This window comes from Mucilaginibacter antarcticus (genome assembly GCF_042686155.1).
Taxonomy (GTDB): domain Bacteria; phylum Bacteroidota; class Bacteroidia; order Sphingobacteriales; family Sphingobacteriaceae; genus Mucilaginibacter; species Mucilaginibacter antarcticus.
Window position 1 is genome coordinate 1 of record NZ_JBHUON010000024.1, and the last position, 57671, is coordinate 57671.

The 57671-nt window shown below is 42.4% G+C and carries 59 protein-coding genes and 1 tRNA gene (1 of these 60 running past the window's edge); 21 read left to right on the forward strand and 39 right to left on the reverse strand.

Annotation, left to right across the window (positions count from 1 at the left end; translation table 11 throughout):
* From ACFSYC_RS16410 to ACFSYC_RS16425, 4 genes are all read left to right on the forward strand, one after another.
* A partial coding sequence (locus tag ACFSYC_RS16410) for a hypothetical protein (RefSeq protein ID WP_377129778.1) occupies positions 1-447 on the forward strand: 447 nt, incomplete at its 5' end.
* Between the two features lie 114 nt (positions 448-561).
* Positions 562-1209 (forward strand): hypothetical protein, encoded by a 648-nt coding sequence (locus tag ACFSYC_RS16415; RefSeq protein WP_377129780.1) that lies wholly within the window; start codon positions 562-564, stop codon positions 1207-1209.
* Positions 1210-1526: 317 nt separating this feature from the next.
* Positions 1527-1602: transfer RNA gene (locus ACFSYC_RS16420), tRNA-Gly, on the forward strand.
* Between the two features lie 135 nt (positions 1603-1737).
* Positions 1738-2118, forward strand: coding sequence for a hypothetical protein (locus ACFSYC_RS16425; RefSeq protein ID WP_377129782.1), 381 nt, complete (start codon positions 1738-1740; stop codon positions 2116-2118).
* Between the two features lie 66 nt (positions 2119-2184).
* Here ACFSYC_RS16425 and ACFSYC_RS16430 read toward each other — a convergent pair whose 3' ends face one another.
* From ACFSYC_RS16430 to ACFSYC_RS16475, 10 genes are all read right to left on the reverse strand, one after another.
* On the reverse strand, positions 2185-3720 hold the full coding sequence (locus ACFSYC_RS16430) for a family 43 glycosylhydrolase (RefSeq protein WP_377129784.1): 1536 nt from the start codon (positions 3718-3720) through the stop codon (positions 2185-2187).
* Positions 3721-3790: 70 nt separating this feature from the next.
* Positions 3791-4501, reverse strand: a complete 711-nt coding sequence (locus ACFSYC_RS16435; protein ID WP_377129785.1) for a hypothetical protein — start codon at positions 4499-4501, stop codon at positions 3791-3793.
* Between the two features lie 71 nt (positions 4502-4572).
* Positions 4573-4896 (reverse strand): hypothetical protein, encoded by a 324-nt coding sequence (locus tag ACFSYC_RS16440; protein WP_377129787.1) that lies wholly within the window; start codon positions 4894-4896, stop codon positions 4573-4575.
* Between the two features lie 98 nt (positions 4897-4994).
* The gene (locus ACFSYC_RS16445; protein ID WP_377129789.1) at positions 4995-5972 is read right to left on the reverse strand and encodes a glycoside hydrolase family 26 protein; all 978 of its coding nucleotides are present in this window, start codon (positions 5970-5972) and stop codon (positions 4995-4997) included.
* Positions 5973-6062: 90 nt separating this feature from the next.
* On the reverse strand, positions 6063-6839 hold the full coding sequence (locus ACFSYC_RS16450) for an MBL fold metallo-hydrolase (protein ID WP_377129790.1): 777 nt from the start codon (positions 6837-6839) through the stop codon (positions 6063-6065).
* A 286-nt stretch (positions 6840-7125) separates the two neighbouring features.
* Entirely contained in the window at positions 7126-7884 is a 759-nt protein-coding gene (locus ACFSYC_RS16455; protein WP_377129792.1) for an MBL fold metallo-hydrolase, read from the reverse strand.
* Positions 7885-7977: 93 nt separating this feature from the next.
* Positions 7978-9981, reverse strand: coding sequence for a hypothetical protein (locus ACFSYC_RS16460; protein WP_377129794.1), 2004 nt, complete (start codon positions 9979-9981; stop codon positions 7978-7980).
* 15 nt (positions 9982-9996) lie between these two features.
* Positions 9997-12216, reverse strand: coding sequence for a GH92 family glycosyl hydrolase (locus ACFSYC_RS16465; protein WP_377129796.1), 2220 nt, complete (start codon positions 12214-12216; stop codon positions 9997-9999).
* A 149-nt stretch (positions 12217-12365) separates the two neighbouring features.
* On the reverse strand, positions 12366-13235 hold the full coding sequence (locus tag ACFSYC_RS16470) for an inositol oxygenase family protein (RefSeq protein WP_377129798.1): 870 nt from the start codon (positions 13233-13235) through the stop codon (positions 12366-12368).
* A 19-nt stretch (positions 13236-13254) separates the two neighbouring features.
* Positions 13255-14880 carry a sodium/sugar symporter gene (locus ACFSYC_RS16475; RefSeq protein ID WP_377129800.1) on the reverse strand — a complete coding sequence of 542 codons (1626 nt, stop codon included), beginning with the start codon at positions 14878-14880 and terminating at the stop codon, positions 13255-13257.
* 135 nt (positions 14881-15015) lie between these two features.
* On the opposite strand from ACFSYC_RS16475, the gene ACFSYC_RS16480 reads away from it, so the two are divergent.
* The gene (locus ACFSYC_RS16480) at positions 15016-15693 is read left to right on the forward strand and encodes a metallophosphoesterase (RefSeq protein ID WP_377129802.1); all 678 of its coding nucleotides are present in this window, start codon (positions 15016-15018) and stop codon (positions 15691-15693) included.
* 28 nt (positions 15694-15721) lie between these two features.
* A complete protein-coding gene (locus tag ACFSYC_RS16485; RefSeq protein WP_377129804.1) occupies positions 15722-15982 on the forward strand; it encodes a hypothetical protein in 261 nt (86 codons plus the stop codon).
* Between the two features lie 11 nt (positions 15983-15993).
* Here ACFSYC_RS16485 and ACFSYC_RS16490 read toward each other — a convergent pair whose 3' ends face one another.
* The 3 genes from ACFSYC_RS16490 to ald form a co-directional block, all read right to left on the reverse strand.
* Positions 15994-16197, reverse strand: a complete 204-nt coding sequence (locus ACFSYC_RS16490) for a hypothetical protein (protein WP_377129806.1) — start codon at positions 16195-16197, stop codon at positions 15994-15996.
* A gap of 216 nt (positions 16198-16413) precedes the next feature.
* Positions 16414-17004 (reverse strand): 2OG-Fe(II) oxygenase, encoded by a 591-nt coding sequence (locus ACFSYC_RS16495; RefSeq protein ID WP_377129808.1) that lies wholly within the window; start codon positions 17002-17004, stop codon positions 16414-16416.
* 133 nt (positions 17005-17137) lie between these two features.
* Positions 17138-18280, reverse strand: a complete 1143-nt coding sequence (gene ald, locus ACFSYC_RS16500; RefSeq protein WP_377129810.1) for an alanine dehydrogenase — start codon at positions 18278-18280, stop codon at positions 17138-17140.
* A gap of 558 nt (positions 18281-18838) precedes the next feature.
* Between ald and ACFSYC_RS16505 the strand changes: the two genes are divergently transcribed.
* The gene (locus tag ACFSYC_RS16505) at positions 18839-19222 is read left to right on the forward strand and encodes a hypothetical protein (RefSeq protein ID WP_377129812.1); all 384 of its coding nucleotides are present in this window, start codon (positions 18839-18841) and stop codon (positions 19220-19222) included.
* A gap of 44 nt (positions 19223-19266) precedes the next feature.
* Here the strand turns inward: ACFSYC_RS16505 and ACFSYC_RS16510 are convergent, their stop codons facing one another.
* The 6 genes from ACFSYC_RS16510 to ACFSYC_RS16535 form a co-directional block, all read right to left on the reverse strand.
* Positions 19267-20181 carry a hypothetical protein gene (locus ACFSYC_RS16510; protein ID WP_377129814.1) on the reverse strand — a complete coding sequence of 305 codons (915 nt, stop codon included), beginning with the start codon at positions 20179-20181 and terminating at the stop codon, positions 19267-19269.
* 24 nt (positions 20182-20205) lie between these two features.
* Positions 20206-20838, reverse strand: a complete 633-nt coding sequence (locus tag ACFSYC_RS16515; protein WP_377129816.1) for a 4'-phosphopantetheinyl transferase family protein — start codon at positions 20836-20838, stop codon at positions 20206-20208.
* Entirely contained in the window at positions 20835-21092 is a 258-nt protein-coding gene (locus tag ACFSYC_RS16520; protein ID WP_377129818.1) for an acyl carrier protein, read from the reverse strand. The genes ACFSYC_RS16515 and ACFSYC_RS16520 overlap by 4 nt, the downstream gene beginning before the upstream one ends.
* Positions 21092-22366, reverse strand: coding sequence for a beta-ketoacyl-[acyl-carrier-protein] synthase family protein (locus tag ACFSYC_RS16525; protein ID WP_377129820.1), 1275 nt, complete (start codon positions 22364-22366; stop codon positions 21092-21094). Before ACFSYC_RS16525 ends, ACFSYC_RS16520 begins: the two co-directional genes overlap by 1 nt.
* 11 nt (positions 22367-22377) lie before the next feature.
* Complete coding sequence (locus ACFSYC_RS16530; RefSeq protein ID WP_377129822.1) at positions 22378-22833, reverse strand: 3-hydroxyacyl-ACP dehydratase FabZ family protein; 456 nt, start codon at positions 22831-22833, stop codon at positions 22378-22380.
* Positions 22834-22951: 118 nt separating this feature from the next.
* Positions 22952-23752: an SDR family oxidoreductase gene (locus ACFSYC_RS16535; RefSeq protein ID WP_377129823.1), complete on the reverse strand. Its 801-nt coding sequence runs from the start codon at positions 23750-23752 to the stop codon at positions 22952-22954.
* 130 nt (positions 23753-23882) lie between these two features.
* On the opposite strand from ACFSYC_RS16535, the gene ACFSYC_RS16540 reads away from it, so the two are divergent.
* From ACFSYC_RS16540 to ACFSYC_RS16585, 10 genes are all read left to right on the forward strand, one after another.
* A complete protein-coding gene (locus ACFSYC_RS16540) occupies positions 23883-24374 on the forward strand; it encodes a hypothetical protein (RefSeq protein WP_377129825.1) in 492 nt (163 codons plus the stop codon).
* Positions 24375-24378: 4 nt separating this feature from the next.
* Positions 24379-25278, forward strand: coding sequence for a hypothetical protein (locus ACFSYC_RS16545; RefSeq protein WP_377129827.1), 900 nt, complete (start codon positions 24379-24381; stop codon positions 25276-25278).
* A gap of 9 nt (positions 25279-25287) precedes the next feature.
* Complete coding sequence (locus tag ACFSYC_RS16550; RefSeq protein ID WP_377129829.1) at positions 25288-26427, forward strand: beta-ketoacyl-ACP synthase III; 1140 nt, start codon at positions 25288-25290, stop codon at positions 26425-26427.
* Between the two features lie 105 nt (positions 26428-26532).
* A complete protein-coding gene (locus tag ACFSYC_RS16555) occupies positions 26533-26946 on the forward strand; it encodes a hypothetical protein (RefSeq protein WP_377129831.1) in 414 nt (137 codons plus the stop codon).
* Positions 26930-27943, forward strand: coding sequence for a BtrH N-terminal domain-containing protein (locus tag ACFSYC_RS16560; protein WP_377129833.1), 1014 nt, complete (start codon positions 26930-26932; stop codon positions 27941-27943). The genes ACFSYC_RS16555 and ACFSYC_RS16560 overlap by 17 nt, the downstream gene beginning before the upstream one ends.
* The gene (locus tag ACFSYC_RS16565) at positions 27937-28686 is read left to right on the forward strand and encodes an ABC transporter ATP-binding protein (protein WP_377129835.1); all 750 of its coding nucleotides are present in this window, start codon (positions 27937-27939) and stop codon (positions 28684-28686) included. The genes ACFSYC_RS16560 and ACFSYC_RS16565 overlap by 7 nt, the downstream gene beginning before the upstream one ends.
* Positions 28686-29975, forward strand: coding sequence for an ABC transporter permease (locus ACFSYC_RS16570; protein ID WP_377129837.1), 1290 nt, complete (start codon positions 28686-28688; stop codon positions 29973-29975). Before ACFSYC_RS16565 ends, ACFSYC_RS16570 begins: the two co-directional genes overlap by 1 nt.
* 7 nt (positions 29976-29982) lie before the next feature.
* Positions 29983-30246, forward strand: a complete 264-nt coding sequence (locus ACFSYC_RS16575; protein ID WP_377129839.1) for a phosphopantetheine-binding protein — start codon at positions 29983-29985, stop codon at positions 30244-30246.
* A gap of 257 nt (positions 30247-30503) precedes the next feature.
* Positions 30504-33305 (forward strand): RecQ family ATP-dependent DNA helicase, encoded by a 2802-nt coding sequence (locus ACFSYC_RS16580; RefSeq protein ID WP_377129841.1) that lies wholly within the window; start codon positions 30504-30506, stop codon positions 33303-33305.
* Positions 33306-33323: 18 nt separating this feature from the next.
* Positions 33324-35306 carry a UvrD-helicase domain-containing protein gene (locus tag ACFSYC_RS16585; protein WP_377129843.1) on the forward strand — a complete coding sequence of 661 codons (1983 nt, stop codon included), beginning with the start codon at positions 33324-33326 and terminating at the stop codon, positions 35304-35306.
* Positions 35307-35344: 38 nt separating this feature from the next.
* Here the strand turns inward: ACFSYC_RS16585 and ACFSYC_RS16590 are convergent, their stop codons facing one another.
* Both ACFSYC_RS16590 and ACFSYC_RS16595 read right to left on the reverse strand, forming a co-directional pair.
* Entirely contained in the window at positions 35345-36451 is a 1107-nt protein-coding gene (locus ACFSYC_RS16590; RefSeq protein WP_377129845.1) for an acyltransferase family protein, read from the reverse strand.
* 50 nt (positions 36452-36501) lie between these two features.
* Positions 36502-38151, reverse strand: a complete 1650-nt coding sequence (locus ACFSYC_RS16595; RefSeq protein WP_377129847.1) for a DUF4980 domain-containing protein — start codon at positions 38149-38151, stop codon at positions 36502-36504.
* 253 nt (positions 38152-38404) lie between these two features.
* Between ACFSYC_RS16595 and ACFSYC_RS16600 the strand changes: the two genes are divergently transcribed.
* Complete coding sequence (locus ACFSYC_RS16600) at positions 38405-39559, forward strand: PepSY-associated TM helix domain-containing protein (protein WP_377129849.1); 1155 nt, start codon at positions 38405-38407, stop codon at positions 39557-39559.
* A gap of 183 nt (positions 39560-39742) precedes the next feature.
* Here ACFSYC_RS16600 and ACFSYC_RS16605 read toward each other — a convergent pair whose 3' ends face one another.
* The 11 genes from ACFSYC_RS16605 to ACFSYC_RS16655 all read right to left on the reverse strand — a co-directional run bounded on the left by ACFSYC_RS16605 (position 39743) and on the right by ACFSYC_RS16655 (position 50144).
* On the reverse strand, positions 39743-40510 hold the full coding sequence (locus ACFSYC_RS16605) for a phosphodiester glycosidase family protein (protein ID WP_377129851.1): 768 nt from the start codon (positions 40508-40510) through the stop codon (positions 39743-39745).
* Positions 40511-40609: 99 nt separating this feature from the next.
* On the reverse strand, positions 40610-40975 hold the full coding sequence (locus ACFSYC_RS16610) for a hypothetical protein (protein ID WP_377129853.1): 366 nt from the start codon (positions 40973-40975) through the stop codon (positions 40610-40612).
* Positions 40976-40980: 5 nt separating this feature from the next.
* Entirely contained in the window at positions 40981-42045 is a 1065-nt protein-coding gene (locus tag ACFSYC_RS16615) for a beta-ketoacyl synthase chain length factor (RefSeq protein ID WP_377129855.1), read from the reverse strand.
* Between the two features lie 2 nt (positions 42046-42047).
* Positions 42048-43247, reverse strand: coding sequence for a beta-ketoacyl-[acyl-carrier-protein] synthase family protein (locus ACFSYC_RS16620; RefSeq protein ID WP_377129857.1), 1200 nt, complete (start codon positions 43245-43247; stop codon positions 42048-42050).
* The gene (locus ACFSYC_RS16625) at positions 43248-43721 is read right to left on the reverse strand and encodes a hypothetical protein (protein WP_377129859.1); all 474 of its coding nucleotides are present in this window, start codon (positions 43719-43721) and stop codon (positions 43248-43250) included.
* 315 nt (positions 43722-44036) lie between these two features.
* The gene (locus ACFSYC_RS16630; RefSeq protein WP_377129861.1) at positions 44037-45164 is read right to left on the reverse strand and encodes a beta-ketoacyl-[acyl-carrier-protein] synthase family protein; all 1128 of its coding nucleotides are present in this window, start codon (positions 45162-45164) and stop codon (positions 44037-44039) included.
* Complete coding sequence (locus ACFSYC_RS16635) at positions 45164-45580, reverse strand: 3-hydroxyacyl-ACP dehydratase (RefSeq protein WP_377129863.1); 417 nt, start codon at positions 45578-45580, stop codon at positions 45164-45166. The genes ACFSYC_RS16630 and ACFSYC_RS16635 overlap by 1 nt, the downstream gene beginning before the upstream one ends.
* Positions 45577-46305: a 3-oxoacyl-ACP reductase FabG gene (fabG, locus tag ACFSYC_RS16640; protein WP_377129865.1), complete on the reverse strand. Its 729-nt coding sequence runs from the start codon at positions 46303-46305 to the stop codon at positions 45577-45579. The genes ACFSYC_RS16635 and fabG overlap by 4 nt, the downstream gene beginning before the upstream one ends.
* A gap of 3 nt (positions 46306-46308) precedes the next feature.
* On the reverse strand, positions 46309-47850 hold the full coding sequence (locus ACFSYC_RS16645) for an HAL/PAL/TAL family ammonia-lyase (RefSeq protein WP_377129866.1): 1542 nt from the start codon (positions 47848-47850) through the stop codon (positions 46309-46311).
* A gap of 113 nt (positions 47851-47963) precedes the next feature.
* Positions 47964-49250 carry a phenylacetate--CoA ligase family protein gene (locus tag ACFSYC_RS16650; RefSeq protein WP_377129868.1) on the reverse strand — a complete coding sequence of 429 codons (1287 nt, stop codon included), beginning with the start codon at positions 49248-49250 and terminating at the stop codon, positions 47964-47966.
* 30 nt (positions 49251-49280) lie between these two features.
* Complete coding sequence (locus ACFSYC_RS16655) at positions 49281-50144, reverse strand: alpha/beta hydrolase family esterase (protein ID WP_377129870.1); 864 nt, start codon at positions 50142-50144, stop codon at positions 49281-49283.
* Positions 50145-50294: 150 nt separating this feature from the next.
* Between ACFSYC_RS16655 and ACFSYC_RS16660 the strand changes: the two genes are divergently transcribed.
* Positions 50295-50549, forward strand: coding sequence for a hypothetical protein (locus ACFSYC_RS16660; protein WP_377129872.1), 255 nt, complete (start codon positions 50295-50297; stop codon positions 50547-50549).
* A 75-nt stretch (positions 50550-50624) separates the two neighbouring features.
* On the opposite strand, the gene ACFSYC_RS16665 is transcribed toward ACFSYC_RS16660, so the two are convergent.
* On the reverse strand, positions 50625-51269 hold the full coding sequence (locus ACFSYC_RS16665; protein ID WP_377129873.1) for a redoxin domain-containing protein: 645 nt from the start codon (positions 51267-51269) through the stop codon (positions 50625-50627).
* 456 nt (positions 51270-51725) lie between these two features.
* Between ACFSYC_RS16665 and ACFSYC_RS16670 the strand changes: the two genes are divergently transcribed.
* Positions 51726-51968 (forward strand): MoaD/ThiS family protein, encoded by a 243-nt coding sequence (locus ACFSYC_RS16670; RefSeq protein WP_377129875.1) that lies wholly within the window; start codon positions 51726-51728, stop codon positions 51966-51968.
* A gap of 5 nt (positions 51969-51973) precedes the next feature.
* Positions 51974-52393: a molybdenum cofactor biosynthesis protein MoaE gene (locus ACFSYC_RS16675; protein ID WP_377129877.1), complete on the forward strand. Its 420-nt coding sequence runs from the start codon at positions 51974-51976 to the stop codon at positions 52391-52393.
* A gap of 43 nt (positions 52394-52436) precedes the next feature.
* On the opposite strand, the gene moeB is transcribed toward ACFSYC_RS16675, so the two are convergent.
* The 6 genes from moeB to ACFSYC_RS16705 form a co-directional block, all read right to left on the reverse strand.
* Positions 52437-53498, reverse strand: coding sequence for a molybdopterin-synthase adenylyltransferase MoeB (moeB, locus tag ACFSYC_RS16680; protein WP_377129879.1), 1062 nt, complete (start codon positions 53496-53498; stop codon positions 52437-52439).
* Positions 53499-53502: 4 nt separating this feature from the next.
* Complete coding sequence (locus ACFSYC_RS16685; protein WP_377129881.1) at positions 53503-54666, reverse strand: NTP transferase domain-containing protein; 1164 nt, start codon at positions 54664-54666, stop codon at positions 53503-53505.
* A complete protein-coding gene (gene moaC / locus ACFSYC_RS16690; protein WP_377129883.1) occupies positions 54647-55123 on the reverse strand; it encodes a cyclic pyranopterin monophosphate synthase MoaC in 477 nt (158 codons plus the stop codon). Before moaC ends, ACFSYC_RS16685 begins: the two co-directional genes overlap by 20 nt.
* On the reverse strand, positions 55123-56328 hold the full coding sequence (locus ACFSYC_RS16695) for a molybdopterin molybdotransferase MoeA (protein ID WP_377129885.1): 1206 nt from the start codon (positions 56326-56328) through the stop codon (positions 55123-55125). Before ACFSYC_RS16695 ends, moaC begins: the two co-directional genes overlap by 1 nt.
* Before the next feature lie 53 nt (positions 56329-56381).
* Positions 56382-57371, reverse strand: a complete 990-nt coding sequence (gene moaA / locus ACFSYC_RS16700; protein WP_377129887.1) for a GTP 3',8-cyclase MoaA — start codon at positions 57369-57371, stop codon at positions 56382-56384.
* A 68-nt stretch (positions 57372-57439) separates the two neighbouring features.
* Positions 57440-57671 carry the final stretch of an aldose epimerase family protein gene (locus tag ACFSYC_RS16705; protein WP_377129889.1) on the reverse strand. Its footprint extends 836 nt past the window's final position, so only the last 232 of its 1068 coding nucleotides appear in the window; the start codon falls outside the window, past its right edge; the stop codon is at positions 57440-57442.

Consider the following 57671-nt stretch of genomic DNA (forward strand, 5'->3'; position numbering starts at 1 on the left):
CTGGTCAGTTTGCCCCGGAATGGGGTGGTCAATTTGACGCGGAATCACTGGTCACATTCCGCCGGAATTGGGTGGTCAATATCAGCGGTATATCCACCTAAAGCCGAAGTGGGATACGGCTCACGTAAATATCAATACCCTTTATTAATCAATAGTTATAATGCCGGCGATAGCCACAAATATCTTGAACTTCAGCTGGCAGACGTATTTGCATCTGCCTTGAATCACATTTTTATCAATTGGCATAATGATGTGAGTGATACTTTTTCGGAGGAAATAGAAAAGACGAAACTTTACGAGTTGGCAGCACAAAAGCACATGTGGCCATCGAAAGCGGTAACACCCGAAGAACTGCATATGACAGATTATTCGGGTAATAATGCGTTGAACTTTATTGCAGAACAAAGATTGAAAAACCCAATGCCGTTTAACAAGGATGGATACTAACCTGATCAACATTTATAATAATTAAATGTGAAGTTCTCGGCTACAGACAAATCAAAACCGCACAGCTTATCTCTCTATGTGACGTAAAACACTTGTAAAATAATTTGACTTCTAATGACAGAAAAAGAAAAAGCTATAGCCGATATATATATTGCTGCGAGGAATAGCTATCCCGAAAACTTGTTATATGTTATGCCAGTTGAATTGAGTAAGAAGCTGAAGTCCTTCATGCTTATCAGGGAAGATTTAACATTTATTTTAGACATCACTGAACAGCTAATATCTTTAAAAGAATCAGCTGATTCTAATACCACAACAGAACTCGCACTTTGGCAATCAATTTTAATTACTTATGGAAAGTGCTTCACAGAAAATAAAGCAGGATTTTCAAAACTTGAGAAATCCCAACTTGAACAGCATGATATGAAGTATCAATTATTACATGAATATTTAATGGAATTACGACACTCGTATATTGCGCATCGTGATGATACGGTACATGAGCAAGCTATGGTTTTCATCAAGGTATCCAAAACTGGGTATATGTTGGATGGAGATACGGAAGATATAATTATAGCAAGGAAATTAGCAAGTCCAAGAGTGAGTGATCTTAAGTCACTTATAGAGTTACTAAACTTATTAATAACAGAGGCGACAATCAAAATCCAGAAAAACGGAGATAAGGCTCATAATGCATTCTTAAAAAAGTACACCCCCGAACAAGCAAAGAGTCTTTTGGTCAATAATATGAAGTTTGAGTAGTCTTGATATTAATTTGCGATCCACTAAGGTTATAAAACGAACTTGATTTACGAATCACAAAGCAGCGCATCAATGATGGTGCTTTGTATTTCCTTTAATATTAAAGGCTAAAATACTGTATGGCCTGTCCCTAACAGCCCGAATACCAGTTTAAAAACGATGTGATAAAAATCTTTTCACCCTGTCTATCAGTGGTTTTTTAATATCACATTGATTAATAGTTGCAAATCGCTTGTGAAATGTTCCGAAATTCGTACTTTTGGGAGTACAATGAGAAACGATTATGGACTGGCGTTCTAATCGTTTTTTTTTAATCAGCGAAAGTAGCTCAGTTGGTAGAGCACGACCTTGCCAAGGTCGGGGTCGCGAGTTCGAATCTCGTCTTTCGCTCCAAAGTCCCTTCAGCAATGAAGGGACTTTTTTGTTTTGATCAATGTCAGGATGTACTGGTAATTGTAGCTTTAATATTCCGCCAACAATTTGTAATTTCTTAAACAAAGCGTCCCCTATAGCTGTCAGTAATATATCATGGCGCTAAAAAGAAAAAGCTATAAAATTACTTGCAGCCTGGAAGAAGGCTACGAATCGGACAGTAGATTGCATACGCGCTGTGAGGTTGCAAAAATCATTGGAAACTGGCTGACAGAACGCCTGCAAACCAATCAATCGATAATTACCGGTTTGCTGCAAGAGGGAACCTTGTTCTTCCCGTCTAAAGCATCAGACAACGAATTGGTCACTGTATCACCTACAATAATTTACACGGGCGAATTATCCTCAGCTGAAGACCTGAAACGCGAAGACACTGAAGTTAAGAGAAGCTTAGAAGCGCTAGCCAAGGCCCTTAAGGAAAGTTTGCGTCAAGAGTCGGTGTTTATCGTTTATCAAGATGAAAATTGGTGCGTTTGATACTTTTAATGCTTGGATAATAGCGTCACTGTGACCCGAATCGCTGTCTACTAACCCGTGTTCAAACTATTTTAACTCCCTCATTTTAAACCAATCAAAGTAGCTAACACCTATACCTTGGGCAACCAAAGCCACACGCACTCCCCTATCCCATGGTGGCAAGAAAGAACCGTCCAGCGTTGCGCCAATATTTGTCCATTTTTTACCGTCAGCGCTAAAAGCATATTGCAGGGCTTTTCCCTGATGCACAGTAACCTTAAATTGCAGCGAACTGGCGGCAGGTGCTTTGGTTTGGGCTATGACAGTGCGCGTATTACGCTGCACTTTCCACAGCATAAGGTTGCCTTTATAAACAGAAAGCCCTATGGCGTTATTAATATCACCAAACGTGCTTAAACCTGTAGCAACGCCGGCTGTAACTTTAACAGCTGCCGTAGCCTCATAGCTGTATGACAGTGTAGCTTGGGCCAACACCGCACCTGTTTTGTTATTATTGCTTACCGGCATAGCAGTTAAAGCTAATAAGCCATTCGCAGATTTATAAGCAGGCTCGTGCTCTACCGGCCAGCGCCAGCTGCTTGCTAACTTGGTAAAATCGTCGCTAAAGTTTAAAGATGTCTTGCCCTCAGTGTGCAATATATCCGCGCCTTGTTTTATAATCGGCCAGCCTTCGCTTGTCCACTCTAGTTGACTTATGAGTGTTTGGCGGACCACATAAACGCCACTTTCGGCATTATAAGCGTGGTACATAAATATATCATTGCCTTTAGTGTCACTTACAACAGTACCGTGACCGGGGCACTTCCAAACATCATTACCGGCCAGTATAGGATTCTTAGAAAACTTCTCCCATTTGCCATTGATGCTTTTTGAGCGGGCAACACCTATAGCATAATCACAACCTACGCCGCAACAACCTGCACCTGCATAAAAGCAGTAAAAATAGTCGCCTTTTTTCATAATGTAAGGGCCTTCAACCAGGTTACGTTCCCAAGGGGTGTCGTTACGAAAAAGTTCAAACTTGTCGCCTATCGGAGTAATGCCGCTTTTAGAAAGCTTTTGCCCCCATATCGGCGTCGGCTTTCCAACACTGTTGCCGTCCTCTTTCCATACCAGGTATTTTTGACCGTACGCATCCTCAACGCACGAGGCATCAATAGAGCCCGCGCTTTGACACATTACCGGGCCGTGATCTGTCCAGGGGCCCTCGGCTTTATCAGCAGTGGCAACGCTTACACACAGCGGCCCACCCTCGATACGGCCGGTATAGTAGATGAAAAACTTCTTACCGTCGTGGTAGAGCTCTGGCGCCCAGTAGTTTGAGGTTGACCATTTGGGGCGGCTAGCCATGGCGTATTTAACTATCGACCAGTTAATCAGGTTGGTTGACTTTGCGAGGGCGAATATCGGTCCCCACTCTGAGGCAGAGCAAGTAGCGTAGTAAGTATCGCCAACACGAATGATCGATGGGTCAGGGAAATCGCCGGGGATAACGAGCCGTTGCAATTCGCCCGACGATACTTTTTGTGCCCATAGCAATGACGGAATAAAAATCAATGCCGACAAAACAACGGCAATTAAGAAAGTTTTTATTTTATACACAGCCTATCAATTTGAACAGAATAAGCGATAAAATTACCGTTTTAAGTAAGAAACTGGCAAGATTTCTCCATTATTTTGCCAAATAAAAGGGGGTTTTTACATCACCGGTCCATTTGTATCTGTGGATATTGCTTTGTTGTTGTCCGTCCTTAGTTTTTGAATTATGCGAAATATAAAACCAACCATCGCCCAAAGGACATAGGCCGGTTGCTCCCCACGGAAAATGCCAGCCCTTTGTAACCAGGGATAGGGCCTTTACTTTTAATCTTTGATTGTCTGATGTAATTTCCGTATTTACAGGTGTCTTATGCCCATCGATCACGAACAGATCATAATTGGGATACTGCGATTTTGAACCATGATACACTGCCGCGAAAAGATTACCCGTAGCCGCATCATAAGCCAGGTTTTGAATCCCGTAACTGGTGTTGCCGGTTTTAACAAAGTATTTATCCATGGGCTTGTCAGGGCCAGACTGATGCAGTTTGCCTTGCGACAGGCGTCGTGCATATTTTTCCCAGTTTTGGATATCGTATTTTAGAATAACCTGGTTGTCATTGTCGGTGCGGGTGGTATCGCCATAAATTCCATAAGCCACGTAAAGATATTTTTTACTGTTTTTTGAACTGCCAATGGCCGGGGCGAATGTAAGGCCGTCTATCCCTGAGCAGGCTAAGCGGTGAAGCTCCATTTTGTTGCCTACTTTAACCTGAGCCTGGTAATCTCTTAATACTTCCGGCAGATAAACGGCACGCACCAGATCTTCCTTCTCGGCATCCATGTCAGGCCGCGTGATAAGCAAGCCGTCAAATATGGCTATATAAAAGCCATCCTGGTTAGCGCCATCAATACCTAACTGTTTTTTGATCCCTTGCCAATGGCGTCGTTTTTATACTCTAAAGAGCCATAGATCTTACCAGCGGGTGTGATATCCAAGTCGCCAAGGTGACCAACAAAACCAGTAACGCTACCAATCAATTTGCCGCCCATATCCACTTTAATAAGCTTATCTGTAAAAGAGAAATAAATGCATCGGCTCTTTTCGTCAACTGCAACGCCCTGCACGTGCATGGTGCCTTGTTTGCCGGAGTAAACAGAATCTTGCCAATTAAACTTTTGAGCCTTCGTGCCCAATGAAAGTAAAAACAGTACAGATATTAGTATTATTTTTTGCATGGTTGAAATCTGGAGTATGTACTTCAAAATAGGATATATAAGAGCTGCGATAACTGCAAAGTATCATTAAATAGCTTGGGTATGTTTAAATCTATCAACTACTTTGTCCAGCCTGGCATTTTATCAAGGTTAAGTACATTCGGCGCAGCATGTAAAGCTTTTATCTGCTCTACGCTATTATCCTGAAAGGCCAGTTCAGACCAACTCATAAAGAAGGCCCATTTAGGTTGCCTCATTAAAACTTCCTCATCCGGCAGTTTAGAACATTCGCCTATGGCCATGGGTTTACCCTTGACGGCTTTCAACATAATGTTATATTTTTCGTCGGCATAACCACTTTTATCATAAATATCCAGCGCGGCTACATCCCAGTAAGCCGCTTCCGGTTGATAGGCTGTAACATCGGTAGCCAGCGTCTTAAAATCCTGCACATCCCAAACCCATATCAGGTTGGTTAGCTTTTTTTGTTTAACCATATAATTATGCAGCATTTGGTACAGCTTAACCGTGCCTTGCGGGCCCGGCCTGCCGCCCCACCAAAAGTCGCCCTGGTTCATTTCATGCATCGGTCTCCATAACACCTCGATGTTTTTATCTTTTAGTTGCTGCAAATAAATGCATATTTCGTCTACGCGGCTCATCCATACTTTGTTTAAGGGGCTGCCATTAGTAGTAATCTCTGCCCATTGCGCATCAGTAAGTTTACTTAGTACGCCACCTTTCCAGCCGCAGGGCTCGGTTTGCGCAGGGTTGCAGGCATGCCACATAATGTTGACCACCGCCCCCTTTTGCCACTGCCTCACAGCTTCGTCAATCATCAGTTGTCGGTTATTGATATTATCCTGCTGAAACAGAAAATCCCCACTCCACAGGGCCGGGTAATGTCCGGTAGTTTCATTTACCTTATCGGTCCAACGGGCGGGCCGCGCATTAGGCTCTCGGTTGTGGGTGCCCGACAGCGTTTTTTTGCCCAATATGACATTTAAATAGTTAAGCACCTTGTAAGTGTTTCTCTTCTGTGCAGACAGCGGATAGGTAATCAACAAAAACAGAAACAAGCAAGCAGATGTTTTCATGGTTAATTTATAATATCCTAAGTTAACCAAAACCTGTTAAAAACAAAAAGCCCCGTGTAAACGGGGCTCTGTAAATTATGCTAACTGTTATTATTTAGTTTCGGCAGTTGTTTTGGTTATTGCGTCGGGATACCAGTTACGTAACCTAACATCTATTTCCTGGTTACCTTCGTTAACAAGGCGTTTAAACTCGTTAGTATCCTGTCCCTTAAAGTGGTATGGGTATACAGCTACCGGTTTAAAGGCTAATACAGCCGACGCAGCGGTTTTTACATCCATTGTATAAGGCAAATTCATGCAAACAAAAGCGATGTCGATATTTTTAAGCGCCTTCATCTCAGGGGTGTCAGCAGTATCGCCAGATATGTAGACCTTTTTACCACCGATAGTTAAGACATAACCATTGCCTCGGCCTTTTGTATGCATTGCATCAGCCGACTCAGGTAAGTTATACATTGCTATAGCATCAATCATTACGCCACCTTCGGTAGTACGTTTGCCATTAGCTAAAATAACTATATTCTTTTTATTGATAGATGCCGGCAATTTGTCGGCAACCGCTTGTGGTACCACAAACGTAGCGTTTTGTGTGTTTATAGCTTCAATAGTTTTAGTATCTAAATGATCACCATGAATGTCAGTTATTACAATCAAATCCGGCGCTAAAAGGCCTTCAAAAGCTGACGCATCACCGGCAGGATCTACATAAATATTTTTACCGGCGTAATTAAGTACTAAACTAGCGTGATTAATAGGCTGAATAGAAAGCTGACCGTTTCTGGCCATTTCAAGATCAGGCATTACGCGCTGCGCCAGTGCAGATAGCACGCCTGCAGTGGCTAAAATTGTTAAAAGTATTTTTCTCATGACAGTATGAATTAATTTAATAAACTCCTTTAGTGTATTTAATACACGAAGATAAAAATTATCATCACACATAGTGTATTAGTAACACCTTTGTTATACTGACATGACATTATTATTAAGATTTAGACAATTACAAGGATTCGTTTATTGAATATTATGTAATTGATAAAAATATCAATGTATTATTATAAGTATCATAACAAATACGACATATATAAAATGCCCCCTGCGGGGCGTTTAATAAATTTAAACATAATCGTCTGTTATCTAATCGCGAAAATGAATATTACTTAACCGGTAACTGATACCAGTTACGCAACCTAACATCAATATTTTTATCACCGGCGTTAACAAGGCGTTTAAATTCTTCTGTGTCTTGACCACGGTAATGGTAAGGATAAACTTCTTTTGGTTTAAAAGCCAATACGGCAGCTGCGGCAGTTTTAACATCCATGGTATATGGCAGGTTCATACAAATAAAGGCAAGATCAATATCCTTAAGCGCTTTCATTTCCGGGATGTCAGCAGTATCGCCAGATATATAAATCTTTTTTCCGGCCATAGTTAACACATAGCCATTACCCCTGCCCTTGGTATGCATTGCCGTTGGCGACTCGGGCAGGTTATACATTGGTATCGATTCTATCAATACGCCGCCCTCTGTGGTTCTTTTGCCATTGTTTAAAATAACAATCTTTTTTTTGTCAATAGTTGAAGGTAATTTATCTGCCACCGCTTGCGGGACAACGAAGGTTGCTTCTTTGGTGTTAATGGCTTCAATGGTTTTTGGATCCATATGATCAGGGTGGATGTCTGTGATCATGATAAGATCAGGCGGAAGCAACCCTTCATACAAAGCGGCGCCACCGGTTGGATCAATATAAATATTTTTGCCCTGATAGTTAAGCACTAATGACGCGTGCATAATGGGCTGAATGGATAACTGCCCACCCCGTAACGAATCCAGGTCGGGTGTGACACGCTGCGCGCTGGCAGACATGAGGCCTGCGGTAGCTAAAGCTGTTAAAAAAAGTCTTAATTTCATGATAGTTGTGATTTTTAATATTTTATACAACTACCATGATACAAAGCACATACCGCGTTTGTCGACTTGACTAAGAATAACACAAGTGTTACATTACAACTTCCAGACGCAACGGTAGTTAAAGCGCCTGTTAGGTGCACTGTCGCCCGCGGTAGCTAATGATATTGGGTCTGTAAGGCTCTGGGCATTGTCGTTCCAATGAAAATCAAAACTGATGGCTTTGCCCTTCAATTTTAGTAATGATTTAGGCAAAGACACTTCTACCCTATTACCTTCATAGCGGTAGCTTACCCTGGCAACTTGAACCCAATGATCGCCGGGAGCCTTGGCATCATAGTGCATTAGTGTGGTAGTCTTACTGTCGATAACCTTTTTATTGATCGTATAATCATAGCCATACCAACCTGTGTTACTGTTTTGATCGGCATCAATGAACAGCATCATCCAGTTTTTGCCGGTTGATGAGGTAAGCGCCTGATCTGTTTCGGCATAAAAATTAACGTTCAATTGATCAATAGCTACTTTACAAGTTACAATATCGTTCCGGCCGGACGTATCTTTATAATGCAAGCCGCCATAACCTGCAAAATCACGATGGGCGACATCACCCTTAGTATCGCGGTACTCAGTTTTTTGCGGGGCCCAATCGTTAAATTTTCCATCAATACTTATTTTAGCCAGGCCTTTAAGTTGCGGTATGGCACGCACACCTTTATACTTGCGAATGTTTTGTGCCATTTGCATATAGTAGTTATCGGTATAGCCGCCCTTCACTGGCTGTATGGCGCGGTTAAATTCGGCATTATACTGATCAACAAAAAAGTAAGAGTTGTTACGACGCATAAAATCTACCGTAGCAGCATTTTCAGGCGGATATTTACCGGCAGTCCACTCATTCCAATCGTTAATGTATAAAAATGAAGGATCAGTTTTAAAAGCCTCATCCCAGCGCTCCTGAAAATAGATGCCATAACCCTCTGGATTTTTAACCGTTTTTTTCAACCAGGGCACATAGGTATCCACCGGCATATCGCGGCTGTCTAGTTGCGGCTCGCCATTAGCCCGTGACCACGACTTGCCAATCAAGCTTGATGGATGCTGGCCCGGCGTAACAGCAAATTCTTCTTTAGTGCCTTTGTGGGTTGATACCAGTTTGTCAGGCGCAAGGTTAAATACATTTCTGTTACCCATATCGTACCCGAAGCTCCAGTTATCCTCGGTACCGGCAAAGCGCTGGCCGTTCCATTTGTAATAGCCCCACCACATGGTGCGCAGGGTAAAAGTATTTTTTATGTCCTGCGTGTAATCAGTATAAAGCTTGTCTGTATAATCTTTATTGCCGTAATGTGAGTTGTGGGTATTAGTCAACGCGTCGGCGTCATAATGCGGGTTGGGATTCTTTTGAATATTACCGGTAGCATCCTTTGCTTGCGGTGTACCGTTGTAGAGCAACAAAGGTTTATCATCCCAGTAATACCAAAGGTCTTTGTACTTTTCCGTTTTGTAGATTTTGTCATACAAATCCTGCACTACGGTGATTACCGGGCCGTTAAAGGCCCAAAAGCAAAATTGCGGCACTTTGTTACCTTCTGCCTTCATTTTTTGCATTACTGTAAAGGTCGTTTCCCACTCGGCCCAATATCTTCCGGCATTAGTTACGTCCATAATCAGCACATCAACACCGGCATCGGCCAGCATTGACATATCCTTGCGGATAACATATTCATCGCGGCTTAAAAAGTAGCCCATCTCTGGCTCGCCCCAATGGTATGAGCCTTCTTTCCACTCCGGATTTTTAGCATCCTTGCGAGCGTTCGAGTCGGCAGCCAAAACTTTGGTAACATCGGCAGAATAAGGGCTTTTCATTTTAGCCAGATTATCGCTGTGCCAGGTTATGTAAAATATACCCACTACCCTTTTATGATCTTTTTTAACAGGGCCGGCCAACGTGCTGTTGGGCATTGTGCGGCCAAGCGCATCCGTAGCTACCCAGGTATCTGCAAAAATATCGCGATAATCTGCTTTTTTGGGTGATTGCGCGTTTGCCATCATAGCCATCGACACAAAAAGAACAGCAATACAGGTGCAAATTTTCATGAGGAAGACGTAGATTTAGTTGTTCAACGTGTAATCCATATACGATGGCGGCGCATCCTGTGATGCAGCTCCCCAGGTTTTGTTTGGTTTTGAACCCATAACCAGGTTCAGTGTAGCACCATTTACTAAATCAGTATGGCTAAACCATGCCTTACCTAATGGCTTGCCATTTAAAGTTGCGCTTTGGATGTACTTGTTTTCTGAAGAGCTATTTTTAGCATTAATAGTAAACACCTTACCATTAGGTAAGTTAAGCGACACTTTGGTAAACACCGGACTGCCGATGTTATAGACAGGTACACCGGGCGTAACCGGGAAATAGCCCATCATGGAGAATACCACAAAAGCCGTCATCCCGCCTCCATCCTCGTCCCCAGGCAGACCGAAAAGATTATCGGTGTACCAGGTATCTAACAACATACGGATCCGCTTTTGGGTTTTCCATGGCGCACCCATATAATTATACAAGTAAGGTATATGGAACGATGGCTCATTACCCATTACAAATTGCCCAACCAAACCAGACGCATCAGGCTGTGTGGCCCAAAACTGAAATTTTGAAGTGCCCAAATCTTCGCGGAATAACGCATCCAACTTTGATTCGGCTTTTTTAACCCCGCCCATTAGCTCAAACAAACCCGTCAGATCGTGTTTCACGTCCCAGTTATAAGTATAGGCGTTGTTCTCGGTAAAATACTCACGGCCCGATGATTTTGGGTTATAGGGTTCTATCCATTCACCTTTCTCGTTCTTCGGCCACAATATTCCCCTATCTTGTCTAAAGACATTTTTGTAGTTACCGGCGCGTTTCATAAACAGGGTCTTGTCTTGCGGGTTACCGGTCATTTCGGCTAGTTGAGCAATACTCCAATCACTAAAGCTAGTGGCCAGCGTTACAGAAACGGCTTGTCGTCTCTCCCACGCAGTGTCTACTTCTTTCTCTGTCTCTTTTTCCGTCAGCGGGATAGACGGGAAATAACCATGCTCGTTATAAAACTTATCCAGCTTTGTAGCAGGGCCATTTCGCCATGGCAGCAATGTGGCTTCGAGCGAGTTCTTTTTTAATCCCTGGTAAGCTGTCCTGATATCAAAATCGCGCAGGCCTTTGTGCCAGGCATCATTCATCCAGGCCGCCGTAAAGTTACCGGTCATTGCCGGCCAGTCGCCAAAGGTCACCGCAAACGACGGCATGTTGCCACCCTGCTTATACATGTCTACATATGAGCGCAGTTTTTGCTGCTCCTGTTTTGGGTCAAGGATAGTATGCAACGGCTCGAGCGCTATATACTGATCCCACATCCAGTTATCTACGAAGAATGGCTCAGCCGACTGGTGTACTTTATGATCGAAAGCACTGTAGTACCGCCCGTATTCGTTAATATCAACCATACGCTCCAAACTACGATAAAGAGAAGTATAGAAAACCCGTTTTTGCGCCAGCGTGCCGCCTTCGACATTGATTTGTGAAAGTTTTTTATCCCAAATGGCATAAGCCGCGTTTTTAACCTTGCCAAAGTCAAAACCAGATATTTCTTTCTGCAGGTTTTGTTTAGCTTGTTCAATGCTGATGTACGATACGCCGTATTTAAAATTTACTGTTTTGGCGCTGCCAAACTCAGCTAATAATCTGTGATGCTGTGAAGCGTCTTTGTAAGTAGTATTGCTGATATCTGCATCCGTTTCAGCGTAGAAATATGCTTTCATGCCGGAGAATGATTCTTCGCCGCTGAATGACCGTTTGCCGTTAACGTCAACCTTACCTGTACCACCCCAAAGTCCTAATCTGATATAATGCCTTTGCGAGCCGCCAAACACCACCTGGAAATATCCGCACCGCGGCGTGGGCGAAAACTGAACGGTAGTACCGTCGTCCTCGTTAGTTGCCGAGTAGTTATATGGATGCAGCTGTTCATTAAGAATATTAAACTTTTTATCCCACAGCTGCTGTGTATTGTCCCCACTTACCGCTAAAAATGAAAACACCCAAGCCACACGATGCGACACAACGTTTAACGGGAAAGTGCTAATCTGATCATCCAGCTGATCTTTCTTCCAGGGATATACCCTCATCATGCTGTTAGGCAAGTGTACTACCGGGCGTGCAGGCTCCAAAATCAGGCCTACCCCACCAATTGTTGGGTCAACGTACGACAAGTTTGACGGTTTAATCTGGGCAAGCAGACTTGAGCCATTAATAATCAACAGGGCAACAGTAAGCGCTTTCAATATTCTCATATATAGTATAGTAGCATTGGCCTTGTACGGTTTAATACAGCGCCTTCGATTTATAATAACCAAACATAAAACTTAAATCTTGTATATACAAGTTAACGATGTGGGTATAGCGCAAAAAAAGCCCCCGATGTAAGCGGAGGCTATATATTTTATAATTTAACTGTCGGCGGCAAATATTTGGCTATCAAATCCTCGTAATATGGTTTTAGTTCTGCCACTACAGGCACCTTAGGGCTCTTTGAGTATAGATCATACGGGTTAAATTTATCTACCCACTCAAACATCTCACGGTCATGCGCATTAAGCAAATGATCGTAAGCATGCTCACGATGCTGTGAATAAAACGAGTGATAACGGATCATATACAAAGCCAGTTCAGGCAGATAATCTTTGGTAATTTGATATAAATACTCGTCATGGCCCCATGACATTTGTACCTTATCTAACCCGCATTTGTTCGAGTAAACGCCATATTTCGTATTAAAGCGCTCGTCATAAATATCAGGGTTGTCTTTAAAAAATTCAGGATAAACTATCTTATCAGAAAAAGCACAACCTACGGGGAAGGTATCACCAACAACGTTCCATTGCGGCTCGCCAAAAAGGCATAACACTTTACCCAAGTCATGTATAAAGCCGGTTAGCACAAACCAATCAGGATAGCCATCAGCCCTGATCGCTTCAGCAGTTTGTAATAGGTGTTGTAGTTGATCTAATGATATATCCGGGTCGGAGTCGTCTACCAGTGTATTAAGGTATTCCATGGCTTTCCACCACGGCATTTCCATTTTGTCAAATTTCAGGAAATTTTCTTTTTTAGCCAGTACGTTGTCGTAGGTCTGGTATTTATGGTTAAAGCGATAAAATTCGCGCACACCATCTATTTCAGGGGCGTCATAATTTCTAAACTCATCTTTAGCTTTGGCAGGGCCGTTATCAGGGTATCTTTTTAAAACATCATCTTCCCAAACGTCCAGGCTTGATAACGGGCTTAGCTCTTTGTCATTTAGATTTTCCATATCAGTTTTATTTAATTGGTTACCAAAATACGGTGTACAGCGCGGTAAGTATGCCCACAATAGCTACCGAAGCAATAATGAAACCCTGCGACACCTTAAACATACTGCTGTCTACCTCTAAGCCTTTCTTATTGTTTTTACTGTCACGATCAAGCAGGGTTACTACAACAGTTCCGATCATTAAAATGCCAAAAACCCATGTCATGCGGTGCAAAAACGGAATAGGCTCAATAGCTCCGTTGGTTAATTGCGGCAGAGCTTTAAATAATATAGATAAAGGTATAGTTGCAATGGCCGTAATTAGGGCCGCTTTGGATGTAGTACGTTTCCAGAACAAACCCAATAAAAATATCGTAAATATACCCGGCGATACAAAGCCCACATACTCCTGCACAAACTGATAAACCTGATCAAACGTGCGTAATGCCGGCGCAACCACCATAGCTATAACAGAGGCGACAATCACCGTGATGCGGCCAACATTTACCAGCTTCTTTTCGCTTGCGCCTTTGTTTAGATATTTTTTGTAAACATCTAACGTAAAAATAGTTGCTATACTATTGCTTTTACCTGCCAGCGATGCTACAATTGCGGCAGTCAATGCCGCAAAGGCCAGGCCTTTTAAGCCTGAAGGTAAAAGATTCATTAATATAGGGTAAGCGTGATCTGGCTTCAGGGTGTGGCCATCCATCATTTCGGTTTGGAAATAGCCATGCTGGTACAATACGTAAGCGGCAATACCCGGAATTACTACAATTAATGGTATCAGCAATTTTAAAAACGCGGCAAAGATCAAACCGGCGCGACCTGTTTTCAGATCAGCACCTAACGCGCGCTGAACAATGTATTGGTTACAGCCCCAATAGTTTAGGTTATTTATCCATAAACCGCCGGCTAACACAGCCACGCCCGGCAAATCATCCCAATATTTATCGCCCTTACTAAAAATCATATGAAAGTGATCGGGTGCCTGCTCCTTTAATGATGCTAACGCGTTTATAACGCCGTGAGTGCCTAATTTATCAGATACTAAGTCTAATGCCATGTAGCAGGTTATAAGGCCGCCCATTACCAGTACAAACACCTGTATAACATCCGTATAACCAATTACCTTCATTCCGCCCAGTGTAATAAATATCGAGAATATAGCCAACGCGATGATGCAGGCATTAAAGGAAATGCCCGTAATGGTTTGTATGGCCAATGCGCCGAGGAAAAATATCGAAGTCAGGTTTACAAAAATGTAAATGAGCAGCCAAAATATAGCCATTATCCCGCTCACGGTATCGTTATAGCGTTGGGACAAGAACTGGGGCATCGTATAAATCTTGTTCTTGATATATATCGGCAGAAAGAAAACCGCGACTATGATAAGCGTAGCCGCAGCCATCCATTCGTAACTGGCTATAGCCAAACCCATTGCGAAACCTGAGCCCGACATGGCTATGAAATGCTCTGAAGAGATGTTTGAAGCGATGATAGATGCGCCTATGGCCCACCATGTTAAAGATCCCTGCGCCAGGAAATAATCCTTGGTATCTACATCTTTACTGCGCTTACTCCGGTATACCCAGTAACCATAGCCGGATACTACAATAAAATAAATAAAGAAGACGATATAGTCACTCGGGGATAGATGATTCATGTATAAGTTTGATTTGGCTTCGAAAATTGGTGTATCGAAGTACTGCAAAATAATTGTCATAAACAAATTGCATTGTTATCAAAAACTTAACTTAAACCCTATACATTTACATAACCAATTTAACCGGCCACAACCATGAAATCAATGTTCGCTTTAAAGTCGCTATGCATTTGCGTCAATCTTAGCATAGCCTTAAATACACATGCGCAGGTTTTTACTTTGCCCATATTGCCGGACACGCAGGAGGAAACCTGCTGCAAACCCGAAATGTTTTTTAGCCAGGTTAATTGGCTGGCTGCAAAAAAAGATTCGTTAAATATCCCAATGGTGTTAAGCGTGGGCGATGTGGTAAACTATGACAACAACGCCAACTGGGAAACCGCCAGCACCGGCTACGATGTGCTGGATAGAGCAAACATACCTTACGCTATAGCTGTTGGCAACCATGATACCCGGGCTGTTGGCCTTTGGAGCGGGGGCGCCGCGCCGGGCAATGTTAACGCCAACGTTAGGTTAACTGATAAGTTTAATGCCTATTTCCCAACATCGCGGTTTAAAAATCAACGCGGCCGGTGGGAAGCCGGTAAAAGCGATAATGCTTATTACACGTTTCAGGCAGGGGGCTATAACTGGCTGGTAATTACTTTAGAATTTTGCGCACGGTCTGGCCCCGTTAATTGGGCGGCAGATGTTATACCACAATTTCCGAATCATAACGTCATTATTGTAACCCCATTATCATTTAAATGGCGACGGCAAAATCAATCAAAACAATGGTGGTTACGGCGATTTAAGCCCTCAACAAATATTTGACAGGTTAAAAAAATTCCCTAATCTGTGTATGATACTCAGTGGACACGTAGATTATTCCGCCTTAAAGGTAGATAAGGGCCCGCAGGGTAACAACATTTACCAAATACTGCAAGATTACCAGGGCAAAGATTTTAGTGGCGCCTATATCAGATTATTGAAAATCGACGTGGCTAAGGGCACGATTGAAGCTAAAATGTATTCGCCATATTACAATTTAACTAAACAAGACGATTCGAAGTTTACAATAAGGGGGATAAAACTGGTTGCGCCCAATAAAAAGATAGAGTAGCGAAAAAGTATTTATATATTTTTATTACGCTGAGGGTCTGCCACCGTGATTCTTTCGAGCACACCGTGCTTATTGACAGCTAATTGAGCATCGCTGGTGTCACGATCAATAAAGAAAATTATTTTTTTCGCTGCCCTGCGGCCCTTTAGTGGTAATAATGTGGCTGTTAGCAACAGCACTATTTGCAAAGTAACAATCAATAGAGTTATCATCATTTATATACTAAAACCGCTAAAAAAATACCGAATAATGATGGCTGACACTAATCTTATCTCTAAGATTAACAAGCTTTAGTGCGACTATCTTAATGTCTAAGATACAAACATATATTTTAAAATATACTACATATGTATTATTGCTATTAAAGAAATTTAAAATAACTAACTCATTTTTATACCAACCGATAAAATGTTAGCAGAAGCTAATCAATGCTACGATTTAAGCCAGCCGGTGATACTCATTCTGGGCTTATGAGTATATAGCACCTCGTGCTCAAGTTCACTACTTTTAAAAAACACACTTTTTCCGTCTTCGGGTGCTATGTTTTGTATTTCTGTTAAGTGATGGATACGTAGTTCTCCGCCATCGGCAATTGTCCAGTCGGCATTTAAATATATGATCATGGAGTATTTCCTGCTGTCGTTACTTTTAAACTGATCTAAGTGCCGTTTGTAAAAGCCACCTTCGGGATACAACGTGTAATGAAATTCATAACCGGTTAGGCCGGTGTAGCACGTTTCGTTTAAAAACAACACAAACTTATCCATCACATCAAAAAAATCATTCTGACAAGTGTTATTGTTCTTACGGTCAAGCCAGTATATCATATCTCCCCTCACAGCGCGGTCGTGTTTTAACCCCGCATTATTACCTGTGCCAGCGTTAGTGAACAAGTTGTTAGCATAGCAGTCTACTAAATTTTTCTTTAGTTGTAATGAAAGGGCTGCGCTGATAAAGTTTTGCGTTATACCTAATTTGCTATTAATAAAACTGTCGATGAGGGCATTAAATGCTTTTTCCAAAAAACGGGGATGAGTAACAATGAAGTTAAGCGGTCAATGTAGTCTTATTATACCGCATTAAAGTCTAAAATAATTTATAACCAAAAAAGCCACGCTTGCGGCGTGGCTTCTCTATTTGGCGTTCCTTTTAATTTTAAAACACAGCCTCAACAAAAGGATATTGATAAACATCAGCAACTGCTTTGTAAGAAACTGTACCGTTGTAAGTATTTAAACCTTTTAAAAGTGCAGGACTATCGGCAAATGCTTTTGCAAAACCTTTATTAGCTATTTGCAAAGCATAACCTAAAGTGGCATTTGTCAACGCTATAGTTGACGTGTGAGGCACAGCGCCAGGCATATTACCTACAGAATAGTGCAATACGTTATGTTTGATATAAACAGGGTTGTCATGCGTAGTGGCGTGGTCGGCAGTTTCAAACATACCACCCTGATCAATAGCGATATCAACAATTACCGATCCTGGTTCCATGGTTTTTATCATAGCCTCGGTAACCAGTTTTGGCGATTTAGCACCGGGGATCAATACTGCACCTATAACTAAATCAGACCCTTTAACAGCTTTAGCTATGTTGCTTGGGTTTGAGGCAACGGTTGAAATTTGGTAACCAAAAATATCGTCTAATTGGCGCAGCCTGTCAAGGTTGCTATCAATAATGGTAACCTCGGCACCTAAGCCTACGGCTATTTTGGCCGCGTTAGTACCGGCAACACCACCACCAATAATCGTAACCCTACCCCGACGCGTACCCGGTACACCGCTTAACAATACGCCTTTACCTCCATTCGGCTTCTCTAAATATACAGCACCAACCTGTACGGACATACGGCCTGCAACCTCGCTCATTGGGGTTAACAATGGCAACTGACCGTTAGGCAACTGAATAGTTTCGTAAGCGATGGCGGTAACTTTTTTCTCTAACAGAGCAGAGGTAAGCTTAGGCTCGGCAGCTAAGTGCAGATAAGTAAACAATACAAGATCGCTGCGGAAATATTGAAATTCGGTTTCAACTGGTTCTTTAACCTTCATTACCATTTCAAAGCTCCAGGCTTCTGCAGCGGTATCAACCAATGTAGCTCCAGCGTCCACGTAGCCCGCATCAGTAAATCCTGATCCCTCGCCCGCTGTCTTTTGCACATATACCTTGTGGCCTGCTGCAACCAGTGCTTCTGCACCTACAGGGGTAAGAGCTACCCTATTTTCGTTGTTTTTAATTTCTTTAGGAACGCCAACCGTCATTTTTATAGTTATTACTTTATGGGTTAATTTGATCATTAACTAGCCGGTAGTTAACGGCCAGCTACCTTACTTTTTCAGGCTGGCTTTTGCAGGCTATTTTATATGTCGAAATTGTCAATTTCAAATGTAAAAATAGTTAAAAAAAAGCTTCAAAAGACTGTGCGGCCTATTTACCTTCACATGTAAACGGTCGAAATTAAGAGTGGTTTTAATAAATGATGATAGTGTAAAATTTCGTTTGGTAAATAATAATTTGATGGCCTGATTTGTTTGGCAATGCAACGATTTAGGGCACTAAAATTTATTTAGGCTATTTTGTTTTTTAGCATAACAAAGGACTAAATGCGGCAATTTTACGCCATCTTCAACCTTTATTAAGCTTACCAAATGTTTAAAAAGCGCGTAAAAAAGGGAGTTAAACATATGCAATTACAATTTCCAAGCTTTCAATTAATTAACCCTTATAATATATCGTGAAACAATTTATATAGAATAAATTGTTAACATAAACATAATATTAAGTATACATTTCATTAACCTAAATTTGCAGCATATTTCAACAACGATTAATTTACCTCCTTACATAAATAAGAAATGAAAAAATCTAAAACAGATAATTTAGCTAAAAAAGCAACAAAAGCCGCTAACAAAGACCTTACTAAGAGAATTGCCGCTCAAATTAAAGCGGCCATAGCTGATTTGGTACCGGAACTTAAGAAAGCTGAAAAGTCGATTGAAAAAGCTGCTAAAACATTAGCTAAGAAATTTGCCAAATTAACAAAAAACGAACCAGCTAAAGTGGCACCTGTAAAATCTTCCGCTGCCAAAAAAGCCACCGATATAGTGGCTCAAACTACTAAGGCTATTGAAAGCAAACCTATTAAAGCTATGCCTGCCACTAAACCTACTGCGAAGCCAATAGCAAAACCTGTAACTGCAAAAGCTCCGGTTGCAAAGGTAGAGGAACCAAAAAAATAACAATGAATAAGTAATGAGCAAAATAAGGGGCGCAGATGTGCCTCTTATTTTTTTGTACCCTTAACATTGATCACTATGGCACTGGTATGTGGCATACCTAAGGTTGAACCAGGTATCACATCAAAATAGGTACTTAAATAGCCATCAACAATACCGCGAATAGTTTTATTGGTTGATTGCTCAAACTCGGGAAAAACATAAATCAACGACTTTTGATAATAGATCTTTCCATTTTGATCAACGGTGGCCCAAAATGAATACGAAAAATCGTCGTAGGCCTTTTTAATCCTGATATTATATTCGGGAAACATGTACTCTTCTGACTTGTCCCATTTATTCATGATATCAGCTTCTATTTCCTTTTTGTCAATGGTTGCTTGTTTGTTTTTGCTGATGAATTGAACCGGTTTGCGCGCTGCGAAGAAACTGTCGGGTTTAGCCTCTATCTTGGACATACGATTAAGGATGTAGGCGGTATCTTTTTTCTGCGGCCGGCGGGCTTCCTCAACCGTTTTATGGAGTGCTTTCTTAATATAATCGTTAGCATACAAAGTCATAAAGACGTTTGACTTTACGTAGTAAACCGTTTTGTTCTCTACTTTCAACACCTGAAATATCAAGCTGTCTTTACTTACATGCGTTGCCTTAAGCCAAGTACCTGATATGTTAAAGATAGAATCGTGATCTAATGTCACCGGGAAATCCAGAAAAATATTTTTGTCGGGATTTAGAACCTTAGCTACTGTATCAGACAGAAATTTTACTTGCCATATAGGTTCTAACTGATACCCGTCTTTGTTAAATATCAATCCGGTTTCAAAGCTCCGCCTTACCTCGGTAAAACCAATGCCCTTAACAGGCTCAAAGAAAACTTTATTTTTTATTGGATCCTCGAATTTACAGGAAAACCCAAGAACAGTTATTAACAAAAAAGACAACAATAGACGGATAGACGACATGCAGTAAAAATGCGTATTTATTTGTTATTTCGGAATTTGAAATGAATAAGATACTAAGCTGCCATGATGGGCAAAAGAGAGCGGAATATCAACCGGGTGTTGGCCATGCATCACTATAGGGTATCCGGCATCAGCGTGTTTGTCAATCCATAAATCGTCAGAGGTGACGATTTCTCCTAAAGCATCCAAAGCAAACAACCTCACAGCGTCCGACTGCGTTTTATAATTGGCATCAACAATATTTTGTATTCCCCAGTAAACTTTATCGCCACCTATTGTGGTGGCTATGAAATCTTTATTAATAAGTGTTCTGAAATATACGGAGGTTTGATTATGCACTACAACGCCTATAAATTGAGTATCAATAAGTAAATCGCAGCGCAAATTATCATCCAGGGTTTGATCAGAGAGCGTTAGTTGCTCAACTATGATATTTATTGGAGGAAATACAAGACTATTATTTAATCGTTTCAAATACTTATAAGCCGATTCTTTAACCGACCATAACAACCACACAAACGTAGTAAACGGCAAAGCCGAGTGCTCATGTAAAGCAAACTCGGCTTTGGTAATAAATTTTGAATAAAATGCGGGTAATTCAGTTCGCTGCAGGTCTACAGCACTTAACGCGACAATATCATTGCCGGCGCTGATCACGCAGGTTTATTTATTTTATCAGCTATAACGTCAATGCAGTTTCCTACGTTATACATTTTTTCGGCAGCGTCAAAGTCAATTTCAATATTGTATTGCGATTCGGCATCAATAATAATGTCAACTAAATTAGCCGAATTGATCTTTAAATCTTTTATCAAATCTGTTTGCTCATTTATCCCTTCCAGTATTTCCTTGTTTTCGGTATAAGGAATCAATACCTTTTTTAACTCACTTAAAATCTCTTGTCTGTTCATTAGTTGTCATTGTATTTTGAGATAATTAAACAGCTATTTACGTCGCCAAAGCCAAAATTAGCTTTCGCGACAGCGTTAATCTCTCTGTCTACCTTAGTTACAGGTAAATTGTTTGCCCCAATTATATCTAAAATTTCTGGAATTGGGTCTTCTAAATTTAAATTAGGGTGTACAAAGTTATGCTTAAGCTGCAAAACGGCCGCTACAGTTTCGATAGAACCAGCGGCGCTCAACGAATGTCCCACCATAGATTTTAGCGAATTTACCATCGGAAAATCATCACCACTCCGGCCTAAAGCTTTAACCCAATTTTGTATTTCCAGCTTATCCGCCATAGTTGCGGTTAAATGCCCACTTACTAAATCAATTTCGCAGGCATCAACTCCGGAGTTTTTTAAAGCATCCTGTACGCACCGTATCACACCTTCGGGCCCTGGTGCAGTCATGCTGCCTCCATTACGTTGTCCGCCCGAGTTAGTTGAGCCGCCACGCAGTTCGCCATATATTTTTGCTCCGCGGGCAAGGGCGTAATCCAAATCTTCTAACACTAGTGCTCCTGCGCCCGACCCGGGCACAAAACCACCTGCCGATTGACTCATAGGTCTAGAAGCCTTCTCCGGCGCATCATTAAACTTGCGCGATAGTACCCGCATAGAGTCAAATCCGCCAAAAACATAACGGTCTACATACTCGCAGCTACCTACCAGCATACGTTTAGCCATCCCGAACTTAATGTACTCATAACCCATTAATATAGACTGCGTACCGGTTGCGCACGCTGCTGAGTTATTGATAATCTTGTTGCCCAGTCCAAGCCTCCCTGAGACATAGGCCGTAATGCCGCTGTTCATGATCTGCTCCACAACCCGCGACCCCAGTTTCTTCGACTCACGTGCGTCTACCCTGTTTATGGCGTTTTTAATAACGTCCGTATCGGCAACGCTGCTGCCTATTACACATCCTGTATCCCAAAGCGTATCCTCAGCAACAATATCGTTTCCGGCATCTGTCCAGGCATCGAGTCCGGCTTTTATACCGTAGGCTATACCTTTACCTTTTAAACCGTAAAGGCTGGTTTCGGTAATATAATTACGCAGGTTATCCCATTCAAAATCGGGCGTGCCGCTTACCTGGCAATTAAATTTCAGGTCTTCATATTCGGGCACAAATTTAATACCCGACACGCCGTTTTGTATGGCATGCAAAAAATCAGGAATATTTAATCCGTTTGGCGATACAACGCCCAAGCCTGTAATTACTACGCGGTTACCCATATATCAATTGTTTACTTAACGGCATTTTTTATGATGCCCGAAAATATGCCACGTGCAACTAGCTCGCCAGCCTCATTGTGCATTTCGACCGCACACTTTAACTTACCAAACCGGAAGAATTGTTTTTTTGACGATACTATCACTTTCTCCTCCGGCAGCACCATTTTAAAAAACTCAACATTAGTTGATGTTAATAACGGGAATGAACCTTCGTCCATCACCGCACCTTCATGTTGGGTACCGGTTACCATAAGGTGTATACCCAATACTACTAAACCAATTTGCGCCATTATTTCTGTAATGATAACTCCCGGTGTCACTGGGTTACCAGGGAAATGATCTTCATAAAAAAATGCTTCGCTTTTTAAACGATAGTCACCGGTAACACCATCATTGTCTAATGATGTAATGTTGTCGACGAATAGGAAAGACGATTTATAAGGTAGATAGTTTAATATGTCGTTCATTTAAAGTCATTGAAGTCATTTCGAACGGAGTTAAAAATCTATTGTTTGACGAGTGCGTAACCGGCATATGTATAGATTCTCCTATTGTCTAAATGACAAATTTGAGTTAATGTGCAATCTACCTGCAATGCTCCCCCCCGTCTACACGGATCACTGTACCGTTTATCCATGCGGCTTCGTCGGTGCAAAGCAGGTATATAACGTTTGCAACGTCTTCTGGTTTTGTAATTCTTCCGGATGGATTACGGGCGGTGGCGTGCGCTATTAAACGATCGCTATCAGGGATGCGTTTTAGCGATGGCGTGGCGGTGATGCCTGCTAATATCAGGTTGGTTTTTATACCATATTTTACCAGCTCGACAGCCATGTAAGTACATAAACTTTCCAAGGACGCTTTGGCAATACCTACCGCAGCATAACCTTCCCAATATTTGTCAGAACCTTCGCTTGTTAAACCAATAATACGGGCATCAGTATCAAACAACTCTGCGGCCAGCAAGTCTTTCGCCCAGTCCAACAAACTTGTAGCCATGGCATAGATAGTTAGCTGGATATCATCCTGAGTTAACGGCTCAACATCACCGGTTTTTATCAAGGGTTTTAAATTCCCGCGGGCTATAGAATGCAATAACAATTTAACTTGTCCCTGCTTGCCATCTGCAAATTGCTCAATAAAAGTTGTACGGGTAGTATTGTCAAGCGCATTAATGTTGTGCAGGGTAATGGTTACCGCATACTCTTTTGCTACTTGTGATAGCTTTTCTTTTAAGGAACGTTCTGTAGCTGCAATTTCCCTATACAGTACGGCAACGTTCATCCCGTGCCGGGCAAGCTTTTGGACAGCGGCCAAACCAAACCCGCTTGAGCCGCCTAAAATCACCGCCCATTTCCCGGCAAATTGTTTATTGTTATTATACACTTAACCTTTGTAAATTATTAAAGTCTAAAAGTAAGGCAATTCCTGATATTTTAAGGCTTGTATATACTACTAATTGGGCAAAACGTTAATATTAGCTATATTTGCCTTTACTGACACCTACCAAACATCTATGAAAATAAGACTGATTTTAGCCTTGCTCCTGTTGCTGCCCGGCTTTATTGTTCAGGCCCAAAGTAGTCAGCAAAAGATTGATAAAGCTGCTTTTTACACCGTGATGAACAGCGGCGACTTAGAGGCTGTTGACAATGAGATAGCGGTTGTTATCGCTTCCATATCCGCAGAAAAAGATGGCTATCTGGGCGCATTACTAATGCGTAAAGCCGGTTTAGTAAAACGCCCTGCCGACAAGTTAAGATTCTTTAAAGCCGGACGTTTAAAATTTGACCCGGCTATTGCTGCAGATAAGGATAATTTAGAATTTCATTTCTTGCGATTTGCGATACAGGAACATGCTCCAAAAATCGTAAAATATAAAGCCGATTTGCAAAACGATAAATCAGCTATTATTAATGGGTATAAAAACGCCCCTATCGCTGTTAAAAGCGCAATAGCAGACTACGCCAAAAAATCGAAGCTGCTAAAACCCAGTGACCTTAACTAACGACATGAGTAAGAAAGTATTAGCTATTTATTATTCGCAGTCGGGCCAGTTAGGCGAGATTATTGACAATTTTACACAGCCATTAATTGATGCCGGTCATTCGGTTGAGAAAGTGCGGATTGGTTTAATCACTGAACCCAATTTCCCTTGGACGGCCGACACTTTTTTCAGTGTAATGCCCGATTGCCAGCTGGATGTTCCTGCCTCACTGCTTCCCTTTGAACTCAGGGAGGACAAATACGACTTAATAGTTTTAGGATACCAGGCTTGGTTTCTATCTCCAAGTATTCCGTTTAACTCGCTGATGCAAGACGAGAAGTTGAAAGTGGTTTTAAAAGACACACCCGTAATCACAGCAACCGGTGCACGTAACATGTGGCTTAGCGCTTTTGTGCGGGTGAAAAAATTAATCAACGCCGCCGGTGGTAAGCTGGTGGGTAACATCGCTTTAGTTGATACGCACCCAAACCCTGTAAGTTTTGTCACCATTTTTCATTGGATGCTGCATGGAAAAAAAGACAGGTATCTAAACATTTTCCCGCCTCCGGGTGTTTCTGATGCGGATATAAAGCGCACCAGTGTTTTTGGCAATAACGTAATATCACATTTAGAAAGCAATAACTGGGGAGACCTGCAAACCGAATTGGACGCAAACAAAGCAGTTGTGCTAAACTATAACCTAATGGTTATTGAAAGCACGGCCAGCAAAATATTTAAGGTTTGGGCAAATTTCATTTCGAAACGAAATAACAAACTGCCGTGGATAAGGGCTTATAAATATTACCTGTTGATTGCTTTTTTTGTTGGCGCGCCTATATTGATTACACTGGATGGCATTTTATTCAGATTTACTTCGCCAAAGCGCATCAAGGCGAAGAAACAATATTATTTAAATTTAAATTAGCCGAATAGTATGCCTGTTTATATAACTAATACTTCTAAATTTCTACCTAATGAGCCGGTTGCCAACGACGACATGGAACAGTACCTTGGTTACATTAACAATAAACCGTCTAAATCAAAAAGTATAGTGTTGCGTAATAACGGTATCAAAAACCGCTATTACGCCCTCGAAAAAGGTGGCAAACCTACGCATACAAACGCCGAAATGACCGCTTTGGCCATTAAGGATATGTATAAAAACAATCTTGAACAACTTAATGAAGTGGAGCTGCTATCGTGCGGCACTTCATCGCCAGATCAAATGATGCCCTCGCACGGAGTAATGACCCATGGTTGGTTGCCGGAAATGGGCCCTACCGAAGTAGTATCACCGTCTGGAGTTTGTTGCGCGGGTATGCACTCTTTAAAATACGCATACCTGGCTATAAAAGCTGGAGAAATTAAAAACGCTATCGCCACCGGCTCTGAGCGTTTTTCGGGCTTGTTAGTATCTGAAGTATTTGAAGAAGAAGCGCAGAAATTAAAAGAGCTCACTGATAATCCCTTCATCGCTTTTCAAAAAGATTTTTTACGCTGGATGTTATCTGATGGCGCATCGGCTTTCCAACTAAGCGATGAGCCAAATAAAGAAGGTTTAAGTCTCAGCATCGACTGGATAGAGGGTGTATCATACGCAAACGAGATGGAAACCTGCATGTACATGGGCTGCGACAAACAGCCAGACGGTACTATCAAAGGTTTTATGGATTACACGCCTGAGGAGATCAAAAACAAGTCGATTTTTAGTGTAAAACAAGATATCAACTTATTAAGTGATAATATCGTTGCCCTTGGCGGCAAAAAGATCAAAGAGATATTTGATAAAAAAGGGATTTTCGCTACCGAGATCGACCATTTTTTACCGCACATATCCAGCAATTTCTTCCGTAGTAAAATTTATGATCTTGTTGAGATCTATGGCGGCGGGATACCTTACGAGAAATGGTTTATAAACCTGTACACCGTAGGTAACGTTGGTGCTGCATCAGTTTATCTAATGATAGATGAGCTTTTCCACAGCGGCCGCTTGAAAAAAGGCGAAAAGATATTGCTGCTTGTCCCTGAAAGCTCACGTTTTTCTTACATGTATGCTATGCTGACTGTTTGCTAAACTCACAAAGCGCGTTTTCGTCCTGAGCTTGTTGATGAATATATGCGAGGGTCGTACCCGTGATGCTTAGATGGGTTAAGTATGACAACGCTTTAAAAATGATAAATGAAAAAAGAAGACGTTCCGCAGGATTTGGGTGCTCTGGGTAAAATAACCAAAGAGATCTGCTACGCTACGGACGAAGCCGGCAAGTATACAGCACAATCGAGCAACGGTTGGGATGTGAAGTCTACCGCTCTTGATACGGCATGGAATGATGTTGAAGAACGTATCGCGACGGCAAAGCAAAAAGTACTTAATAACCAGGCTAGCCCTATCCTATTCTTTATGGAAAAGACTTTAATGGATCTGGAGATTCTGGCTGGCTACACCGGCTTTTGGCAGTGGCAGATAAAACGGCATTTAAAGCCAGAAGTTTTTACCGGCCTATCTGAAAAAAAGCTACAAAAATATGCCGACGTTTTTAACGTCAGTATAGTTGATTTAAAAACAATGACCGTTAATGACGCTCGATTTTAACCACATACAGGCCGCCCACTGCGAAAACGGTGTAACTGTAGGTTTGTTAAAAAATGCCGGCGTCGAACAACTCACCGAGCCGCTGGCTTTTGGCATTGGCGCGGGTCTGTTTTTTGTATATATCCCGATACTCAAGATCAACAACGGGCCGGTGATTGCTTTTCGCACTATGCCAGGCTTAATATTTAAAAGAACCTGTAAGGCCTTAAATATCCCGGTTGAACGTAAAAAGTTCAGCTCTAAAAAAGCTGCAGAAACCTTTTTAAATGAGCGATTAGCCGAAGGCCATCCGGTTGGTTGTCAGGTAGGAGTTTATTATCTGCCCTATTTTCCTAAAGAATACCGCTTTCATTTCAATGCCCATAACCTTATAGTTTATGGCGCCGAAGATGGCAACTACCTGGTGAGCGACCCCGTAATGGACACCACAAACGTAATCACCGCTTATGAGCTAGAACGTGTGCGTTTTGCCAAGGGGGTATTGGCTCCTAAAGGGCAATTGTATTATCCCAGGGAAAATGTAGTGGTCACTGACGAGCAAATAAAAAAAGGAATTATCAGCGGTATCAAAAATAACGTTTTCAGTATGATAACGCCTTGGACGGGGCCTATTGCAGGCGTAAATGGCATAAGTTTTACCGGCAAAAAGATAAAAGGCTGGCGCGATAAATTAGGGGTTAAAGAAGCCGGCTCATACTTAGCACAACTGGTGCGCATGCAGGAGGAAATAGGCACGGGCGGCGGCGGTTTCAGGTATATTTACGGTGCATTCCTACAGGAAGCACATGCTTATATACCCAAAGATGAGTTCTTGAAGATATCAGAACAATTTACAGCTTCGGGCGATTTATGGCGCACTGCTGCCGTCCATGCAGCAGGCATTTACAAGGGCCGAATCGGATCGCAGGAAGATTTTAATACAATGGGCGATTACCTGCTTGAAATTGCCGAAATTGAACGCCGTGCTTTTACCCAACTTAAAAACATTAAATGGTAGCAGAGCAGGCGTTGGCCATACATGTTGAGCGCATGGGGTTCAGATATCCCGGTAATCCAGATGCATCTTTTATTGATTTGGATTTACAGGTACCAAAAGGGACACGCTTCGGCTTGTTTGGGCCTAATGGCGCCGGTAAAACTACGTTGATGAATTTGATGACCGGTGTTTTGGCGCCTGATAAAGGAAGTATCAAAATATTAGGACTGGATACTCACAATAAAGAGGTTAACAAGTTATTTGGCTTTGTGCCCCAGGATTTCTCCTTCTATCAAGAGCTCTCCCCTGTCGAGAACCTGGAGTTCTTTGGTGCCTGGGCAGGGCTAAACGCATCGGAAATAGCCAGCCGTACAGATGAATTATTAACCATATTAGGTTTAAACGATGTACGCAATAAACCGGTAGAAAAATTCTCGGGCGGGATGAAACGACGGGTCAATTTAGCAATTGGGGTTATTCATAACCCGCGGATGTTGTTTTTAGACGAGCCGACCGTGGGGGTTGATGTACAAACCCGTCACGCTATAATCAGCTATTTGCATACATTAAACCAAAACGGAACTACCCTTATCTATACCTCGCACCACTTAAGCGAGGCTGAAGACCTTTGTAACCAGATAGCATTGGTTGACGAGGGCCGGATAATTGCCGGTGGCCGTATTGATGACGTTTTGAAAGCGCACAATCATCAAAGCCTTGAAGATCTATTTATAAACCTAACAGGCAAAGCCTACCGCGATTAATGTTTAAACTCTGGCTATCCGTAAAGAAAGACATCAGGATATTGCTTCGCGATAAAGTGGGAATATCGCTTATGTTTGTGATGCCTATTGTATTGGTAGTGGTAGTTACCAGCATACAGAACAGCACCTTTCAGCTAGTAGCCAAAAACAAGCTGCCGATAGTTATTTGTAATACTGATACCGGTAAAGCCAGCGCTCAGTTTATTGAGTCAGTTAATAACATTGGGATGTTCGAGGTGGTACAAATCGCGAGCACCAAATCGGCATTTATAACGGCAGATATGGACGATAAGGATGCCATGCTCGGTGTGGTTATTCCTTCAAATTTCTCTGCGGAGATTGGCAAAAAAGCACAGGCAGCTTCTGATAAAGCGATGGAAGCTTTCAGTGGGCAAACTGATTCACCTGCTGTATCTGGTGCTAAGCCTAATAACGATCTTACGTCGTTAACCTTATATTACAACCCCAGTTTGCAGGAGTCTATGCGTTTCTCCATCCAAGGTGCCGTTCAAAGCGCTTTGCAGATTGTACAAACCCGCCAAACTTTGCGGACGCTTTACTACGACTCTAACGATAAAGAGTTACCCAAAAGCCTGGAGAACGAAATGCTGAACAGCAGCGCCAAGATCACTATGCTGCCGGCATCCAAAGATGGTACCCGCACCGCGCCTAATGCCTCGCAACACAATGTACCTGCCTGGACCATATTTGCCATGTTCTTTGTCATCATGTCGCTTGGCGGCAGTGTGGTGCGCGAGAAAGTGAGTGGGAGCTTTATCCGCCTAAAAACCTTGCCTACTAATTTTTTGGTGGGGTTGTTATCCAAGCAGATTACCTATTTGATTGTAACACTTTTACAAGCATTGGTGATCTTTTCTATGGGAATATTGCTATTTCCGCTGATAGGTTTGCCACCTCTTAATTTACCGTCGGACCTGTTTGCTTTATTTTTGGTGACTTTAGTTTGCGGTTGGTGTGCAGTAAGCTATGCTATTTGTGTAGGTGTGTTTGCCAACACGCAAGAGCAATCTAACGGCTTCGGCGCAATATCTATTGTGATATTGGCCTGCATAGGCGGCTTAATGGTGCCCAGCTTTGCAATGCAGGGGTTGGCTAAAACACTGACCAATATATCGCCGATGCATTGGTGTTTAGAGGCTTATTATAGTTTGTTTTTAGAGAATGTTAAACTGCAACACGTGCTAAACAATATCGGCTTATTATTTATTATAACCATAGTGATCCAAATCGTAACTTATTTGGGCCTGAAAAGAAAAAATTTGATATAATTACCCCATGGAAAAAGAAGCGCTGAAAGAGCAGTTAAAAGTACAAATCATACAATTTTTAAACCTGACAGACCTTACCCCTGCCGACATCAAAGACGATGATCAACTATTTGGCGATGGACTGGGTCTGGATTCTATCGACTCGCTGGAGTTGATCGTGCTATTAAAAAAAGAATATGGCATTGACATACGCGACCCAAAAGAAGGCCGCAAAGCTTTGGTAGATATTAATACTATGGCCGATTATATTGAGGAGCATAGGACGAAGTAGATTTGCTCCTATTTTAGCTTACGAAGTACTGAAACTTCGTAAGGCTAAAATAAACTACTACCGGTTCCTCTGACTTTGGTACTGAAAGCAGAATGCCCGATAAGAAATTATCGGGCGTTCTTGTTTAAGTAAAGCGCGTTTCCCGCCGTCTTTGATCCACCACGCAAACGTTGTACTTGAAGATTTCATTAAAAATATTATCTTGCATGAGAGAAATTATGCCTATAGGCATAGACGAGACCTAAGCCATCAACAAATTGAGGACCATCGCCTTTATTGACACCGAAATTGCACCTAAAACCAAACGAGTTGAGGATATTGGAGCAATAAGATGTGATGGAGCAAAATTCCATAGAAATTCAGGCGTCGAATTGACGGAATTCCTAAAAGATGTACAATATGTTTGCGGACATTTCATTATCCAACATGATCTAATGTACATTGGCAATTGGATCGAAAAGGCAGGTATCAGCACCGACAACATCATTGATACGCTGTATTGGTCGCCATTGTTATTTCCGTCCAAACCTTATCATGCACTGCTTAAAGACGATAAGCTGCAAACAGAAGAACTAAACAATCCATTGAATGATGCCATAAAGGCGCAGGATCTTTTTTACGACGAGGTAGCTACCTTTAACGCTTTAAATAAAGATATAAAACGGTTACTGTATCTTCTTTTGAATCACGACCATCATTTCAGTGGTTTTTTCAAATATCTCAACTATCGGGCAGAAGGTGATCCGGCAACACTCATTCTGCAATTGTTTAGTAAACAGATCTGCCAAAATGCCGACATTGAACAATTCATACAACAAACGCCTACAGAGCTGGCGTATTGCTTGTCATTGATCAGTGCAACCGAACAAGCTTCTATCACCCCGGGTTGGGTATTAGCGCACTTCAGGGAGGTTGAGCGTTTGATGTTCTTACTGCGGCAAAAACCCTGCATTAAAGGTTGCAACTACTGCCGTCAGGCTTTGGATGCCCACCAGGCCCTCAACCGCTATTTTGGTTATAGTTCCTTTCGTGAGTATGGCGGTCAGCCTTTACAATTGAATGCTGTTAATGCCGCTATCAATTCCAGATCATTTATCGTTGTGTTCCCTACCGGTGGGGGTAAGTCTATCACCTTTCAAGTACCGGCCTTACTAGCCGGCGAAAATGCACGTGCGCTTACTGTAGTGATATCGCCACTGCAATCGTTGATGAAAGATCAGGTAGATAATCTAGAAAAGAACGGCGTGACTAAAGCGGTGACCATCAACGGCCTGCTCGACCCGATCGCGCGCAGCAAAGCTATCCAACGCGTGGCAGACGGGTCGGCCAGTATGCTTTACATCTCTCCGGAGTTATTAAGATCGCCTATTATATACCGTTTGCTACTAAGTCGTAAAATAGCGCGGTTCGTGATAGACGAAGCGCACTGTTTTTCATCATGGGGGCAAGATTTCAGGGTAGATTTTCTCTATATAGGAGAGATGATCAAACTCATTCGCGAGTACAAACAGCTTCCTTATCCTATCCCAGTATCCTGCTTTACAGCTACGGCTAAACCGCAGGTTATTGACGACATTTGTAAATACTTTGAAGATAAACTGGGGCTTACATTAGATAGATTCACGTCCTCGGCAGCACGCACTAATTTGCACTACAAAGTGTTAGCAAAGGGTAGCGACGAAGAAAAATACCAGGCTACGCGCGAATTGATAGAAGAACAGGATAGGCCCGCTATCGTTTACGTTTCGCGCACAAGACGCGCCGAAAAATTGGCAGAACGGCTTATAGCTGATGGTCTGAATGCCAGGGCGTTCCACGGTAAATTGGATGCCGCCGAAAAAGTGGTCAATCAGGACGCATTTCTTTCGGGGCGGGTAGGGATTATGGTAGCTACATCGGCTTTCGGGATGGGTGTAGATAAAAAAGATGTTGGCATTGTGATCCATCATGACATTTCGGACTCGCTAGAAAACTATGTGCAAGAGGCAGGACGCGCCGGTCGTGACGAAAATATCGAGGCTGATTGCTATGTGCTTTTTAACGAGGAGGATCTGAACAAGCATTTTATCATGCTTAATCAAACCAAAATCTCCATCAAAGAGATAAAACAGATCTGGGCAACTATCAAATACCTCACCAATTTTCGGGACAAAATATCCTATTCGGCTTTAGAAATAGCGAGAAAGGCCGGTTGGGATGATAGTGTGGACAATATTGAAACAAGGGTTACAACGGCAATTGCTGCTCTTGAAGATGCAGGCTATCTTAAACGCGGACAGAACCAACCACGTGTTTTTGCGAATAGTATCCAGTCTAAAAATGCCCAAGAAGCTATCGAGAAGATTATGCGGTCTGAACTATTTTCAGAAAAACAAAAGGAAATGGCAGTCAGGATCATTAAAAAACTTTTCTCAAGCAAGAGCAAACGGCTATCAAGCGATGAGACTGCCGAATCGAGAGTGGACCATATCAGCGATCATTTGGGCATTGTACGGGATGATGTGATCAGAATAGTTAATCTGCTGCGTGAGGAACATATATTGGCTGATGAGTTTGACCTGACAGCATTTATAAAACGTAGCGAAGCCAAAACCAGTTCATTAAATTTGGTCAACTCGTTTGGTGCAATAGAGCGTTGCTTATTGAAGTTTATTGATGAACACGACAGAGTGTTTAATCTGAAAGAATTGAACCAAAGTTTAGAAGCCGCTGGTTGTAGCGATGTATCGCCAAATAAGATCAAAACCATCGTTAACTTTTGGGCCATCAAAAACTGGATAGACCGCACCAATTCTAATCGCTCTAAAGATCATTTTAAAGCTAAGACAAAACAAGCTGCCGACCTTACAAAAGAAAGATCTGAGAACCGGCATATGCTATCAGTTTTTATAGTTGAGTATTTGTACAAAAAGGGAAACACTATCAAGACCAACGGAGAGGAAAAAGACGAAATACTAATCGAGTTCTCCATTCAGGAATTACAAAAAGAATATCAAAAAGAATTACAACTCTTTAGCAAGACAGTTACTATTGATGATATAGAAGACGCCCTCTTCTAACTGTCCAGGATAGAAGCCGTGAAGATAGAAGGGGGATTTTTGGTGGTTTATAACAGGCTTACGGTAAAACGTTTGGAACAGAATAACAAAATAGGGTATAAAGCAGATGACTATCAGAAGCTTGAGCAATATTACCAGAACCGCACCCAGCAGATCCACATTGTAGGCGAGTACGCGCAAAAGATGATAGACGACTACGTGGGCGCGCTGCAATTTGTTGATGACTATTTCCGGCTAAACTACCCATCGTTCTTGAACAAGTATTTTAAAGGCAGTAGGCAACAAGAAATAAGCATGAACCTTACGCCTGCCAAATACAGGGAACTAATAGGCGAACTTTCGCCAACGCAAATGACTATCATTAGCGATAAGACATCAAAATACATTGTAGTAGCGGCCGGCCCAGGTAGCGGTAAAACAAAAGTATTGGTTCACAAGCTGGCATCGCTAATGATGTTGGAAGATATTAAACACGAGCAATTGCTGATGCTAACCTTCTCACGAGCCGCTGCTACCGAATTCAAAAAACGTTTATTGAAATTAGTGGGCAATGCCGCCAACTTTATCGAGATCAAAACCTTTCATTCGTATTGCTTTGATCTGTTGGGAAAAGTAGGAAGTATTAACGGAGCGGATACCATTATTAAGCGAGCCATTGAAAGGATAAAAAGCAGGGAGGTTGAACAGAATCGGATAACTAAGACAGTATTGGTGATAGATGAGGCACAGGATATGGACCAAGACAATTTCGATTTGGTTAACGCTCTGATGGCCGAAAATGAAGAGATGCGGGTGATAGCCGTTGGGGATGATGACCAAAACATCTACCAATTTCGTGGATCAGACTCTGAACATCTTAAAACACTGGCAGCGTTGGATAGAGGTAAACTTTATGAACTGACAGAAAATTACCGAAGCAAGAACAACATTGTGAAGTTTGCTAACCAATTTGTATGCTGCTTACAAGGCCGTTTAAAAGACACCCCGATAACAGCAGATCAGAAGGACGATGGTGTTTTAAAGATAAACAGGTACACACACGGTGGTCTAATCGTACCCACGGTAACCGAGATCATCACTACGCCCTTAGTGGGCAGCACGTGCGTACTAACACACACTAATAACGAAGCTGAAGAAATAGCGGGGTTGCTTTTAAAACATGGTTTAAAGGTGAAGCTTATCCGATCTAACGACGGGTTCGCACTTTACAATTTGGCCGAAATAAAATACTTTTTTGATCAGGTTAATAGCCAGGAAGTTATCCATGTAATTACGGACAAAGCTTGGGATACGGCAAAAAAATCGGCAAAAACAAAGTTTGCTAAGAGTGAAAATTGGCAGATATTGGAACAATTAAATGCAGACTTTGAGGCCGTGAATCCAAAAAAGAAATATCGATCAGACCTTGATGTTTTCATCCGCGAGTCGAGCCTGGAAGACTTCTACAAACGCGATACCGAAACCATTTTTGTGTCAACCATCCATAAATCAAAAGGGCGCGAATTTGACAATTTATACTTGATGCTAGATGGATTACAAGACACCCTCACTGAACAGCAAAAACGAGAACTTTATGTAGCAATAACGCGCGCTAAAAATAACCTTACCGTCCATTTGACTAGTAGACATTTCGATCATATCCACACTACAAATATGCATCTGACGAATATAACAGGACAAAACCCAGCGGCTAACCAATTATCAATGCACTTAACACATAAAGATGTTCAGCTAAACCACTTTTATAATGTGCAATCTGCCGTCGACAAGTTATTGGCAGGTGATAACTTGCAATATCTCGGTGAGGAATATTTAGAAAGCAGTGGTTACCCGGTGATCAAATTCTCCAAGCAGTTCATGGAAAAGATAGTGTCGCTAAAAGCCAAAAACTTCAAGTTAAAAGAAGCCGTTGTTAATTATGTTGTTTGGTGGCAAAAAGAAGGCACTCAACAACAGGTCATGATCGTGTTACCTAAGCTCACATTCGAAAAAGAAAGCTAACCAACAATTCCCATTAACAAAAAAGCTACCCCTTATTCCTACCCCAACTTCTCCCTTAACCACTTCCTCAAAGGTTCATCATACCGTTTCAAAGCAGCGTAGGCCAAAACAGTAGCCCCAACTAATATAGCTGCCGCATAAGGCAGGGCCTGCCCAATAGTCATACCTTTGTTATTGCTTACCCAGGCTACATAGAAATACACTATGGGGTAATGTACCATGTAAAGCGGATAGGATATATCGCCTAAAAACTTGCATACCTTTTTCCCTGGCTGACTTTCTATTAAACCACTCGCACCCAGGTATACTATCAAAGGGAAAACAAAAACAATACACACCGCGTCGTAGATTCCGTTTAACCAAAGCTGCTCAGCGCCGCCAATCCGTGGCATGTAAAGAACCGCCGCTACCAAAAGGCTGCACCATAAAAAGGCATTTTTAATTTGAGATGGTTTAGCTATACGTGACAGTAACAAGCCGGCAAAGAACGGGTACATAACACGGGTAAAGCCTATTCGTACCTGCGTTACATTCAGCGTCCAGCCGCCACTTACGTCGCCGTTTGCTATAGACAGTTGCGCAATAGCTATTGCAGAGATTACTACCAGGATAGTTAATGCTGTTTTTGAGAACTTCCTGATCCAAACAGCGTACAGGATATTGGCAATGTATTCAAAAAACAATGACCATCCTACACTATTCAACGGATGCATCTCTTCCCAGCCTCGAATATCAAGCGATAATGGTACAGGCAGGATAGTAAAGCCAACCAGCATCACCAAAAGCATCTTCCAAAGCGGAACGGTATGAATAAGCGGCCATAGCGTCGAATCTGTATAATAAAATCCTATAGCGCCCATGGTCATTCCCAAAACCACCATTGGTTGCAAACGTATGATACGGCGCTTAAAAAAACCACCAATGGTCATTTTATTCCAACGATCATCGTAGGCGTAGCCCATTACGAAACCTGATAACAGAAAGAAAAAGTCGACCGCGAGGTAACCGTGATTAACGAACTTATCTAAATTGCTGGTCGAGAACGGTTCAGCAAGGTGAAACGTTACTACAATTATAGCAGCAACACCACGAAGACCGTCTAATATAGGATAGTGTGGCTTGGTAGCCAGATCGTTATTGTTCATTAAAAATTCGATATGTTAATTATAAGTCTGTTTCTACTTGGTATTACCGATTACTCCCAAATCGATTTAACTTTATAAATCTCCAGGTTCTTAACCTCAATGTTATTTCCCCAAAACTTATAGCCTTCATTATTGCGACCGCCATTTTTTCGTTGTAAAGAATAGGAATAAGCGCCATTGTCAATAAACATTTCTGCAGAGGTGCGGTCAATGTAGCAATCAACAGTGATTTCCATGCTGGTCATTTCTTCCGGCGAATAAAACCTGCCGTTAACCAGGTTGGCACTCATGTCGTAGTCCAATAAATTCTGGCCATTAAACCCAAGCCCGGCGCTGGTTGCGTGCGATAGCTTAATGGTGGCTTTTACCCGGAGACGATCGGTAATGTTAAACTCTTTCAGTTTCTCGTTGGCTTCAACCTCTTTTAAATTACTCCACTGCCCTACTTTTTCAAAGAGTTGCTCCGTTTCTTTTATTGGGCTGCTAAACAAACGGACGCCATCTTTAGTGGTTTTCAGCGTAAGCTGAGTTGGCAACAGCATCATACCATTAAAAGGCATACCCGAATGCGAAAGGCGTGCCCAACCAATTTGGATACGACGACCGTCACTTTCTGGTATATTGGTAAAGGTTTGAGCAGCGTAAATAGTACCACTGCTAAAAAAATGTTTACCGCTCTCCGGCGTAAACTTTTTACCGTCAAAACTACCGATCATGTACGTATTCGATGCACCGTACATTACCCATTTGGTTTTGGTTTTGTCGCCGTCAATTGGTAGCTCAAACAGGTCGGGGCACTCCCAAAAACCAGTGGTGTGGCTTTGATACTTCCAGTCTTTAAGGTTGCTTGAATTGTAGATAGAGTGGCCGTCGCGCTCGTTTAACACCAATACCCAGTGTTTACCCGGGGCATACCAAAACACACGTGGGTCTCGGGTATCCTGGCTGTTCCATTTTTCTTTAGAGTCTATTAGTGGGTTGCCACTATACTTGGTGAAAGTGCGCCCTTTATCAACGCTGTAAGCCATACTTTGCACTTGTTTACCATGGCCATCTACCGTATAAGTTACAACCATTGCAGGTGTTTTGCCTTTGTTAAAACCTGCGGTGTTATCGTAATCAATTACTGCTGATCCTGAAAACATAGTGCCTGAATCGTCGGGATCCAATGCTACGGCAAGTTCCTGCCAATGGATCATGTCTTTGCTCGCTGCATGTCCCCAAGACATATTTTCCCACTCTTTTTCAAACGGATTATGCTGATAAAACATGTGATACTCGCCTTCGAAAAATATTAAACCGTTAGGGTCATTTATCCAACCACGGCGAGTGGTAAAATGATACTGGGGTCGATTCTTTTCGTTGTACATAGAATCCTGCCCAGCTATTTTATCGTCCTGGTATATCTTTAATAAGCCGGCATTATCGCCTTGGTAGCTAATAGTAACAGTTTTGCCTTTAAAGCTGCTTACATCATAAAATACCCAATATTCGGGTTCGCCATTTGCCAGTCGTATATTAAATGTCCTTTCCTTTTTACCTCCGACAGTAAACTGCATCACCGCTCTTTTTTGAGACTGTGATATCGGAAAGTTGAGATATTTCTTGGTGATCTTTATAGGTAAGTCGGCCGCCTGAATATTTACCGCGCTAAAGGTAAGTAAGCAAGCGGCAAGCGTTGCTTTAAATAAATTATTCATAATAAACTGGGAATTTTTAATTGATTGCCCTAAGTTATATATTTTGCTTTATTAAGCTATCCTGCGGTCGCGAAATTTCACCTTGTAGATATCCTTGCCGCAACATGCCCTTTACAATAACACATGCTGAAACCATAAACATTTATTTAATCCGCTTAATCACTGCGGATTTTGTCCCTTGCGAAAAATTTCACAGTCTCGGGTCTTATTTTGAATTAGTCTAAATAATGCTTTAATTTGCGACTTTAAAACGATGAGCGAATTAACAAGTATCAAAAAATGGTTTTGGTGGCACAGGTGGTCCAGCCTTATCTGCACACTTTTTTTATTGATGCTTTGCCTAACTGGCCTGCCGCTCATTTTTACAGAAGAGCTAACCCACGCTTTAAGCAACGACCCGCCATATACTGTAGTACCTAAGAATACCCCGCTCAGGAGCTTTAACGAACTTTCTAATGCTGCTCGCCAGCTTTATCCGGGGCATGCGATAAGCTCAATTTATTTAGATGAACATGAGCCACAGGTTTGGCTAAGTATGATCCCTGGCATTAAAGACGATCCCAAATTTACCCATACCATACAATTCGACGCCCGTACAGGAGCGGTACGCAAAGATAACCTAGCGGAAAATGTGGCTCCAAAAACCTTTATGGACATGATGTTTAATCTGCATGTCGATATGTTTATGGGGCTACCCGGCGAACTTTTCCTGGGCGTTATGGGCCTGTTGTTCGTAATATCAATTATTTCGGGCGTAGTTTTATACGGCCCTTTTATGAAGAAGTTAGACTTCGGCGAGATCAGAAAACACAGGTCAAGCCGCTTAAAATGGCTTGATTTGCATAACCTGTTAGGTATAGCTACTGCCGTTTGGCTATTGGTTGTCGGTGCAACGGGAGTGTTCAATGACCTGTCTACCCCATTATTTGGTCTATGGCAAATGACAGACGTTAAAACCATGCTGGACAGCTACAAAGGCAAAACCACACCAAACGCTGCAGAATTAGCACCGGTACAGGAAGCATTTGAAGTTGCCCAAAAAACTTTACCTACCATGAAAGTGGTTAGTATTGTTTACCCGGGCAATATTTACGGCAGCCCTTATCACTACCTTTTTTGGGCTCAGGGTAATACTCCTTTAACATCCCGGTTATACAGCCCCATACTTGTCGATGCCCGCAGCGGCAAACTGGATAAAGTTTTAGAAATGCCGTTTTACCTGCGCGCGCTCGAAGTATCGCGCCCGCTGCATTTTGGCGATTACGGCGGCATGCCATTAAAAGTGCTTTGGGCTTTGTTTGATGTTATGGCTATTATGGTACTCATCGGCGGAGTGTACTTATGGATGGTTCGCCGTAAGTTTTATAAAAATTATTTTGAAAGACTGTCTAACGAAGAGACCGCCTAATGACTACACAATTTAAAAAAATCTGGACACAACCTATTTGGTTAGGGGCAATTTCGATATTTGGGCTGTTATCTGCCCTTTTAGGAACCGGTGTATGGTATTTATTATCTTGGATAACTTTAGCCCTCCCAATCTTCATTATTGTTTGGAAAGTAAGCCTGCCTAAGCCTGCTGCTAAAAGCGTTAAGGCTTTTGCACCAAGACCACGTTAGCCACTTTACGCGCGCCTTCGTGATCCCATTTTTTGTTATCAGTTGGATAATTGACAACGTTATTGTCTGTATGGCCTTTTACCCACATGGTGGTTGAACCGCCCCCATCAAGGTTTATTCCATCTTTGGCCTTTAACCATTTAATAAGTTTCGTCATTTCAACCAATCCCATTCCGGCTGCTTTATCATTACGGCCATCAATAGTAATCAGTAAAATACGATTCTTCGTAACTGCAACTCCCGTACGCGGATGCCTTGTTTTAACGAACGACGAGTTAGTATCTACCAGATTATAGTTACTGTTAAAGGCAAGCACCGGGCCGGCTACCATAACATCTCCATTTAGTTTATTTTCCCAATCCTTAGCGCCATCCCATTTAGCAATTGACAATTTACCGTCATTAAATACCAAAGCACCTTGTTGATGTTCAACCCTGCCACCCTTACCCAAGTTTGGTGCAATGCCTATACCATCAACCCTGATCAGATCAACCGAACCACCGTTTTTTACATCGAAGAACCCACCATTGATAGCAGCAACGGCATTGTACTCCTTGGCAAATTCACTAACGGTCTTTAATGTCTTGGCAGAGTAGCCAAGAGCCAATTTTATTTTACGGTTAGGCTTTATCTCTATGACGTTTATATTTTGGTTTGATTTAAACAGATCACCCTTAAACTCATAGTGTTTTAAAATAATCCTGCGGCTTATCCTCTTGCTTTCCCATTTTGCATTCACAATGTAGCCGAATCAGTTTGGGCAACGGCGTTAATAGCTGTTAGTAAGGCGGCAACAGTAAAAAGTTATATTTCTTCATGGCGATAATGGAACGCGGCGTTATAAAACTTCGGCAAAGGTCGCTTGCAGTTTCATACAAACCAAGTCGCCAAAAGATATGCTTGCATTAACTTTAATGCCGCTTTCTGCTGATTGATAATTTATTTGAAGCTGTAAGCGCTTAGCACTTGGCGTAACCAGCGATAGAAATTTAATGTTGTCCGCTTTTGCCAAACGCAATGTCACTTTCAAAGTATTGGCTAAAACGTCCTTTATAATTTGCAGCATGCAAGCCCCGGGCACTACCGGCTGATCTGGAAAATGACCATCGAATATCTCATTTAACTGATCTATCTCTAACCCCGCATCGATTGAATTCGGGTGATGATTGAGTGAAGTGATATTAAATATTGGTATTGTCTGCATAGAAATTAACAGGCCGAAAGGAGCGTGATGGAATGGTAAGTGTTTTGGTAGTGATTATAGATCAGGATCTTTCTCGGTGCGTCATTGTTGATTTTTCCATTGGTAACCACCGCAGGGACAGTTTGCTGTTTGATTATATTTGACGCCAGCCATAAACCAAATGAAATTGAGGTAGCATATTCGCCGCTTAAATGTTTGAAGTAAGCTTTTGATGTATTAGCAAACAGCGATTGATCCAGAGCTTCGTAAACCGAATCATTTTTGGTATCGCCGTTTTTACCGGTTATCACCAAGTCAATGTTGTCTATCGTTGACGAATGCTCCGCCAAAAATGCTTTGATCTTAGCGTCGACGTCAAAATTACCGGAAGCATCAAAAAATGTACGATTTGCCACTAACTCGGCAAGGTTATCTTCCGATGGCTTATCTGTCAGCGTAAAAAACACTGCGCCCTCCCCACTTACAGTACCGTTTGATTTTACATTCAACAGGTCAAGGTTTGAAATCGGCCAGCGCTTATATAAGCCTAAACGGGTCAGTATTTTAAACGCAGTGTCGGTCATTTCCTCCGTACCCCCAACCAATATATCATTGGCATCGCCTTCTTTCAAAAGCATAGTAGCGTCAAGCAAAGCGCTTTCAAAAGATATGCCTTTGTGCACAAAAGTATTATTATAGCCATGGCACTTAAGCACCAGGGCTATCTGCGCCGCAACCGTATTATGGGTTGACTGTATAAATGCCGTTGGTGGCAGCATTTGCTCCTCCATCTCAATAATGCGTTGTAAAAACGTGATAGTATCTTCCTGGCATCCTAAAGCAGTGCCGGTTATGATAGCACCAGGCATAGACACATCAGCATCGCGTAAGCATTGCATAGCTGCGGCTACCCCCATTTTAATAATGCGGCTCATGCGCCGGGCAAGTTTGGGGTCTAAAAATTCTTTATAATCCGGTTCAATGGCGCTTAACCGCGTGCCGGTAACGGCTACAGGTTCTGTTAAAAAAGGAGCATTGCCAAAAGTATTTTGAGCAGAGACAGCGGACGCAGATCTGATGTAAACTTTCATAGCTAAACCGCCGAAAATATTAGTGATGTACAATTGCCGCCAAAACCAAACGAGTTTGACATTACGTTTTTTATAGGCTGGCCTTTTAAAAATTTTGTTTCGGGGGCAAAAGGTAACTCTTGCATCTGTGTTTCAAAACGAAGGTTAGGATAAATCAAGCCATGCTTGATAGCTAAGACAGAAAACACAGCTTCGACCCCACCACTTGCACCTAAGGTGTGCCCGGTAAATGATTTGGTCGAACTTAAGGGTGGGTAGTCAGGTTCAAATAGTCGTTTTATGGCAGTTCCTTCTGCACTATCGTTATTTGGCGTGCCGGTGCCATGCAAATTAATGTAGTCAATGTCGCAAGGTTTTAAGCCTGCTTTATTAAGTGCGCCTTGCATAGCCATATAAGACCCAGTACCATCCGGCGACGAGGCTGTTTGATGATAAGCGTCATTACTGTTGTTATAACCGCTTAAAGCGCAGTAAACAGGCTTATTTAAGGTTTTTGAAACCTTGTCTGATACTAACACGACATATCCAGCACCTTCACCAAGGTTTAAGCCCTCGCGATTAGCGTCAAAAGGCTTACAAAACTGTTTGTCTAATATCATTAGGGTATTAAACCCGTTAAGGGTAAACTTGACTAGTGCATCCACTCCTCCGGCAATAACTACGTCCAAAATATCATTCTTGATCAATCTCGCCCCGTAAAATATCGCATTAGCTGACGACGAGCAGGCCGTACTTATGGTAGTAAGGTAATCAGATATACCCAATTCATTCGCCACCACTTCGGTCATGCTGCCGCATTCATGGTCAAATACGTTTCTCAGTTTACCTTTATCATTGTCATTCAAAAAGTCAATGAAGAAATCCTCGCTCTTATCCATTCCGCCTACGGTGTTGGCAGAAACAAAGCCAGTGCGCAAGTCAGAAAAATTTGGAATAGCGGCATCATTTAAGGCTTCACGTGCGGCCACCAAACTCAATGTCTTTGTGCGACTTAAATGGGCTGGCAAACCAGCCAATGCGGCTAGTGAACTGTTGTCTAACTTCACCTCAGCCACGGGCAGTTCCCCAACATGTAAGGTATTCAGCATGGTAATATCACCCATACCGGCTTCGCCCCGCTCAAGCGCAGCCAGGTTTTCGGCAACATTGTTACCAATAGCTGTAATAACTCCCACACCCGCAATGTAAACTGGCACGCTCATTTATAGTTTATCAATTACTAAATTATCGAATATATTATCCAAATTGGTTTCGGTAAGCGGGATAGCGTTGTTACGCTTTTCCTTTTCTACTAAAAACAACACAGCTTTGTAGTCATCACCTAAAACATCTACCCAACCGCAAATGCAGGCTTTTAAAACACCGTTAGCTAACAAACCATTAACATAATTTGCTATAAAGGCCGCATCAAATTGTTCAAATATAAAAAACGCATCCTCGCCTTTAAAATTATTGCGGATACAAATTTCGCCTATCATGATGTTTGGCAGTGTGTACACAAACAACGCCGGACTAGGTACATCAGCAATACTGTTATTATACCGCTTGTCGCTATCTAAACTTGCATTGGCGTTCGAGAAGATCAACCCCACTTCTTCGGGCTGATATCTTTTTACATCGGCCCCGCCCAGCAACACCTCTGCAGCCAACCACCCAAGTTTGCTTAGGTTATCCATTTTGTAAAACTTGGGATATGTAACACCCAAATGCAGGTACACCGATAGCAAAAAAGCAGGCAGATCGGCATCACGATTCTCAAAAATCGGCCGTTCGCTTTTGTAAACGACATTTTTGACGATGGTGCAATTCGATGTGATGTAACTATTTAACTGCAAGTGAGTATTTGTTTGATTATAAATATATTACAATTTTATAGGTGCCACTTTGACAGAGAGAATTCACTCCCAATTTATCATTAAATTCACGTTGCCCCATGCAGATATACTCTGACATTTTAAGCCATCCGGCCCTGCATCGGCGAGGTTACTTTACTATTTACTAAACACCACCGCTGCGTTACACCCGCCAAAACCTGATGCCGTTTTTAAACAAGTGGTTAGCCGCTTTGGTGTTAGGGTCGTGCAAATATTTATTGTATCGGGTACGCCTATGGTTTCGAAACCTAAGGTCGGTACAATGATGCTTTCTTTTAACGATTGCAGTGAAATTATGGATTCAATTAACCCCGCAGCTCCGAGAGTATGCCCGTAATACCCTTTTAAGCTATTTGCCGGCACAGCAGCTAAACCAGCCAGGGAAATCGCTTTAGCTTCCATTTCATCATTATAGCTTGTTGCTGTACCGTGTGCTGAAATCAGGTCAATATCGTCAGCCGATAAACCAGCCATGCTTAAAGAGCGCTTAATTGCCCCGGCTAGCTCTTCTCCTGTCCGTGAGGGAGCAGAAATATGGTTGGCATCGTTTGACACGGCCCCACCCAAAACTTTAATCCTATCGGCGTATTTGGCCTTTGTAGATAATATCATTGTCGCCGCACCTTCGCCAAGTGTAATGCCTGTTCGATTTTTATCAAAAGGTTTACAGGGCTCGCGGCTAATTGCCTGAAACGATTGAAAACCTGATAACACAAACTTACTGATCTCGTCGGCACCAACTACAACGGCGTTTTCATATTGGCCGGACTGCAATAACCGCATCCCGGTTAGGATGGCCATAATGCCAGATATACAGGCGTTAGAGACAATCAATGGTTTATTTACGAAGCCAAAATAATCAGCAACAACTTTGGCTGACGAATGTAAGGCAATGCGCTCATTCAAATCTGGTGCATTAGGCTCAGTCTCTAAAAGGCTAATGTTTCCTTTAGTGGTTGATACAATAAGGATCGTCTTTTTGTCAGTTGCTGGTGTGTCACAATTTCGAAGCGCATCTTCAATTGATACTATCAATAAACGCTCAAAACGACTCGTAATCAATTTATTGTCAAAATGTATTTCGTTTGAGCTAAAAAGCGACGCATACACCGAATCTGCAGAAAGTGCAGCATTTTGATGCTGTTTAATACCTGACACACCTTGGGTTATCCGTTCAAAGTTTTGGACGGTTGTAGTACCTATAGGCGAGTAAATATTGTCGGCTACTACGTAAACTGCTGACATTATTGATTGATAAATATTTTCATTTCGCAGGTCGCAACTACCGCGTCATTGCACCAAATAGTGCCCGACACTATGCCGGCATCGAATACCTGCACTTCTATTTTCACTTCGGTGGTCAGGCTGTCTCCTACTTTCGGCAGGCTGTGAACCTCAAAATTTTTAACCTGCCCAATATAACCGTTAGCTACCGGGCGGTTTTCTATCCGCGCCATATTGCCAGATCCCGCTGCGGCGGTTTGCGCGATATTCTCCATCAGGCCCGCCTCGCTAAAGTATCCGTTTATTGAAAACACATTGTCGCCGGGGATAGTAAAACCCGTACGGGTTGTATTATCGTCAGAAAAAAGCAACCTGTCCACCATAACAAATGGCGGCTGCTGGGGTATAAGCGACAATATGTCGATATGCTTCGTCATGAATACAATCCGCCATTGATAGACAATACCTCACCGGTAATGTATGATGCACCTTTGGATGCCAGGAAACCAACCGCACTGGCAACCTCTTCAGGCGTGCCAAATCGGTTAACCGGAATACTCCTTTTTAGTTCCTTTTCATCCAGGCCTTCGGTCATATCGGTTTTGATAAACCCTGGTGCTACAGCATTTACTGTAATGCCACTGCGGCCTACCTCTTGCGCTAGCGCTTTGGTAGCGCCTATAACGCCAGCCTTAGCAGCCGAATAGTTGGTCTGGCCCGGCAGGCCTTTCAACCCAGACAGGGAAACAACATTAACAATGCGGCCATAACGGTTCATCATCATGCCCTCTAAAACAAGGCGGGTGATGTAAAAGAAACTATTAAGACTGGTGTTAATTACCTTATCCCATTGCTCGTCTTTCAGCCAAACCATGAGGCTGTCGTCGCGGACGCCTGCGTTATTAACCAACACTTCAATTACCTTGTCTTCATTAGCTTTTAGCCAAGCACTTAGCACGTCGTTTACCTGCTGTTTATCGGCAACGTCAAACTGCATTGTCTCGCCGTTGGCTCCAGCTTGCTTTACCAACTCCAGCGTATTATTTGCCTCATCGGTATTGCTTTTATAGTTAATTAAGACGTAGTAACCCATAGCGGCCAACTTAATACAAATTGCCCGGCCGATGCCTCGTGATCCGCCTGTAACTAATGCGCAGTTCATGCTTTAATCAATATTAGGGTCATTGGTCTCTAAGAACTGTTTTACCCTTTCAACATCTTTATATTTCGGTGTATCCTCAACAAATACAGGGAAAAATGCCCTAATTGCGTTATATACCGATAAGGTATGCGGTGCAAGCCTGTCCTGGCATTTCAGGTAATCAATAGCCTGCAATACGGTCATCATTTGAATGGCCAGTACTGCAAAAGTATTATCAATTACCTTGCTGGTCATAATCGCGGCGTTGCAGCCCATGCTTACAATATCCTGGTTATCATTATTATTGGGTATGCTGTGTACATACATAGGGAATGACAGTGTCTGGTTTTCTGCGACGGTGGATGTAGCCGTAAATTGAACACCCTGCATACCAAAATTGAAGCCCAAAACACCTAGGTTTACAAATGGCGGAAATTTTTGATTCAGTTTATCATTAACGAGGTAGTTTAGCTGTCGCTCTGATAGCATAGATAGCTTAGTAATAGCTATCTTAAGCTTGTCCATCTCAAGTGATACATAATCACCGTGGAAGTTACCACCGTGAAAAACGTTTTGGTTCACGTGGTCTATCACGGGGTTATCATTCACAGAATTTAGCTCATTTGTTAAAACCTCTTCGGCATTAACAATGGTATCATGTATGGGGCCCAACACCTGCGTCACGCAGCGTAAAGAATAGTATTCCTGTACCTTATCTTCAAATATTTCCTGGTCTATATTATCCGGGCGGTACAGGTGTTCGCTACGGTTACGGATCATTTTACTGCCTTTCAAAATGTCACGCAGCATAAGGGCTATTCTGTTTTGCCCCTTATGATGTTTTACAATATTCAACTCATGCGAAAAGTGGTCATCATACGCTTCTACAACTTCATTGGTCATGGCTGATAATATAGCGGACCATCCCAGTAATTTATGCCCCTGAACAATATTGATCATGCCAATACCAGTCATGGCAGATGTACCGTTTATGGTAGCCAACCCTTCACGAACATGAATGGATAGCGGTTTTATACCAAGGCTTTCATAAACCTCACTTGTAGGCTGAATTGATCCTTTGTAAATCACTTCACCCTCTCCTATCAGCACTAAACCTAAATGGGCCAATTGCACCAAATCGCCGCTGGCGCCAACGCCACCGTGCTCGAAAATACATGGGGTAACGTCCTTATTAATTAACGTCACCAGCAATTCCACGATATCTGTATGGATACCAGAAAAACCCTGTATCAGGCTATTTAAACGGGCCACCATAACGGCACGAGTTTGCCTTACGGTAAGCAAGTTGCCACTACCCGAGCTATGGCTGCGGATTAAGTTATACTGCAGTGCCAGCAAATTCTCCTCGCTCACCTTGTATTGCGCCATAGGGCCAAAGCCGGTGTTTATGCCGTATATCAGTTTATTTGAAGAAAAGCTTTGCAGGAACTTAAAATTGGTCTCAATTTTGGTTAAAGCTGAGGGAGACAATGTAACCGGCTTTTGTTTAAATACGATATCGTTAAAGTCGGCTAAAGAAAGGACATGCTGTCCAACAGTTATCATAAGCAATTATTAGTGATCAAAATCAATAAACCCAAACACGACCTAATAGTTTGCTGTGCAGGATGACAAATATAATTGATTTTAGTGATTACTGACCACAGAAAGGCGATTAGTTAGCTAGATTGAGCTACCCGCTTGTCAATAAACTTAACCGCTTTGCGCACTGCTTCCGGAAACTGCATTTTCTGCATTTGCTCGGCATTAATATATGCAACATGCGGGCTAACCCTTAGTCGTGCCTGTAAGTAAGCGCGGATACGGTTGTCGCAGGCTTTACTCTCATCTTGTGGTAATAGATGCAGCAGTACCTCATCCATCCCAATTTCATTAGAGTATACTTCTACTACGTAATCCAACACTTCCTCCATCTCGTTCAACAGGTCGAACATAGCTGGTGGATATAGCGTTGTGCCCTTAAATTTAATCATTTGCTTTTTGCGGCCTATAATAGGCGACAGACGCATGGTTGGTCTGCCGCAAGCGCAGGGCTCATCAAAATACATACAAATGTCGCCCGTCTTGTAACGCAGTAGCGGCATGCCTTCAACCCCCAATGTAGTGATAGTTAGCTCACCCGGAGTATTTGCCGGTACCGGGTTATTATCGTCATCTAGTAGCTCTGCAATTACCAGATCAGGCTGCAGGTGGCCGCCGCGACCCTCGCTGCATTCGGTAAAAGCGGTCTGCATCTCCGTGGAGGCGTAAGTTGAATACAGCTCAACACCCCAGGCTTCCGTTATTTTCTTACCAAGGATATTAAGCGAAAAATCGGAATTACGAATATTCTCGCCAATGCAGATGGCCTTTTTAACCGATGTTTTATTAAGATCGATGTTATGATCCTTTGCCGTTTGTATCAGCTTTAAAATAAATGATGGCACGGCAACTATAGCAGTGGAGTTTAAACGCTGAATAGTTTCTATCTGTAACAATGGCACCCCGGGGCCTAAACGAACAATCCCCGCCCCCATTTTACGCAAACCGGAGTAATAAGCAATGCCCGCCATAAATTGACGGTCAAGGGTGAGCATCAACTGATATATATCATCCTGACTGCCGCCTGCACAAACAAAAGAGTTATACTCATTCAGCGTCAAACGGGCAAGATCGCTGTCTGTGAGCGCTATGGTGACCGGGCTACCCAAAGTACCCGATGTCGACGCATACTCTATTACCTGCTGCTTTGGTACACATAAAAAATCATTATTGCGTTGCTGCAGGTCCTCTTTGCTTGTAGTGGGTATGCATTGAAGGTCTTCCAGCGTTTTTATCCTTGCGATATCAATCTGGTGCTCGGCAAAAAGCGCTTTATAAAAAGGCGAGTTTGTACTTATATGAGCCAGTAATTGTTGTAGCTTTTCTTCCTGTGATATTTTGATGCTTTGGGCGGATATGCTCATATAAAGCAAAGAAACAAAATTTTGTGATACTTAATGACCCAGCTTGTATTGTTTAAAAAAGTTCCAGATCTCCTGGCAGGCATCAAGGTTCCGCGATGTTTTGCCAATAATAAATGTCGGTAGGTATTGCTTGCCGTTAGGCCAGGTATGCCCGCCATTAAAAACAGTATAGCTCAGCACTTTCATACCATTTTTGGGATTTTGATATTCAGCCTTTAAAATACTGGTGCCATCGTCGGCCACATCTGGTAACTCGGTGAGTACAGGGTCAGGTAAACATCCGTCAAGCGTAACCCATTTTTGTACAATAGCATCGTGCGAATAAATTTTGCGCCCAAACAGTTTGCCACCGTCATAAGAAACTATTGGATCTTTAGTTCCATGAATGTATAATGCAGGCATTGGCCGCTTTAAATCATATCCCTCGCCTATATCCAATGTTGCCGCTACTATGGCTATGCCTGCTATGCGCTCGTTTAACTGGCAAGCTAAACGTGCCGTCATAAAACCACCGTTAGAAATACCGGTAACATACACTCGTTTCGGATCTATGTTATAGTTGTCAATAGCATAGTCTATCAGCTTACCGATAAACTTAACATCGTCTATACCACTATCGTCATTACCATCGTGCCATATACGTTTTGAAGCCGGGCAAATCACTATAAATTGTCCTTTATCTGCAACAGGTTTAAAATTTGCAAGCTTAAACATTCCTTTGGGGCTCGCGAAGCCGCCATGCAGAGATAATACCAAAGGCACCTTACCCGGTTTTGTGGTGTTTGGAATATAAGTCAGGAAAGAGCGCTTGTTGCCGTCAATAGTCAATTGACCTTTAACTTCCCGGCCTTTGTCTTGAGGAAATGATTGTAACGAAGTAATTATAAAAAGCAAAGTAAAAAGATAGCGCATAAACAAGTTTTATTGTATAATAACAACCAACTTAAAAACGTTTATTAGCCAGTTACGGTTTTATTTAAAACCCTTTTACATATTTATAGTTATACCATTAACTGTTTTATCAGCTACTCAAATTTTGTAAACATGAAGATCATCCAAACATTATCACTAGCAGTAGTTTTGGCCTGCGGGGTAAGCTTTGCCAGTGCGCAATTGCCACCACCGCCACCGCGCCCCTCATTGCCTAAAATAAATTTAAGATTGCCACCACGACCGCCTGCGCCTCCGGGTGCGCCGCCCGCGCCATCGTTTAAACGCAGTTCAACTACATCAACAAAAAAAGTGGTTAAGCGCCACTACTATTATAAAAACGGTAAACGTTACTACCGCACTTACTAAAACGAAAAGAGCCGCTCATCTGTTAGATGAAGCGGCTTCTTTTCTACTTGTAAACCAAACCAAATAATTTTTCCTTTACGCTGATCTTTTATGAATAGTAACCAGCGCTGCACCGTATACCGCGTTTATCAAGTCATCGGCAATAAATTTCTTTTCCAATGTGGTGTCAATATGGTGGTAAACGATGTGCCTGTCTGTATCTATTACGTAAATAGCTAATCGAGCCACATTTACATCTATGCCCGAAAACGTGTTCCAGGTCGGATCTTCGTCAGCATAGACCCTAAACTTTTTAGCTATCTCATTATTGGTATCATAATAAAAATTTAGCGACAGGCTGTGCTCCCAGGTTATTCTTGCCAGTTCTTTGTCATTGATCTCGTCTGTTAAGATCAATAGATTACCGCCATTTGCTTTTATTTCATTTTGTAAGCCATTTAGTTGGATTAATTGGTTTATCCCATGCTCGCCCCAATGTTTTGAGTAAAAAGCAATGGTTAAAGGCTTACCAAATAAATGTTTTAATGATATGGGGCCTCCTATCGGTGCACCATTATAAAAGTTTTTCCAACGTTTGTAGTCTGTAACCAGGTTAATGTCTGGTATAAGGTTACCGGTTTTAACCGGGTTTAATTTTTTATATACTTTATAAGTAAGGTCATTATCATCAATGATTTCAGACAAATCAAAAAAGGGATATTTGCTTATAGTAGTTAACATGTGTAGTAGTTTGAAGGTTATTTATTTATTGAAAGATTCCATTATATTAAACCGGCGCCACACATTCGGAAGCCTTTTGTTTGCCTGCCTGAGAGGATACGGAGTACATATATTTGTTTGCGTTTCACTACTTGTATTTCAATTACAATTCAAATATACTACTAAACACATAGACTTTATAGTATATTATAAGAAATAATACTATATAGTTGTAAATCAATGATATAATTTTAAATAATCCATAAAATATCTGGTGCAATATATGTTAAAGTACAAGTGAGCTGGCATTTGCAACAGCTTAGTGATCGGCCAATCTCCTCTAATCTCAAGTTGGATCATCAAATTTTTGGAAAACTATATGTTGACATAGGGGATAATTTTAATGTAACTTTAAAAACAAAGTAGCGGCCCCTTTTTAATTTAAACGCTGCCAGGTTATATCAAAGAATAAGGCAAATGAGAATCAACATATTAGCTTTTGGTATTGCGAAGGAAATTTTCGAAGCCCCGGAAATTGAGCTTGTTATGAATAATGATGCTACAGTATCGAACTTAAAATATCTATTAGAAACTCAATACCCGCGGCTAAAACATCTGGCTGCATACATGGTGGCGATTAATAACGAATATGCGTTAGATGGCGATACGGTACATGAACGTGATGAAATTGCTATAATACCCCCTGTTAGCGGAGGATAGATGATATGAGTATTGAAATTAAACTTTCCATGTCTACTTTAAACGTGCAACAGTGTGTTGATTGGGTGACGTCGCCTGATTGTGGCGGGATTGACGTATTTATTGGCACGGTGCGAAACGCTACTAAGGGCAAAGCAGTAATGCGCCTGGAGTTTGAGGCCTACGACAAAATGGCTATAGCCGAAATGGAAAAGCTAGCTAAGCAAGCCCTGGATAAATGGCCGGTACACAAAATATTGATCCATCACCGCACAGGTGTATTACAGGTGGGCGAGATACCGGTAATTATAGCTGTGGCTGCCGCACACCGGGATGCTGCGTTTGACGCTTGCCGGTATATTATTGACAGCCTTAAAAAAACCGTGCCTATCTGGAAAAAGGAAATATTTGAGGATGGCGAAGTATGGGTGGCTGCACATCCCTGATTATTATTGAATGGGTGATTAAGTGTGTAGCGCATTAGATCAACTAATCTGTATCCTCAAACCAGGCTTTTAATCCACCGGCTAAAGAGTATACTTTTGCCTGCGGATGCTTTTCGCGGATGATCTTTACAGCTTCTCCGCTCCTTTTGCCTGATGAGCAATATAAAACTTTCACCTTTTGATTGATAAGATAATCTGTATTATCGTCGATCTCGTCTGCTTCGAAGTGTATACCACCGATATCAACCTCATCACGCTCCTGATCCGTACGGATATCGATCAGATCTAAAGTGTTGTTAGTCAAACCCTGCTTAACCTGGCTTACCGACATGGTTGGCGTATCTGTTGTTTGCATTAAGGTTGTTATTTGCGTTCGGCTTACCTTACCTATTTTAACTACCCGGCTTTGCATGTTCAGCGCATCAAATAGCATCATTTTACCTGCCAGCAGTTCCCCGGCTTTGGTAATATACTTAATAACCTCATTAGCTTGTATGCAACCAATAATGCCGGCTATGGTTGGTATTACACCGCCATCTGCACAATTGGGGATTTGTGTTTCGTCAACTTTTGGGAATAAGTCGCGGTAATTGGGTGATCTGCTACCATCGGCGTTGGTTACATTCCAGACTGCAGCCTGGCCCTCAAATTGGTAAATAGCGCCGTAAACTAAGGGCTTACCTGCAATAACGCAAGCATCATTAATCAGGTAACGGGTTTCAAAATTATCAGTGCCGTCAATGATAATATCATATTGCTGGATAATATCTATGATATTATCAGAGGTTATTCTGACATCATGCGGCACAAGCGTAATGCCCGGATTTTGTTGTTTTAATTTTTGGCAGGCTACTATAACTTTCAGCTTGCCTACATCACTGGGTGTGTACAATACCTGGCGATGCAAATTACTGAGTGATACGGTGTCAAAATCCGCAATACCCAACACTCCTATTCCGGCCGCTGCCAGATATTGCGCAGAGGGGCAACCTAAACCACCCGCTCCGATGATCAATACCTTGGCCTGCCGTAAAGCCACTTGCGCATCCTTACCAAACCCCGGTAAAGCTATCTGGCAGCTGTATCGTATCAGATCGTTCTTCATTATATCAGGTAGAGGCGGTTATTTTTTGAATCTGTAGCTTTATCTTTTCAAAATCTTCAGGCGTATTAACGTTGGTTAATACACCTGCATTCAAAGGTTCTAAAATGGTGGTCTCACTGTTGATTAATACTTTGCGAGGACACGAATAGCCCTGCGCTAAGAAAGCCAACAAGACGGCGTAGCTCTTGGGCTCCCAAATAGTGATCAACGGCTCAGGGAAGCCATCAAAATCACTTTTGTAGGTAGTAGCGATAGCAGACGTATCTCTATTAGCTATCAAATGACTCAACGTTTGTGCATCAAGCAAGGGCAAATCGCAGGCAACAACTAACCAGGCGCTATCGGGCTGCGCTCTAAAAGCAGACAAGATTGCGCCGTAAGGGCCAAGATCAATAAAGGTATCGGGCAAGGTATTGTACCCCACCGCTATTTCAGATAGCTGTTCCGAACGGCATGATATAAAAACCTCATCACAATGCTGTTTCAACAAATCGGCAAGGTAATAGCGTTGCTCCTTTCCATGCCACTTAAAAGCGCCTTTATCCTGCCCCATCCTTATACTTTTGCCGCCGGCCAATACTAACCCGTTTAAAGCAGGTTTGACCTGTTGCATTTTGGTTTGGAGAAAGTTTATGATCTTATCTGTATCCTCAATTCTATAAATGGGGATCTGTTGCCAGTTTGGAATGGCTTCTTTTACAAAGTCAAACACATCATCTGCATCGGCCAATAAAAAAAGCGCTACATTGGTTAACTGCGCAACTCTTTTTTGAAGCGATGCCTTTTTGCTCTGTTGAATAACAACTACCTGTGCTTTTGCCGTATGGTGGTTACCGTTTGCCAAAACCAAGTCTGCATTTGCAAATTGCTGTAAAATATCTGTACGATTTTGCCCTTTACTGGTGTTAAACTGGTGAAAGTCTGTATGATTTGTGTACTCAAGCACAGCTCCACTCGCTAGCCGTCCGGCAGGCTGGCCGGCTTCATCGTCATGCGCTGCATCGGCATACGCGCACTTGTATTTTGGCGATAAAGCAGAAATGATGCGCTCAGCCAAAAGCTTGATATCGTCACAAGGCGCGCCGACTATAGCCCATTCATTACGACCAAAGTTGCCGGTGGCCGGTCTTGTTAGCTTGCTATGCTTCTTATGTTCTTTTGAAGTCACGCTTCCCTCCGGTTTTGGCTATCAGTTTGGTTTCTTTGATCACAATATCGTGGCTCAAGGCCTTGCACATGTCATAAATGGTTAAAGCCGCTATACTAGCGCCAACCAGGGCTTCCATTTCTATCCCGGTTTTTGCTGTGATGGACGCGGTGCAATCAATTACCACTTCCTGCTGTTGGTTAATGCTGATATTGATGTTACAGTTATCTAATCCCAATGGGTGGCAAAGCGGAATAAGGTCGCCGGTTTTTTTTGCAGCCATAATGCCTGCTATTACTGCGATCTGAAATACAGAACCCTTTTTGGTCTGCAGATCGCCGTCAACAAGCTGAGCCATAACTTCATTAGGCAATGAAACTATGCTGCGCGCCGTGGCAGTACGGTGCGTTATCGCTTTTGCCGATACATCAACCATGGTTGCTTTGCCTGCGTTATCCAGATGACTAAACCCGCCCATTATTGTAATTGATTAAATAAGTAAACCCTGTAAACTTCGCCTTTTTTAAATTCATTGATTTCTGAGGGAAGTTCCATAAAAGCGTCTGTGTCTGCTAAGTTAGCGAAATCGCCAGAACCATTACCTGCAAGTGGTGTAGCCAAAAGCTGTCCCTGACCGGTAAACTGCAGCTTTACCTGCAAATAATAAGCAAGCTGTGGCTCAAAGGTTAAATCGCTTTCTAAAACCGCAAAAATCGGTTTGCTTTCTTCCTTCCCTAAGGATGCATTTAGCCATGGGACAAAATACCGCTGCGTACACATAAACGTAGCAACCGGGTTGCCAGGAAAAGCAAACACCACCACCCCATTATCATGCTTGCCAAACCAAAATGGTTTGCCGGGTCGTTGTTGTACCTTATGAAATATTTGTTGCACCCGTAGTGCCGCCAATGCCTGCGGGATATGGTCGAACTTACCCATAGATATTCCGCCGCTCATTAGTATCACATCATAATTTTGCAGGCAAATAGCTAAGTGGTGTTGGATAACTTCCGGATCATCGGGAATATTTATCAACGACGCCTTTATACCCTCCCGTGCCAATATCGCCTGTACCATGTAATTGTTCGACCGTCTGATTTGATAAGGTGATGGCGTAGCAGCAACTTCCACTAATTCATCGCCCGATGATATGATTACTACTCTTGGCAATCTTTTCACCCGCAATTCGGCTTCGCCTACCGATGCAATTAAACTGATCACTGCCGGCGTTATAGTAGTACCGGGGCTTAACAACAAGTCGCCCTGTTTTTTGTCTGTACCTTTTAAGTGCAGGTTTTGCCCTTTTTTAACATTGGCAGCCAATACAGTAGCAATGCCCTCTTTTATTTCAATGTCCTCGTACCTGATTATTGTATCAACCGCTTCCGGCATTGCTGCGCCGGTCATTATTTCAACGCACTGATCTTCACTATTTATTTCAATAGGATTGGCGCCGGCTGCTTGGGTACCTTTGATGGCGAATGACCTTGTGCCATTTTCAAAAGCACTATAGTTGATGGCGATACCATCCATGGTAACCCGGTTAAAGGCAGGCAGATCGCGGTCGGCTTTTATAGTTTCGGCCAGTACCCGACCAAGAGCTTCATCAAACATGACGATCTCTGCGCCATAGTCTCGGGTATTTTCTAGTATTAGGCCTTCGGCTTCTTTAACCGTTATCATAGTATGTTATTTGTATAGAGGCAAACGTTTGCGTCTATTGGTTACAGCTGGGACTATCCCCCAATGGTAGCCATAGACTCATGGATACCTGTCTTCTCAACCCTTAATCGTTCGGCCTCCCAGCCGTCAGCTACACGATGGCTAAATGCGTTTAATAAAGATGCTTTAATTTCATCATCACTTAAGCCGGCCCGCATTAAATCCCTAATATTCAATACACCATCATCATACAGGCAATTCTTTAACGTGCCCTGCGGCGTTATGCGGATACGGTTACAAGTACCACAAAAGGTACGCGAGTAGGCGGCGATAATGCCGATACTACCTTTATGCCCCGGAATTTGGTAGTTATAGGATGTTGAATAGGCAGGGTCACGCACCTTTTTGATGGTGGGATAACTTGCCTGTATCTCGTTCAAAATCCTTACATGATCCCAATTTAAGCCACGATAGGTATGGTCGTCGCCATTAAAAGGCATTTCTTCAATAAAGCGGACACTAACTGGCATGTCTTTGGTAAGTTCAACCAACGGAATAATATCCTGCGTGTTTCTGCCATCCATTACCACCGCATTGATCTTAACTTCAAAATCGTGCTTCAGCAATTCGTCCAGCGTGTTCATTACATCAGCAAACTCATCGCGGCGGGTAATGGCAAAAAAGCGATTGGGGTCTAAGGTATCTAAACTCAGGTTTACCGATTTAATGCCTAATGCCTTCATTTGCGCCACATACGGTGCAGTTAATACCCCATTGGTAGTTATAGTCAGTTCTTTTAAACCAACTAATTGCGACAGCCCGGTTAGCAGGTGCATAATATCCTTACGCACAAATGGCTCCCCGCCGGTAATGCGAATCTTGTCAATACCCATGTTAACCAGGAACTCGCTTGCATGCAGCATTTCCTCGTAGGTCATTAGTTCCGCGCGTGACAGCCAATTCAGGCCCTCCTCAGGCATGCAATAAAAGCACCGCAAATTGCATCTGTCGGTTACCGCCAGGCGCATGTAGTTAATAATTCTGCCGTGATTATCTATAAGCACTAATATCCTTTTTTGATGAGGATAAAGTTAACATAAGCAACCGACAAATAAATATCATAAAATGCTACCTATGCCGAAAATTTGTAGGTGGTTTTAGTACTATACACCTCGCCCGGTTTCAACACAGTTGACGGAAACGAAGGTTGATTAGGCGAATCGGGAAAATGATGTGTCTCTAAAGCAAAACCCGTACGCGGAGTGTCTTTTACGCCACCACGGGCAATGTTGGTTCCCATCATGTAATTGCCGGTATAAAACTGCATACCGGGCTGGTCTGTAAAAACCTCGAGCTTAATTCCG

Excerpts from the sequence above, each read along its gene's own strand:
- ACFSYC_RS16645 (WP_377129866.1), bottom strand. The coding sequence starts at position 47,850 with ATGATAACTGTTGGACAGCATGTCCTTTCTTTAGCCGACTTTAACGAT.
- ACFSYC_RS16635 (WP_377129863.1), bottom strand. The coding sequence starts at position 45,580 with ATGACGAAGCATATCGACATATTGTCGCTTATACCCCAGCAGCCGCCA.
- ACFSYC_RS16540 (WP_377129825.1), top strand. The coding sequence starts at position 23,883 with ATGAAAATAAGACTGATTTTAGCCTTGCTCCTGTTGCTGCCCGGCTTT.
- moaC (WP_377129883.1), bottom strand. The coding sequence starts at position 55,123 with ATGGGCGGGTTTAGTCATCTGGATAACGCAGGCAAAGCAACCATGGTT.
- ACFSYC_RS16565 (WP_377129835.1), top strand. The coding sequence starts at position 27,937 with ATGGTAGCAGAGCAGGCGTTGGCCATACATGTTGAGCGCATGGGGTTC.
- ACFSYC_RS16595 (WP_377129847.1), bottom strand. The coding sequence starts at position 38,151 with ATGAATAATTTATTTAAAGCAACGCTTGCCGCTTGCTTACTTACCTTT.
- ald (WP_377129810.1), bottom strand. The coding sequence starts at position 18,280 with ATGATCAAATTAACCCATAAAGTAATAACTATAAAAATGACGGTTGGC.
- ACFSYC_RS16465 (WP_377129796.1), bottom strand. The coding sequence starts at position 12,216 with ATGAGAATATTGAAAGCGCTTACTGTTGCCCTGTTGATTATTAATGGC.
- ACFSYC_RS16460 (WP_377129794.1), bottom strand. The coding sequence starts at position 9,981 with ATGAAAATTTGCACCTGTATTGCTGTTCTTTTTGTGTCGATGGCTATG.
- ACFSYC_RS16660 (WP_377129872.1), top strand. The coding sequence starts at position 50,295 with ATGAAGATCATCCAAACATTATCACTAGCAGTAGTTTTGGCCTGCGGG.
- ACFSYC_RS16525 (WP_377129820.1), bottom strand. The coding sequence starts at position 22,366 with ATGGGTAACCGCGTAGTAATTACAGGCTTGGGCGTTGTATCGCCAAAC.
- ACFSYC_RS16625 (WP_377129859.1), bottom strand. The coding sequence starts at position 43,721 with ATGGATAACCTAAGCAAACTTGGGTGGTTGGCTGCAGAGGTGTTGCTG.
- ACFSYC_RS16510 (WP_377129814.1), bottom strand. The coding sequence starts at position 20,181 with ATGTCGTCTATCCGTCTATTGTTGTCTTTTTTGTTAATAACTGTTCTT.
- ACFSYC_RS16440 (WP_377129787.1), bottom strand. The coding sequence starts at position 4,896 with ATGCAAAAAATAATACTAATATCTGTACTGTTTTTACTTTCATTGGGC.
- ACFSYC_RS16650 (WP_377129868.1), bottom strand. The coding sequence starts at position 49,250 with ATGAGCATATCCGCCCAAAGCATCAAAATATCACAGGAAGAAAAGCTA.
- ACFSYC_RS16480 (WP_377129802.1), top strand. The coding sequence starts at position 15,016 with ATGAAATCAATGTTCGCTTTAAAGTCGCTATGCATTTGCGTCAATCTT.
- ACFSYC_RS16615 (WP_377129855.1), bottom strand. The coding sequence starts at position 42,045 with ATGAAAGTTTACATCAGATCTGCGTCCGCTGTCTCTGCTCAAAATACT.
- moeB (WP_377129879.1), bottom strand. The coding sequence starts at position 53,498 with ATGAAGAACGATCTGATACGATACAGCTGCCAGATAGCTTTACCGGGG.
- ACFSYC_RS16560 (WP_377129833.1), top strand. The coding sequence starts at position 26,930 with ATGACGCTCGATTTTAACCACATACAGGCCGCCCACTGCGAAAACGGT.
- ACFSYC_RS16475 (WP_377129800.1), bottom strand. The coding sequence starts at position 14,880 with ATGAATCATCTATCCCCGAGTGACTATATCGTCTTCTTTATTTATTTT.
- ACFSYC_RS16610 (WP_377129853.1), bottom strand. The coding sequence starts at position 40,975 with ATGCAGACAATACCAATATTTAATATCACTTCACTCAATCATCACCCG.
- ACFSYC_RS16675 (WP_377129877.1), top strand. The coding sequence starts at position 51,974 with ATGAGTATTGAAATTAAACTTTCCATGTCTACTTTAAACGTGCAACAG.
- ACFSYC_RS16590 (WP_377129845.1), bottom strand. The coding sequence starts at position 36,451 with ATGAACAATAACGATCTGGCTACCAAGCCACACTATCCTATATTAGAC.
- ACFSYC_RS16670 (WP_377129875.1), top strand. The coding sequence starts at position 51,726 with ATGAGAATCAACATATTAGCTTTTGGTATTGCGAAGGAAATTTTCGAA.
- ACFSYC_RS16570 (WP_377129837.1), top strand. The coding sequence starts at position 28,686 with ATGTTTAAACTCTGGCTATCCGTAAAGAAAGACATCAGGATATTGCTT.
- ACFSYC_RS16455 (WP_377129792.1), bottom strand. The coding sequence starts at position 7,884 with ATGAAATTAAGACTTTTTTTAACAGCTTTAGCTACCGCAGGCCTCATG.
- ACFSYC_RS16620 (WP_377129857.1), bottom strand. The coding sequence starts at position 43,247 with ATGAGCGTGCCAGTTTACATTGCGGGTGTGGGAGTTATTACAGCTATT.
- ACFSYC_RS16520 (WP_377129818.1), bottom strand. The coding sequence starts at position 21,092 with ATGAACAGACAAGAGATTTTAAGTGAGTTAAAAAAGGTATTGATTCCT.
- ACFSYC_RS16665 (WP_377129873.1), bottom strand. The coding sequence starts at position 51,269 with ATGTTAACTACTATAAGCAAATATCCCTTTTTTGATTTGTCTGAAATC.
- ACFSYC_RS16435 (WP_377129785.1), bottom strand. The coding sequence starts at position 4,501 with ATGGATGCCGAGAAGGAAGATCTGGTGCGTGCCGTTTATCTGCCGGAA.
- ACFSYC_RS16445 (WP_377129789.1), bottom strand. The coding sequence starts at position 5,972 with ATGAAAACATCTGCTTGCTTGTTTCTGTTTTTGTTGATTACCTATCCG.
- ACFSYC_RS16575 (WP_377129839.1), top strand. The coding sequence starts at position 29,983 with ATGGAAAAAGAAGCGCTGAAAGAGCAGTTAAAAGTACAAATCATACAA.
- ACFSYC_RS16530 (WP_377129822.1), bottom strand. The coding sequence starts at position 22,833 with ATGAACGACATATTAAACTATCTACCTTATAAATCGTCTTTCCTATTC.
- ACFSYC_RS16425 (WP_377129782.1), top strand. The coding sequence starts at position 1,738 with ATGGCGCTAAAAAGAAAAAGCTATAAAATTACTTGCAGCCTGGAAGAA.
- ACFSYC_RS16695 (WP_377129885.1), bottom strand. The coding sequence starts at position 56,328 with ATGATAACGGTTAAAGAAGCCGAAGGCCTAATACTAGAAAATACCCGA.
- ACFSYC_RS16415 (WP_377129780.1), top strand. The coding sequence starts at position 562 with ATGACAGAAAAAGAAAAAGCTATAGCCGATATATATATTGCTGCGAGG.
- ACFSYC_RS16485 (WP_377129804.1), top strand. The coding sequence starts at position 15,722 with ATGATACTCAGTGGACACGTAGATTATTCCGCCTTAAAGGTAGATAAG.
- ACFSYC_RS16555 (WP_377129831.1), top strand. The coding sequence starts at position 26,533 with ATGAAAAAAGAAGACGTTCCGCAGGATTTGGGTGCTCTGGGTAAAATA.
- ACFSYC_RS16550 (WP_377129829.1), top strand. The coding sequence starts at position 25,288 with ATGCCTGTTTATATAACTAATACTTCTAAATTTCTACCTAATGAGCCG.
- ACFSYC_RS16545 (WP_377129827.1), top strand. The coding sequence starts at position 24,379 with ATGAGTAAGAAAGTATTAGCTATTTATTATTCGCAGTCGGGCCAGTTA.
- ACFSYC_RS16490 (WP_377129806.1), bottom strand. The coding sequence starts at position 16,197 with ATGATGATAACTCTATTGATTGTTACTTTGCAAATAGTGCTGTTGCTA.
- ACFSYC_RS16600 (WP_377129849.1), top strand. The coding sequence starts at position 38,405 with ATGAGCGAATTAACAAGTATCAAAAAATGGTTTTGGTGGCACAGGTGG.
- ACFSYC_RS16450 (WP_377129790.1), bottom strand. The coding sequence starts at position 6,839 with ATGAGAAAAATACTTTTAACAATTTTAGCCACTGCAGGCGTGCTATCT.
- fabG (WP_377129865.1), bottom strand. The coding sequence starts at position 46,305 with ATGAACTGCGCATTAGTTACAGGCGGATCACGAGGCATCGGCCGGGCA.
- ACFSYC_RS16630 (WP_377129861.1), bottom strand. The coding sequence starts at position 45,164 with ATGTCAGCAGTTTACGTAGTAGCCGACAATATTTACTCGCCTATAGGT.
- ACFSYC_RS16470 (WP_377129798.1), bottom strand. The coding sequence starts at position 13,235 with ATGGAAAATCTAAATGACAAAGAGCTAAGCCCGTTATCAAGCCTGGAC.
- ACFSYC_RS16505 (WP_377129812.1), top strand. The coding sequence starts at position 18,839 with ATGAAAAAATCTAAAACAGATAATTTAGCTAAAAAAGCAACAAAAGCC.